53 protein-coding genes, 1 tRNA gene and 2 pseudogenes (2 of these 56 only partly in view) are annotated in these 55,074 nt (G+C 71.0%); 21 read left to right on the forward strand and 35 right to left on the reverse strand.

What is annotated here, in order from left to right; genetic code table 11:
* Positions 1-168 carry the start of a PBP1A family penicillin-binding protein gene (locus ACSRUE_RS01360; RefSeq protein WP_441289444.1) on the reverse strand. It extends 2,739 nt beyond the left edge of the window, so 168 of the gene's 2,907 nt are visible here — the first part of the coding sequence; the start codon lies at positions 166-168; its stop codon lies beyond the left edge, outside the window.
* Between the two features lie 120 nt (positions 169-288).
* Complete coding sequence (locus ACSRUE_RS01365) at positions 289-1,494, reverse strand: serine/threonine-protein kinase (RefSeq protein ID WP_437762294.1); 1,206 nt, start codon at positions 1,492-1,494, stop codon at positions 289-291.
* A gap of 86 nt (positions 1,495-1,580) precedes the next feature.
* Between ACSRUE_RS01365 and pgeF the strand changes: the two genes are divergently transcribed.
* Together pgeF and ACSRUE_RS01375 are read left to right on the forward strand one after the other, a co-directional pair.
* On the forward strand, positions 1,581-2,393 hold the full coding sequence (gene pgeF, locus ACSRUE_RS01370; protein WP_441289445.1) for a peptidoglycan editing factor PgeF: 813 nt from the start codon (positions 1,581-1,583) through the stop codon (positions 2,391-2,393).
* 9 nt (positions 2,394-2,402) lie between these two features.
* Positions 2,403-3,665: a bifunctional nucleoside/nucleotide kinase/histidine phosphatase family protein gene (locus ACSRUE_RS01375; RefSeq protein ID WP_437762296.1), complete on the forward strand. Its 1,263-nt coding sequence runs from the start codon at positions 2,403-2,405 to the stop codon at positions 3,663-3,665.
* Between the two features lie 72 nt (positions 3,666-3,737).
* On the opposite strand, the gene ACSRUE_RS01380 is transcribed toward ACSRUE_RS01375, so the two are convergent.
* The 3 genes from ACSRUE_RS01380 to rpoN all read right to left on the reverse strand — a co-directional run bounded on the left by ACSRUE_RS01380 (position 3,738) and on the right by rpoN (position 7,401).
* The gene (locus tag ACSRUE_RS01380) at positions 3,738-4,736 is read right to left on the reverse strand and encodes a hypothetical protein (RefSeq protein WP_441289446.1); all 999 of its coding nucleotides are present in this window, start codon (positions 4,734-4,736) and stop codon (positions 3,738-3,740) included.
* Positions 4,737-4,825: 89 nt separating this feature from the next.
* Positions 4,826-5,818: a hypothetical protein gene (locus ACSRUE_RS01385; RefSeq protein ID WP_437762298.1), complete on the reverse strand. Its 993-nt coding sequence runs from the start codon at positions 5,816-5,818 to the stop codon at positions 4,826-4,828.
* Between the two features lie 62 nt (positions 5,819-5,880).
* A complete protein-coding gene (gene rpoN, locus ACSRUE_RS01390) occupies positions 5,881-7,401 on the reverse strand; it encodes an RNA polymerase factor sigma-54 (protein ID WP_437762299.1) in 1,521 nt (506 codons plus the stop codon).
* Positions 7,402-7,744: 343 nt separating this feature from the next.
* On the opposite strand from rpoN, the gene ACSRUE_RS01395 reads away from it, so the two are divergent.
* Positions 7,745-8,506 (forward strand): Crp/Fnr family transcriptional regulator, encoded by a 762-nt coding sequence (locus ACSRUE_RS01395; RefSeq protein WP_441289447.1) that lies wholly within the window; start codon positions 7,745-7,747, stop codon positions 8,504-8,506.
* Here the strand turns inward: ACSRUE_RS01395 and ACSRUE_RS01400 are convergent.
* On the reverse strand, positions 8,460-9,080 hold the full coding sequence (locus ACSRUE_RS01400; RefSeq protein WP_441289448.1) for a response regulator: 621 nt from the start codon (positions 9,078-9,080) through the stop codon (positions 8,460-8,462). The genes ACSRUE_RS01395 and ACSRUE_RS01400 overlap by 47 nt on opposite strands.
* Positions 9,081-9,623: 543 nt before the next feature.
* On the opposite strand from ACSRUE_RS01400, the gene ACSRUE_RS01405 reads away from it, so the two are divergent.
* Positions 9,624-9,708 (forward strand) — tRNA-Leu (locus ACSRUE_RS01405).
* A 214-nt stretch (positions 9,709-9,922) separates the two neighbouring features.
* On the opposite strand, the pseudogene ACSRUE_RS01410 reads toward ACSRUE_RS01405, so the two are convergent.
* Positions 9,923-10,480 (reverse strand): annotated as a pseudogene (locus tag ACSRUE_RS01410) (tyrosine-type recombinase/integrase); the annotation flags it as partial.
* On the opposite strand from ACSRUE_RS01410, the gene ACSRUE_RS01415 reads away from it, so the two are divergent.
* Positions 10,392-10,610, forward strand: coding sequence for a hypothetical protein (locus tag ACSRUE_RS01415; protein ID WP_441289449.1), 219 nt, complete (start codon positions 10,392-10,394; stop codon positions 10,608-10,610). The pseudogene ACSRUE_RS01410 and the gene ACSRUE_RS01415 overlap by 89 nt on opposite strands.
* 457 nt (positions 10,611-11,067) lie before the next feature.
* Here ACSRUE_RS01415 and ACSRUE_RS01420 read toward each other — a convergent pair whose 3' ends face one another.
* The 3 genes from ACSRUE_RS01420 to ACSRUE_RS01430 form a co-directional block, all read right to left on the reverse strand.
* Positions 11,068-11,487 carry a DUF6166 domain-containing protein gene (locus ACSRUE_RS01420; RefSeq protein WP_441289450.1) on the reverse strand — a complete coding sequence of 140 codons (420 nt, stop codon included), beginning with the start codon at positions 11,485-11,487 and terminating at the stop codon, positions 11,068-11,070.
* Complete coding sequence (locus tag ACSRUE_RS01425) at positions 11,484-12,254, reverse strand: hypothetical protein (RefSeq protein ID WP_441289451.1); 771 nt, start codon at positions 12,252-12,254, stop codon at positions 11,484-11,486. The genes ACSRUE_RS01420 and ACSRUE_RS01425 overlap by 4 nt, the downstream gene beginning before the upstream one ends.
* A gap of 83 nt (positions 12,255-12,337) precedes the next feature.
* Positions 12,338-12,586, reverse strand: coding sequence for a hypothetical protein (locus tag ACSRUE_RS01430; protein WP_441289452.1), 249 nt, complete (start codon positions 12,584-12,586; stop codon positions 12,338-12,340).
* 272 nt (positions 12,587-12,858) lie between these two features.
* Here ACSRUE_RS01430 and ACSRUE_RS01435 point away from each other — a divergent pair, with 272 nt between their 5' ends.
* From ACSRUE_RS01435 to ACSRUE_RS01445, 3 genes are all read left to right on the forward strand, one after another.
* Positions 12,859-13,596 (forward strand): hypothetical protein, encoded by a 738-nt coding sequence (locus ACSRUE_RS01435; protein WP_441289453.1) that lies wholly within the window; start codon positions 12,859-12,861, stop codon positions 13,594-13,596.
* Between the two features lie 222 nt (positions 13,597-13,818).
* Positions 13,819-14,409 (forward strand): Uma2 family endonuclease, encoded by a 591-nt coding sequence (locus tag ACSRUE_RS01440; RefSeq protein ID WP_441289454.1) that lies wholly within the window; start codon positions 13,819-13,821, stop codon positions 14,407-14,409.
* A gap of 168 nt (positions 14,410-14,577) precedes the next feature.
* The gene (locus ACSRUE_RS01445; protein ID WP_441289455.1) at positions 14,578-14,700 is read left to right on the forward strand and encodes a hypothetical protein; all 123 of its coding nucleotides are present in this window, start codon (positions 14,578-14,580) and stop codon (positions 14,698-14,700) included.
* A gap of 34 nt (positions 14,701-14,734) precedes the next feature.
* Here ACSRUE_RS01445 and ACSRUE_RS01450 read toward each other — a convergent pair whose 3' ends face one another.
* From ACSRUE_RS01450 to ACSRUE_RS01475, 6 genes are all read right to left on the reverse strand, one after another.
* The gene (locus tag ACSRUE_RS01450; protein WP_441289456.1) at positions 14,735-15,283 is read right to left on the reverse strand and encodes a hypothetical protein; all 549 of its coding nucleotides are present in this window, start codon (positions 15,281-15,283) and stop codon (positions 14,735-14,737) included.
* A gap of 6 nt (positions 15,284-15,289) precedes the next feature.
* Positions 15,290-15,598 carry a hypothetical protein gene (locus tag ACSRUE_RS01455; RefSeq protein ID WP_441289457.1) on the reverse strand — a complete coding sequence of 103 codons (309 nt, stop codon included), beginning with the start codon at positions 15,596-15,598 and terminating at the stop codon, positions 15,290-15,292.
* Positions 15,598-16,911, reverse strand: coding sequence for a hypothetical protein (locus ACSRUE_RS01460; protein WP_441289458.1), 1,314 nt, complete (start codon positions 16,909-16,911; stop codon positions 15,598-15,600). The genes ACSRUE_RS01455 and ACSRUE_RS01460 overlap by 1 nt, the downstream gene beginning before the upstream one ends.
* Before the next feature lie 14 nt (positions 16,912-16,925).
* Positions 16,926-17,756 (reverse strand): hypothetical protein, encoded by an 831-nt coding sequence (locus ACSRUE_RS01465; protein WP_441289459.1) that lies wholly within the window; start codon positions 17,754-17,756, stop codon positions 16,926-16,928.
* Positions 17,747-18,151, reverse strand: a complete 405-nt coding sequence (locus ACSRUE_RS01470) for a hypothetical protein (protein ID WP_441289460.1) — start codon at positions 18,149-18,151, stop codon at positions 17,747-17,749. The genes ACSRUE_RS01465 and ACSRUE_RS01470 overlap by 10 nt, the downstream gene beginning before the upstream one ends.
* Before the next feature lie 211 nt (positions 18,152-18,362).
* A complete protein-coding gene (locus tag ACSRUE_RS01475) occupies positions 18,363-18,575 on the reverse strand; it encodes a hypothetical protein (protein WP_441289461.1) in 213 nt (70 codons plus the stop codon).
* A gap of 142 nt (positions 18,576-18,717) precedes the next feature.
* Between ACSRUE_RS01475 and ACSRUE_RS01480 the strand changes: the two genes are divergently transcribed.
* Positions 18,718-18,966, forward strand: a complete 249-nt coding sequence (locus ACSRUE_RS01480) for a helix-turn-helix domain-containing protein (RefSeq protein WP_441289462.1) — start codon at positions 18,718-18,720, stop codon at positions 18,964-18,966.
* A gap of 91 nt (positions 18,967-19,057) precedes the next feature.
* On the opposite strand, the gene ACSRUE_RS01485 is transcribed toward ACSRUE_RS01480, so the two are convergent.
* The 9 genes from ACSRUE_RS01485 to ACSRUE_RS01525 form a co-directional block, all read right to left on the reverse strand.
* Entirely contained in the window at positions 19,058-19,255 is a 198-nt protein-coding gene (locus ACSRUE_RS01485; protein ID WP_441289463.1) for a hypothetical protein, read from the reverse strand.
* A 62-nt stretch (positions 19,256-19,317) separates the two neighbouring features.
* Positions 19,318-19,578, reverse strand: a complete 261-nt coding sequence (locus ACSRUE_RS01490; RefSeq protein WP_441289464.1) for a hypothetical protein — start codon at positions 19,576-19,578, stop codon at positions 19,318-19,320.
* Complete coding sequence (locus ACSRUE_RS01495) at positions 19,575-20,297, reverse strand: hypothetical protein (protein WP_441289465.1); 723 nt, start codon at positions 20,295-20,297, stop codon at positions 19,575-19,577. Before ACSRUE_RS01495 ends, ACSRUE_RS01490 begins: the two co-directional genes overlap by 4 nt.
* 1,796 nt (positions 20,298-22,093) lie before the next feature.
* Entirely contained in the window at positions 22,094-23,791 is a 1,698-nt protein-coding gene (locus tag ACSRUE_RS01500; RefSeq protein WP_441289466.1) for an AAA family ATPase, read from the reverse strand.
* Complete coding sequence (locus ACSRUE_RS01505) at positions 23,788-24,240, reverse strand: hypothetical protein (protein WP_441289467.1); 453 nt, start codon at positions 24,238-24,240, stop codon at positions 23,788-23,790. Before ACSRUE_RS01505 ends, ACSRUE_RS01500 begins: the two co-directional genes overlap by 4 nt.
* Positions 24,240-24,605 carry a hypothetical protein gene (locus ACSRUE_RS01510; protein WP_441289468.1) on the reverse strand — a complete coding sequence of 122 codons (366 nt, stop codon included), beginning with the start codon at positions 24,603-24,605 and terminating at the stop codon, positions 24,240-24,242. The genes ACSRUE_RS01505 and ACSRUE_RS01510 overlap by 1 nt, the downstream gene beginning before the upstream one ends.
* Positions 24,602-24,988: a helix-turn-helix domain-containing protein gene (locus ACSRUE_RS01515; RefSeq protein ID WP_441289469.1), complete on the reverse strand. Its 387-nt coding sequence runs from the start codon at positions 24,986-24,988 to the stop codon at positions 24,602-24,604. The genes ACSRUE_RS01510 and ACSRUE_RS01515 overlap by 4 nt, the downstream gene beginning before the upstream one ends.
* Positions 24,989-25,537: 549 nt before the next feature.
* A complete protein-coding gene (locus ACSRUE_RS01520; RefSeq protein WP_441289470.1) occupies positions 25,538-26,431 on the reverse strand; it encodes a hypothetical protein in 894 nt (297 codons plus the stop codon).
* Between the two features lie 7 nt (positions 26,432-26,438).
* Positions 26,439-26,786, reverse strand: coding sequence for a hypothetical protein (locus ACSRUE_RS01525; RefSeq protein ID WP_441289471.1), 348 nt, complete (start codon positions 26,784-26,786; stop codon positions 26,439-26,441).
* Between the two features lie 513 nt (positions 26,787-27,299).
* Here ACSRUE_RS01525 and secA point away from each other — a divergent pair.
* The 4 genes from secA (at position 27,300) to ACSRUE_RS01545 (ending at position 32,124) form a co-directional block, all read left to right on the forward strand.
* Positions 27,300-30,335 carry a preprotein translocase subunit SecA gene (gene secA, locus ACSRUE_RS01530; RefSeq protein WP_441289472.1) on the forward strand — a complete coding sequence of 1,012 codons (3,036 nt, stop codon included), beginning with the start codon at positions 27,300-27,302 and terminating at the stop codon, positions 30,333-30,335.
* Between the two features lie 137 nt (positions 30,336-30,472).
* Entirely contained in the window at positions 30,473-31,123 is a 651-nt protein-coding gene (gene fsa / locus ACSRUE_RS01535; protein WP_437762303.1) for a fructose-6-phosphate aldolase, read from the forward strand.
* Positions 31,095-31,748, forward strand: coding sequence for an rRNA maturation RNase YbeY (gene ybeY / locus ACSRUE_RS01540; protein ID WP_441289473.1), 654 nt, complete (start codon positions 31,095-31,097; stop codon positions 31,746-31,748). Before fsa ends, ybeY begins: the two co-directional genes overlap by 29 nt.
* Positions 31,749-31,815: 67 nt before the next feature.
* On the forward strand, positions 31,816-32,124 hold the full coding sequence (locus tag ACSRUE_RS01545) for an HU family DNA-binding protein (protein ID WP_012232661.1): 309 nt from the start codon (positions 31,816-31,818) through the stop codon (positions 32,122-32,124).
* On the opposite strand, the gene lnt is transcribed toward ACSRUE_RS01545, so the two are convergent.
* Both lnt and ACSRUE_RS01555 read right to left on the reverse strand, forming a co-directional pair.
* Positions 32,111-33,868, reverse strand: coding sequence for an apolipoprotein N-acyltransferase (lnt, locus tag ACSRUE_RS01550; protein ID WP_441289474.1), 1,758 nt, complete (start codon positions 33,866-33,868; stop codon positions 32,111-32,113). The two genes, ACSRUE_RS01545 and lnt, sit on opposite strands and share 14 nt — an antisense overlap.
* 129 nt (positions 33,869-33,997) lie before the next feature.
* The gene (locus ACSRUE_RS01555; protein WP_441289475.1) at positions 33,998-34,861 is read right to left on the reverse strand and encodes an outer membrane beta-barrel protein; all 864 of its coding nucleotides are present in this window, start codon (positions 34,859-34,861) and stop codon (positions 33,998-34,000) included.
* 287 nt (positions 34,862-35,148) lie between these two features.
* Between ACSRUE_RS01555 and ACSRUE_RS01560 the strand changes: the two genes are divergently transcribed.
* The 3 genes from ACSRUE_RS01560 (at position 35,149) to ACSRUE_RS01570 (ending at position 39,286) form a co-directional block, all read left to right on the forward strand.
* On the forward strand, positions 35,149-36,348 hold the full coding sequence (locus tag ACSRUE_RS01560; RefSeq protein ID WP_437762307.1) for a class I SAM-dependent rRNA methyltransferase: 1,200 nt from the start codon (positions 35,149-35,151) through the stop codon (positions 36,346-36,348).
* Positions 36,349-36,358: 10 nt separating this feature from the next.
* Positions 36,359-37,213 carry an HAD family hydrolase gene (locus tag ACSRUE_RS01565; protein WP_441289476.1) on the forward strand — a complete coding sequence of 285 codons (855 nt, stop codon included), beginning with the start codon at positions 36,359-36,361 and terminating at the stop codon, positions 37,211-37,213.
* A gap of 183 nt (positions 37,214-37,396) precedes the next feature.
* Complete coding sequence (locus ACSRUE_RS01570) at positions 37,397-39,286, forward strand: serine/threonine-protein kinase (RefSeq protein WP_441289477.1); 1,890 nt, start codon at positions 37,397-37,399, stop codon at positions 39,284-39,286.
* 219 nt (positions 39,287-39,505) lie between these two features.
* Here the strand turns inward: ACSRUE_RS01570 and ACSRUE_RS01575 are convergent, their stop codons facing one another.
* Positions 39,506-39,829 carry a CxxC-x17-CxxC domain-containing protein gene (locus tag ACSRUE_RS01575; protein WP_437769917.1) on the reverse strand — a complete coding sequence of 108 codons (324 nt, stop codon included), beginning with the start codon at positions 39,827-39,829 and terminating at the stop codon, positions 39,506-39,508.
* Between the two features lie 192 nt (positions 39,830-40,021).
* A pseudogene (locus ACSRUE_RS01580) lies at positions 40,022-40,114 on the reverse strand (zinc-ribbon domain containing protein); the annotation flags it as partial.
* Between the two features lie 359 nt (positions 40,115-40,473).
* Here ACSRUE_RS01580 and nusG point away from each other — a divergent pair.
* From nusG to ACSRUE_RS01595, 3 genes are read left to right on the forward strand one after another with little or no spacing between them, the layout of a single operon-like run.
* Positions 40,474-41,895 (forward strand): transcription termination/antitermination protein NusG, encoded by a 1,422-nt coding sequence (nusG, locus tag ACSRUE_RS01585; RefSeq protein WP_441289478.1) that lies wholly within the window; start codon positions 40,474-40,476, stop codon positions 41,893-41,895.
* Positions 41,896-41,920: 25 nt separating this feature from the next.
* Positions 41,921-43,717 carry an ABC transporter ATP-binding protein gene (locus ACSRUE_RS01590; protein ID WP_441289479.1) on the forward strand — a complete coding sequence of 599 codons (1,797 nt, stop codon included), beginning with the start codon at positions 41,921-41,923 and terminating at the stop codon, positions 43,715-43,717.
* Between the two features lie 29 nt (positions 43,718-43,746).
* Positions 43,747-45,669, forward strand: coding sequence for an ABC transporter ATP-binding protein (locus ACSRUE_RS01595; protein WP_441289480.1), 1,923 nt, complete (start codon positions 43,747-43,749; stop codon positions 45,667-45,669).
* 11 nt (positions 45,670-45,680) lie between these two features.
* Here the strand turns inward: ACSRUE_RS01595 and ACSRUE_RS01600 are convergent, their stop codons facing one another.
* From ACSRUE_RS01600 to ACSRUE_RS01610, 3 genes are all read right to left on the reverse strand, one after another.
* Positions 45,681-46,187: a hypothetical protein gene (locus ACSRUE_RS01600; protein WP_441289481.1), complete on the reverse strand. Its 507-nt coding sequence runs from the start codon at positions 46,185-46,187 to the stop codon at positions 45,681-45,683.
* A 66-nt stretch (positions 46,188-46,253) separates the two neighbouring features.
* Positions 46,254-47,255, reverse strand: a complete 1,002-nt coding sequence (gene hemB, locus ACSRUE_RS01605; protein WP_012232650.1) for a porphobilinogen synthase — start codon at positions 47,253-47,255, stop codon at positions 46,254-46,256.
* Positions 47,256-47,474: 219 nt separating this feature from the next.
* Positions 47,475-47,852, reverse strand: coding sequence for a DUF4339 domain-containing protein (locus tag ACSRUE_RS01610; protein WP_437762314.1), 378 nt, complete (start codon positions 47,850-47,852; stop codon positions 47,475-47,477).
* 203 nt (positions 47,853-48,055) lie between these two features.
* On the opposite strand from ACSRUE_RS01610, the gene cobA reads away from it, so the two are divergent.
* Complete coding sequence (gene cobA / locus ACSRUE_RS01615) at positions 48,056-49,660, forward strand: uroporphyrinogen-III C-methyltransferase (RefSeq protein ID WP_437762315.1); 1,605 nt, start codon at positions 48,056-48,058, stop codon at positions 49,658-49,660.
* 330 nt (positions 49,661-49,990) lie between these two features.
* Here the strand turns inward: cobA and ACSRUE_RS01620 are convergent, their stop codons facing one another.
* Both ACSRUE_RS01620 and ACSRUE_RS01625 read right to left on the reverse strand, forming a co-directional pair.
* Positions 49,991-52,813, reverse strand: coding sequence for an ArnT family glycosyltransferase (locus ACSRUE_RS01620; protein WP_441289482.1), 2,823 nt, complete (start codon positions 52,811-52,813; stop codon positions 49,991-49,993).
* Positions 52,814-52,909: 96 nt separating this feature from the next.
* Complete coding sequence (locus tag ACSRUE_RS01625) at positions 52,910-53,755, reverse strand: response regulator transcription factor (RefSeq protein ID WP_437762317.1); 846 nt, start codon at positions 53,753-53,755, stop codon at positions 52,910-52,912.
* Between the two features lie 301 nt (positions 53,756-54,056).
* Here ACSRUE_RS01625 and ACSRUE_RS01630 point away from each other — a divergent pair, with 301 nt between their 5' ends.
* Complete coding sequence (locus tag ACSRUE_RS01630) at positions 54,057-55,016, forward strand: RluA family pseudouridine synthase (protein ID WP_441289483.1); 960 nt, start codon at positions 54,057-54,059, stop codon at positions 55,014-55,016.
* On the opposite strand, the gene hrcA is transcribed toward ACSRUE_RS01630, so the two are convergent.
* Positions 55,009-55,074 carry the final stretch of a heat-inducible transcriptional repressor HrcA gene (gene hrcA, locus ACSRUE_RS01635; RefSeq protein WP_437762319.1) on the reverse strand. The gene runs 978 nt beyond the window's last position, so 66 of the gene's 1,044 nt are visible here — the last part of the coding sequence; its start codon lies off the right edge, out of view — the gene reads right to left on this strand; its stop codon occupies positions 55,009-55,011. The two genes, ACSRUE_RS01630 and hrcA, sit on opposite strands and share 8 nt — an antisense overlap.

A 55,074-nucleotide genomic window follows, 5' to 3' on the forward strand; every position in this document is an offset into this window, starting at 1 on the left:
GTCCGACGCCTGACGCAGCGGATCCGACGCCCGACGTAGCGGATCCGATGCCTGACGCAGCGGATCCGACGCTTGACGCAGCGGATCCGACGCCCGATCCGGCGCATCGGCCTTCCTGACCGGATCGTTCTCGTTTCCCCCTGGGTTCCGTGATTGCTCCGAGGCCATGACGCCGTCCCCGTGAACGCTGGCGCAGGCGATGCGCATCCAGAGCGCCCGGCGCGCCGGCGCGGCGACGCTAGCACGCCCGCGGAGGCTCGCCTCGATCCGGGGCGCGCTCGCGGAGGATCAGCCCTGGAAAAGCCGCATGGCCACGATGGTGATCAGGATGCCCGCGATCAGGCAGCCCGCCGCGATGCCGACGAGGAGCAGCGGCTTCGCCTCCGCCTTGGCCGGCGCCTTGGTGGGCTGCTTGGCGAGGGGCGCCGGCGCGGGCGCTGGCCTCGCGGACGGCGCCGGCGGCTGCTGGACCATCTTCACCGTCTTCGCCGGCGACTTGAACGCGGACGACGCGGGCCCCTTGTTCGCCTGGAGCGCGGCGGCGTGCTGTTTCGACGCTTGCTCGAGCGCCGCGTTCGCCTTCTTCGGCATCATCGCCGTGTAGCCCTTGCCCGCGCCGCCCGCGAACGGCTTGAGCGCGTCCGCGAACTCCGCGGCCGACTCGAACCGATCCTCGGGCCGCTTCTCGAGCGCCTTGCCGAGCACCGCGCCGAGCCCCGGCGGAAACTGCTTCCCGGGGACGCGCTCGTCGAGCGGGATCGGGTTCCTCGTCACGTGGTGCTGGATGTACTCCATGGGCGTGCGCGCCTCGAACGGCAGCTTGCCCGTGAGCACCTCGTACAGGATCGTCGCGAGCGAGTAGATGTCGCTCCGCGCGTCGAGCACCTTGCCCTGCGCTTGCTCGGGCGACATGAACTCCGGCGTCCCGAAGACCATGCCCTCCTGCGTGAGCATCACCGACCCCGGCCTGAGCTCACGCTCCGTCACCTTCGCGAGGCCGAAGTCGAGCACCTTCGGGTAGTCCTTCAGCCCGCCGTTGGTCGACAGGAAGATGTTCTCGGGCTTGAGATCGCGGTGCACGATCCCCTGGATGTGCGCCTCCTGCAGCGCGCCGCAGACCTGGATGAGGACCGGGATCGCGCGCTCGACGGGCAGCGGCCCTTCCTTGCGGACCACCTGGTTCAGGTTCTTGCCCTCCAGGTACTCCATCACGATGTACAGCGAGCCGTCCTCGAGCTCGCCGTAGAGCAGCACCTTGACCGTGTTCGGGTGCGTGAGGTGGCTCATCGCCCGCGCCTCGCGGCGGAAGCGCGAGACGAGATCCTTCCGGTTCGCGAGCTTGGGGTGGAGGATCTTCACCGCCACCATCCGGTTCATCGCCGGCTGTGCGGCCTTGTAGACCGACCCCATGCCGCCGGAGCCGATCTTCTGAAGGATCTGGAACTGCCCTCCGAGCAGATCTCGACCGATGTTCGGGTCCGGACCGGCAGCCATGCGTGGAGCCGGAAAATACCACGCAACCCACCCGTATCGTCTATGACCGAAGCAGCCGACGCATCGGATCCCGCCGTGGAGCCAAAATGACCGTAAAAATTGACGCCCCCGGGGCGGCCGAGGCGCTCCAGAGCCCGCTCCTCGCCGCCGCCGGCGTCTCGCACGCCTTCTTCACGCGGCGCGGCGGCGTCAGCGCCCCCCCGTGGGACACCCTGAGCTTCGCCATCGCCCTCGGCGACGACCCCGCCGCCGTCCGGGAGAACCTGGAGCGCGCCGCGCGGCGCCTCGGCATCCCGGCCGCGCGGCTCTATTTCCTCAGCCAGGTCCACGGCGTCGAGGCGCGGGTCCTCACCGGTGAGGAGGATCGCGACGACGTCGTCCGCGAGATCGGGGACGTGACCCTCTCGCGCGTACCCGGCGTCGGCTGCGGTGTCCGCAGCGCCGACTGCGCCCCGATCCTCCTCGCCGATCGCCGGACCGGCGCCGTCGCCGCGGTCCACAGCGGCTGGCGTGGGACCGTCCGCCGGGTCGTGGTCGAGGCGGCCCGCGCGCTCCGCTCGCTCGCCGGCCCCGGCGCGGATCTCGTCGCGGCGATCGGCCCGCACATCGAGGCCTGCTGCTTCGAGGTCGGCGACGACGTCGCCGCCGATCTCGCCGCGTGCTCCAGCGCGGGCGCCGCCGCCGTCGTCCGCGGGGCGCCCGGCGCGCGCCCGCACGTCGACGTCCGCCGCATCCTCAAGGCCCAGCTCGCCGAGGTCGGCCTGGACGCAGCTTCGGTCGAGGACGTCCCTGGCTGCACCGCGTGTGACCCCGCCCGCTTCTTCTCGTACCGGCGCGACGGACAGCGCAGCGGCCGCCTGCTCTCCGTCGTCGTCGCCGGCCGTACCGTCATCGGCTAGAACGCTCCCATGGTCTCGCTCGCGCGTGACTCCTCGCCGATCGTGCTCGCCATGGTGGGCCTGCCCGCCCGCGGGAAGACGTCCATCGCCCGCAAGATCGCGCGGTACCTGTCGTGGCTAGGCCACCCCACGCGGCTCTTCAACGTGGGCAACTACCGCCGCGCGCACCTCGGCACCGCGCAGCCGCACCAGTTCTTCGACCCCAACAACACCGAGGGACGCCAGGCGCTCCTCGGCATGGCGATGACCGCCCTCGACGATCTCATCGGCTGGCTCAGCTCCGGCGGCGAGGTGGCGATCTACGACGCCACGAACAGCACGCGCGCTCGCCGGAACCTCGTCATCGAGCGCTGCCAGGCGCACGGCTTCCCGGTCGTCTTCATCGAGTCGATCTGCAACGACGAGTCGATCATCGAGACCAACGTCCGCGAGACGAAGCTCCGCTCGCCGGACTACCAGGGCGTCGACCCGGAGGCGGCGCTGCGCGACTTCCGCGCGCGCATCGCGCACTACGCCCGCGCGTACGAGCCGCTCGGCGAGCCCGAGCGGAGCTACATCAAGATCATCGACGTCGGCCGCCAGGTCGTGCTGAACCGCATCCACGGCTACCTGCCGGCGCGCCTCGTCCCGCTCTTGATGAACATGCACCTCACGCCGCACCCGATCTGGCTGACCCGCCACGGGGAGAGCGTGTTCAACGAGAAGGGGCTGCTCGGCGGCGACTCGGATCTCAGCGCGCGCGGCGACGAGTACGCGAAGAACCTCTCCGCGTTCATCCACGAGCGCGCCGGCGACGAGCACGTCAACGTCTGGACGAGCACGCTGCGCCGCACCATCCAGACCGCGCGCCCGATGACGCAGAACCACGTCGCCTGGCGCGCCCTCGACGAGATCGACGCGGGCGTCTGCGAGGGCATGACGTACGAGGAGATCCGCCAGCAGATGCCCGAGGTCTTCAACGCGCGCGCGGCGGACAAGTTCCGCTACCGCTACCCGCGCGGCGAGTCGTACGAGGACGTCATCCAGCGCCTCGACCCGCTGATCATCCAGCTCGAGCGCCAGCGCTCGCCCGTGCTCGTGATCGGCCACCAGGCGGTGCTGCGCGCGCTCTACGCCTACCTCGTGGATCGCCCCGCGCCCTCGTGTCCGACGCTGCCGATCCCGCTGCACACCGTCATCGAGCTGACCCCGACGGCGTATGCCTGCGAGGAGCGCCGCTTCCAGCTCGCGCCCGCCGTCCAGGGCGGCGACTCGAGCACCGCGCACCCCTGAGGCAGCGCGGCCGCGCTGGAGGTGCGGGCCGCGCTGGAGGCGCCGGCCGCGCTGCGGCGGGGCCGCGCCGGCTCAGCGATCCCGGCTGATCAGCTTGCGGAGGAGCTCCAGCGGGTGGAACGGCAGCATCGCGGCCATGTCGCTGTCGGTGCCGGCCCGCTCGAGCACCGCCCGCACCGCCGGCGCCACGATCCCCATCGGGTCGATCCGCTCGACGAGCGCGCGGAGCGCGCTGAGCGCCGCGCGCCCCGCGTCGATCCCGAGCGGGATGGCGAGGGCCGCCGGCACCGGCGCGAGGATCACGTCGCGCACCGCGACCGCCCTGGCCCAGGCGCCCGGGCTCGGGTCGACCTCGAGCTGCCGGATCGTCTCCGCCTCCGCGAAGCAACCGAGCGACAGCTCCCCTGCCCGCTCCTCGATGGCGCGCGAGAGGTGCCGGTAGTCGCGGCGCCAGTCGCCCGCGAGCAGCCCCATGTCCTCCCGCACCTCGTCCGGCCCGAGGATCAGGTTGATCCCGCGGGCGTCGCGGCGGAGCGCGACGCTCGTCCAGAGCTCCCCGCCTTCGAACAGGCCGATCACCACCGTCTTGCCGACCCCGGCGAGCGACTCCAGCGTGCCGCGCACGACGCCCGCCGAGGGCATCGGCACGCCGCGCAGCCTCGCCGGCCAGAGATCGATCCTCCCGGCGAGGAGCTCCTCGCGGGCGAGCTGCAACAGCAGGAGCGACTGGCCGATGAGGTCGTCGCCGCGCCGCACCCGCGCCCCGAACCGCTCCACGACGGCCTCGAGGACGCCCGCCTCGATGACGGCGGCCCAGCTCGCGTGGTGGCTCGCGGCGAGCTCCTCCGCGGAGAGCGGGAGGGCGCGCTGCGCGTCGTCGATCCGGAGCCGGCCCGCGTCCGTGTGCACGAGCTTCCTGAGCTTGCCGCCCGCGTGGACCGCGACGACGCCTCCGCGCGGACGGCCGACCTCGCGCTCCTCGATGACCGTGCGCCTGGGCCGGAACAACGACAGCACGCGGACCCAGTCGGTCGCGGTGAACCCCTCGAAGCGGACGTCGGGCGAGAGCACGGGGCGAGCCTACCGCCGGCGCGCTCGCTGCGCGAGCGTCACCCCGGAGCGCGTCGCCAGCCCGGCGCGCGCCGCCTGCCGGCGCACGGCTACGCCCCCCACCAGAGCATCTCGTGCACCTGGCTCTCGCCGCGGACGGGCACGATCACCCGGATCTTCTGGCCCTCGATCTGGAGCACGTGGGCGGGGAAGCTGTCCGCCGGGTAGTAAAGCGACTTCACGAAGCCGTTCGCGTCGAGCCAGAGCAGGTGCACCCCGTCCGCGGTCGCCCCGTGCATGAGGAGCATCCGCCCGCCGCCGAGCAGCGCGAACTCCATGCTCTTGAAGCCCAGCTCCTCGAAGCGCTCCGGGGACGGGAAATCGTCGCCCACGGACCTGAGCTCCGGCAGGTGCGCGCGGAGGTGCTTGTAGAGCGTGTCGTAACGGACCTTCGCGAGCTTCGGGATCCGCCGGTCGCCCGCGGCGAGGATCGGCAGCCGCTCCGCGTCGAACGTCGGCACCTCCACGTGGGTGCGGTAGCGATCCACGAGCCTGCCGCGGCCGATCTCCTCGTCGCTGAGCGCCTTGAGCCACCACTGGAAGATCGCGAGATCGCCCGTCCCTGCGCTCGACTCGAGCCGGACCAGCGACTCCCACAGGGGCCTCCGGACCTGCCATGTTCCGCCGTGATTCTTGACGACGCACGCCCCGACGTAGAGCGCCCCGTGCGTCACGAGGGTGACGAGCATGGGAGGCTCTCCGCCCGCGCTCGCCGCCGGCGCGCCGCTCGATCCGCGCGCGCCGGAAGGACCGCCTGCCGGCGCGAGCCAGGCGTCGCGTCGCTCGCGCGTCAGCGCCGCGCCCAGCCGGTGGACCGACGCATCGGAGAAGTCGAGCCCGAGATCGGGCGCGCCGAACGCCGCGGGCGCGAGGCGGGCGAACACCTCCGCCGCGTGGTCGATCTGGGCCAGGATCGACGGGTTTCCAGCCGGGTTCGCGTCCGTGGAGCGCACGCCTGCCAGGTCGGCGAGCGCGCCGGGCGGGTAGTGCGGCGCGAAGAAGCGCTCGAAGATCTGGGCGGCCGTGATCGGTTCGGCGGGCATGGCTCGGGGCCGTGAGGATCGGCGTGGCAGAGGGGCGGGCGACCGCGGCCGGCCGCCGCGGCTCAGAACATCTTCTTGCGCTTCGACGAGCTCAGGATGCCGAGCATCTCGCGGTACTTGGCCACGGTGCGGCGGGCGATCTTGATGCCGTCCGTCTCCTCGAGGATCTTGACGATCGCCTGGTCGCTGTAGGGATTCGACTTGTCCTCGGCCACGATGATCTTCTTGATCGCCTGCTTGACGCTCTCCGAGGCGATGTCTTCGTCGGCGACCCTGTGGATGGATGAGTTGAAGAAGTACTTCAGCTCGAAGAGCCCCTGGGGCGTGTGCACGTACTTGTTCGACGTCACGCGGGAGATGGTGGACTCGTGCATGCCCACCGACTCGGCGACGTCCCTGAGGATCATGGGCTTCAGGTAGCCCACGCCGCGCTCCAGGAACTCGCGCTGCTTCTCGACGATGCACTCGGTCACCTTGATGATCGTGCGCCGCCGCTGCTCGATGGCCCGGATCAGCCACTGCGCGCTCCGGAGCTTCTCGCTGATGAACTCCTTCGCCTTCGGGTCCCTGAGCATCCGCTGGGCGAGGTTCTCGTTGATGTAGAGCCGCTGGAGCCCCTTGTCGTTGTCGGTGACGACGAACTGGGTGCCGTCCTTGATGACGTAAACGTCCGGGGTGATGGCGATGGTCTTCTCGTCGACCTCGGCGAAGTTGCGCGCCGGCACGCTCTCCAGCTTCTGGATCTCCTGGACCGCGTCGTAGACGTCCTCCAGCGGGATCTTCAGCGCCTTCGCGATCGCAGGGAAGTTGCGCCGCTCCACGTTGTGGAGGTGGTCCCTGATGATGGCCATCTCGATGTCGTCGAAGCCGAGCACCTCCGCCTGCACCCGCAGGCACTCCGACAGGTCGCGGGCCGCGACCCCGACCGGATCGAAGCGCTGGATCATCGACAGCACCTCCTCGGCGTCCTCGGGGTGGAGCTCCGCCTCCCGCGCCAGATCCACGAGGCTGAGGTCGGGCCCCTTCGTGCCGTCCGGACGTTCGCCCCCCTTGAGGTCGAGGTACCCCTTCTCGTCGAGGTTGCCGATGACGAGCAGCGCGAACTGCCGCTCGTTCTCGACGAAATCGCTCATCTGGAGCTGCCAGAGCAGGTGGTCGCGCAGGTTCGACGGCTTGGTCAGGTTCTGGTCGATCGGCGGCAGCTCTTCGAAGCCGCCCCGGTGCGCGGGCATGGCCTGCTGGAGCTGCCTGTTCTCCAGGAACTGCTCCCAGTCCACTTCCTTGACCCGCTTCTCCGTCTCGCGCGCCGCGATGTCGGTGTCTCGGTCGAACCGCTCGCCGTTCTCGAGCCGCTGCTCCGTCGGCAGGTCAGCGTTCCTCCCCCGCTGATCCCCCTTGTCGCCGTCCCGCGCCTTCGGGTCGGTCATGTCGTCCGCGAGGACAGGGTTGCCGTCCAGCTCCTTCCTGATCTCGTCGACCAGCTCGAGCCGCGAGAGCTGCAGCAGCCGGATGGCCTGCACCAGCTGCGGGGTCATCACAAGCTGCTGCGACAGCTTGAACTGGAGCTTCATCTCCATGCCCATGAGGAGCTCCTTCTCTCAGTTCGCCGCCAGCGCCACCCGCCGAACGGGGGCCGGGGCATTGCGCGAGGTTCGTGCCATCGAGTGTCTCATTGGTGGCCTCACCCCCAACGTAGCATCGAACGGGGCAGCGGCCCGGGTCTTGCTTTCACGTCTGCACCAAAAAATAGCGCAAGGCTTGCATCGTATGCCGCTGAACATGGTTTCAGCCTTCGCCGCGGTAGATTTTTCGCCCCGCGCGGAGCTCTGCCCCCAGCCAGTTCGGATTGGCCCCCATCTGCCGATCGTTGCACTATCGGCCGACGATCGGGAGGCTTGAAATCCCGAAAGGTTGGGCGAAGGCGCGATGGGAAAGCCGAAGGTGCGCGGACCTACGCACGGGCGCGGGATGGAGGTGGAGGGCGTGCGCGGCGGGGCTTCGCAGGATCTCGAGAAGGAGCGGATCCTGTCTCGCTCTCCCCTCGCCTCGCTGGCCTCACCGAGCCGGCGGGTGCTGTTCGAGCTCGGCCGGGTCGAGCGGCTCGCGCGCAGGCAGTGCGTTTGCCAGCAGGGCGCGCCGCCGAGGCACCTGTTCCTGATCGGTGCGGGTCGCGTGAAGGTCGAGCGCGTCGCCGACGGTCGGGTGGTCCCGCTCGGGCACCGCGGGCCTGGCGATCTCGTCGGCGAGGGCGCGCTCGCGGGCGCGACGGTCTCCTCCGAGGGCGCGACGGTGCTCGACGAGGGGAACGCGCTCGTGGTGCCGCTCGCCGGCCTCGAGCGGCAGCTCGCCTCCGACGCAGCGCTCCGCGGCGCGCTCGCGGCGGCGCTCGTGGCGCGCAAGCTCGAGACCGAGGCGCGCCTCGGCTCCCTGCTCCTCTGCACGGTCGAAGCGCGCCTGATCGAGTTCCTCCGCGCCGCCGCGCGGCGATGGGGGCAGCCCCACGCCGCCGGCCAGCTCGTGTCGGCCCCGTTCACGCACGCGGACATCGCGCTGCTGATCGGGTCCACCCGCGAGACGGTCACCCTGCTGCTGGGCAAGCTGAAGCGCGCCGGCCTGATCGCGTTCGAGCGGCGGCGGATCGTCATCCGGGATGGCGAGCACCTCGAGGTGCTCGCCGCGACGGCCTGAGCGTCCGCCCGGCGGGGCCGCTGCGCGACCTGCGCTGGAGCCGGTACACCGCGGCGCCGTTCGGCTCGATGAAGGTGCGCCGCTCGGCGGGGTGGCCCTCCACGCCTTCTACACCCGCCGCAGCGCCAGGCGCGCTCGGGCGGCTCCCCTCCAGGTCGGCGCGTTCACCCTGGACCAGACGGAGGCGAGGAAAGATCCCGGACTGCGTGGATGGCCGGGGGCTGAGGTCGACGAAGATCGTGCTGAGCAGCCGGCCGAAGGCGTACGGCTTGAGCAGGACCTCGCTGACGTCGTCCGTGCCGTCGCACGAGACCGGCTCGTCGGCGCAGAAGATGACCCGCCGGGGCATCGTGCCCTCGCGCCGCAGGCGGCCCAGGATCTCCCGGGCGCCTTTCGTTCCGTGGGCGAGATCGATCAGCGCGACGTCGTAGACGCGCTCGCGGGAGAGGGAGATCGCTTCCTCCAGGGTCGCGGCCGGGCTGACGAGCGCGCCGCGGTTGCAGAGGAGGAGCGCCGTGGCCCTCCGGAGGACATGGTCCTGATCGAGGAGGAGAACGTTCGGTTGGTACGTCATCGGGTATCCCTGCGGCTTGCAGTCGAATTGCGCCGCATCGACGAGGACGGCGACGAGCGCGCCCCTCCGTCGTTCAGCGGCGGCATCCGCGTCCGCGGACGGTCCCCCCTTCGCAACGCACGTGCCGAAGGCGAGGCGCCGCCGCCGCCTGGGCCTCGTTTCCCCTGTTCTCGGCGGCAACGCGCTCGTTCGAGCGTCGCTGCCGGTGAGGCTGCCCCGCCGACCCCGGGGCCGGCGCTGTGCCCATTTCGCGCTCCCTCCGCGGCGCTTCTCCGCCCCGACGAAGAGCGCCCCCCCACCCTGTCGGCTTGCCCACCGCGTCGCTGGCCGTCGGTGGGCGGTTCGTGCGCACGGGCCAGCCCAGGTTTGCGACCCCTCCAAGCCGGCGCGGTGCGCCGATCCGCCGGTTGCTCCATGCTCGACGTACCGCGGGCCACATGTCCAGGCCGCTCGCGCTGCCCCGTCCTGACGCGTTCGGCGCAACGCAGCAAACTGATTTTCCCGCTTGATGAGGCTGGCGTAGGGTGCCACAAGCGTCCGCGCGCACGAGTGGCGGAATTGGTATACGCACCGGTTTTAGGTTCCGGCGCCGGGAGGCTTGGGGGTTCGAGTCCCCCCTCGTGCACCACGCGGTGATTGCCGCTGTTTCGCGCTGGACCGCTCGAGGCGCTCTCCCCCTCTCCGCCCTTTCCCGCGCCCTTTCCGCCGCCGCTGGGTGAGAGCTCCGGGATAGCCGTGTCGAGGGGCGCGAGCTGCCCCAAGCCGAGCTCCGAGAAGGTGCGCGCCGCCCTCCGGTAGCGGTTGATCATGATCGAGCTGCGGTGTCCGGTCCGGTCTGCGATCCACGTCTCGGAGCGTCCGTTGGCCAGGTTCACGGTGACAAAGCAGGATCTCGCGTCGTGGATCCTGATGGGCTGGCGCGTGTCGCTCCGCTCGAACAGCTCCACGCGGTCGACGCCCGCGGTGCGCAGGTGACCACGGAAGCGCTCCGCACCGCGGTCCACGTTGATGGCCCTGCCCACCGTGTCGATGAACACGAGCGCGTCGGCCGGCGGGTTGCCCCGGAGCGCGCGCCACGCGCGGAGGGCGCGCACGACGTCAGGCCCGAGACCCCACGCGCGGGCCTCATCCGTCTTTGTGTGGTCCAGCCGGATCGCGCCGCGATCGAGGTCGAGATCGCCGAACGTCAACCCGGCGGCCTCGCTCGCCCGGAGGCCTTCGCGGTTCAGGAACCCGTACAGCACGCGGAAGCACAGCGGGACCGCCCGGCAGGCCAGTAGGCGCCCGTCCTCGTCGGGGTACAGGTAGGTCATGGCCTTCGCCGCGCCGAGCTTCGGGAGGAAACCGCGTGGAATCGGGCTCGCGGTGATGAGCCGCGCCGGGAAGACGGCGAGCGACATCACGCGCCCGATCAGCTGCGCGACGTGCCGCCGCGTGTTCGCGGCCCTGGCGCTCGGGAGCGAGCGCATCACCCGTTCCGCGTCGTCCAGCTGGAACGACCCGACCGGGACAGCGCCAGCGATCGGGTAGACGTGCGCCTCGAGGCGGTAGACGTCGTCCGAGACGCTGCGCTTGCGCCGGACGTGGTCGGGATAGCGCTTCGCCAGCTCCCCCGAGGTCCAGCACGTGGCGAAGGCCTGAAACGACATCGAGGGCGACAGGGAGAGCCCTGCCGGGCCCACCGCGGGGAGATCCCCCGGGTGAGCTCGGCAGACCATCTCGACCGCCTCCACGACCGCGGTGAGGGCCTTTCCTTCGCGCTGCGCGGCGCGCTCGAGAAGCCCCCGCGCGACGTCCTGGGCAACGTGCGGCGCGGCCCGCAGCTTCGCCGCGAGAGCGGCGAGGACGTCCTTGCGGGCGATCGCCTGCTGCTCCGTGGTGCAGGTCGGGAGGGCGATGTTCGGGCGGAGCTTCTCCCCGAGCTTCACCCGCGCGTACCAGCGCCCCGCGCTGAAGTAGACGTTCCCCGTCGCCTTCCTCGGCATGGTCAGCTCCTCCACCCCGCGGCGCGCGCGTGCGCCCGCACCTCGCTCCTCGTCAGGGACCACCCGCCGTTGGCCGGCAGCAGCGCCGTCACGAGCACGCAGAAGCCCCACCCGAACCGCCGAGCTGCCTCCGGTCCGATCGCGTCGACCAGGAGCGCGCTCGCCAGCTCGAGCGGGCCCGTCCCGAAGTAACCCCAACCGAGCGCCACAGGGGCCCCGTCCACGTCACGAGCGGGCAGGAGCTCGGCACGCTCCCCGCTGCGCTTGATGACCAGCAGCCCGTGTTCACCGCTCCGCACCCCGTAGTATGCGACGGGCGCGGGGCTCGGCTGCCCGATCGGACGGGGCAGCGACGGCGGTTTGCTCGAGGTGAGCCTCGACGTCGTGCGCTGGCGCAGCGGGGCGGCACACGCGCGGCTCACGAGCGGCCTCCCTTGCGAGCCGCGAGGATGCGCCCGTACAGGGTCCGGACGACCCGCGCGCGCTGGCTCAACACGTACAGCCCCATGTCGATCTCGGGGGTCATGTCGCCTTCCGGATCTCGCAAGGCCGACACGAGGAGCATCGCGTCCCGCTCGATGCTCTGGAGGATGCCGTGCACGGGGTCAGCTTCGCCCGCGAAGAGGCATGGGATCAGGTCAACGAGCTCCGCGTCCCATACGTCCTTGGTCGGCTCGCACTTGAAGCCGATCGCGCGCAGGTGCTCCGCCGCAGGTTCGCACGGGCGCCGAGCAGGCCCGCGGTCGTCGTGCCCACCGGGAGGTGAGGGCGGCGAAGGGGGCGCGCTGCCATCGCCACGGGCGGCGCCATCCACCTGCCCCGATGCCGCGCTGCTCGCCGCGCGCACGGCATCCGAGAACGCCAGCGCCGCGCGCTGGTAGGCCAGCTGGAAGCGCTCCTCGTCGCGCTCGAGCATGAACACCAGCGTCCCGAGGACGAGCCGCGCCAGCGCTGCCGGCCCGCTCCCGCCCTCGCGAGCGCCGAACCGCTCCGCGAGCTCCAGGGCGCCGCGCAGCACCTTGTTGATCGTGCTCCGCACGCTCGGCCGATCGGCGGAGGTGGCGCGCGTCGCCTTGCCGGGCGAGGCCGGGCGCGGCTTGCCGGCGGGGCGCTTCGAGGCCTGCCGGCGGGTCGGGGTGATCTTCGTCGTCTTCTTGGCGCCGCGCGCGGCGCGATGTACGGAAGCCATGGGTCGCTCCTGGTCATGCAGGGGTCGATCAAGGGCCGTTCGGGAGGGTCCAATCTCCCGGGCGGCCCGCTCTACTTCGCGGGCTACTTCTTCGGCTTGCGGGCCGCTGCGGGCTTCTCCTTCGACGGCGAGAGCTTCGAGGCCTCGGGTGCGTCGGGTTGGCCGTCGGGGTCGGGGTGCTCCTCGGAGCCGCGGACCGCGATCCCGTGCTCGCGGGCGAGCTTCGCCACGGCGACCCGCACAGCGGCGGCATCGGTGCGCGCGCCGAGCTTCGGGCGCAGCTTGCGCACCACCTCTCTGAGCTCGTCGCTCATGGGGACGGTCATGTTCACGACAGTAGCGTTACGCAGTGCTACGCAGTCGTCAACGCCCGGTGCGTCTCGGGCGTGTCGATTCTGGAGCCGACGGACTACGCTGTGTGCGCCGCTGTGCGTCTTCCGCGGCGCGTCCGGAGCGACGTGTCATTGAATGCCGCTCAGGGGGCGCGTGGGGCGGCGAGGGCGGTTCATCGGGACCTTGACGGCGGACACGGGGGCTTGCTCTCCTGCTCTTCCTGAAAGGGGGCGCAGTGAGTTACGCGTTCTGGTCTCTCGTGAATCAAGGCGTGCAGATCGGCCTGGCGAGTCAGCAGCTCAACGTTGCGCGTGCGCAGGCTTCACAGCTACTCGCCATCAACAACCAATTAGCCTACCAGCAAGCCGTTCAGCAGCAGCAGGCGATACTCAATCAGGTTATCTTCGAGACGGAGCAGGCTGCCGCGTACCTCTCGGATATGACCTCAAGAGACCCGTTTGCAGCTGGCATCCTGAGCTGCATCCGACTCCGCAACGTGCAGGGCATCGACGCGAGTTTCTTTCACGCTCTCGACGCCAAACGCTCCTGGACCCACGCGACCGGACGCCTCGCGTCAAATTGGCAATGGGTGGACGGACATCCCCAGCTCGGCGATCCGGCGCGCCGGTTCGTTCAGTCGTTCGGAGATCTCATGCGCTGGAGAGAGGTCCTCGGACCGGACCCGCAGGGTGAAATGAGCCGGCGCGAAGCGCAGGCGAAGAAAGACGACACGTCGTTCAAGGTGACGCTCTGGATAACCGGAGCCGGACCAGTGGCATTTATAGGTGGCGCGCTCGCCCATGTGTCGTTGATAAGTATCGCCGGAGTGTTGCTCTTGTTAGGCGGCGCAATAAAGATGCTTAGTGACTATGGCGCTAAGCTCAAGTCGGGCAAGGCGGCGGCGGAGTACAGACAGCAGCTCGATCAGTTCAACGCGTTCATGTCGAACCCGGACGGTGGCGGCTTCCTTGGCAGTGTGGCCAGCAAGCATCCGCAACTTGCGGCCTGATGGCTCCACCGGGCAGCGTGCTTGCACCCTGCCGGTGCGCGGCGGCTACTCCTACGGGCGCGGCCACGGCCGCGGCGAGCTCGTGGTGGGGCGAGCTCCCCGCCGGGCTCGGGGTGGAGCCCAGGGCGGCGACGTCGCGGGGGGGGGGCGCTCGCTACGCGACGCCCTGGCGAAGTTCCTCGCCACCTTGCCCCGGCGCCCGCCCCCGTGCAGGCTTCGCCCATGGGCCAGCCCGCCGAGAAGCAGCGCCGCGCCAACTACGCCGACCTCGAAGCCGTCCCGCCGAACAAGGTGGCGGAGCTCGTCGGGGGCGTGCTGCACGTGATGCCGCGGCCAGCGCCGCGCCACGCGAACGCCAGTTCCGGCCTGATCGGGGAGGTCCGCGGCCCGTTCCAAGGCGGCCGCGGCGGCCCTGGGGGGTGGTGGATCCTGAACGAGCCCGAGCTGCACTTCCCGGACCCAGCGGCGCCCGGCGAGGTCGACGTGCTCGTTCCGGACGTCGCCGGCTGGCGCCGCGAACGCATGCCGGAGCTCCCTGAGACGGCCTACTTCTCCCTCTCGCCCGACTGGGTCTGCGAGGTGCTGAGCCCGTCCACGGAGAAGGTCGATCGGAACGACAAGATGCCGATCTACGCGCGAGAGGGCGTGCAGACGGCGTGGCTCGTCGACCCCATCGAGAGGACGCTCGAGGTCTACTCGCTCGTCCCGCATCGGGGCTGGGCCGCTGTTGGGACGCACCGCGGGGCGGCGCGGGTTCGTGTCGCTCCATTTCAGGCCATTGAGCTCGATCTCTCGGTGCTCTGGGCGACGTGACCTGCAGCCGCGCTGACCCGGGCGCTCCGCCCGCGGCGAGGGTGAGGAGTGGCGCTGCGTCGTGGTAGCTTCGCTGCATGATCCTCCCGCCCAAGGACGCAGAGATCCTTGATCCGCCCTACCCCGGCGTGACAGACGAGCCCCGTCTCTCCGCGTCACGGCGTCGAGATGACCGTCTCCGACCCGCGCCCTGACGTCGCGAGCATCGAGCCGCCGGACCCGCTCGTGCACGCGCTCGTGCACGCGCTCGGGCTCGCCCTGGCGGTCGCAGTCGTGGCTCTGCGTCGCTGAGCACTTCGGCCGGCGAGCCGGTGAAAGTCGGCGCTCAGCTGTACTGGGCGACGGCGATCCAGTCGTTCGCGGCGGAGATCTGAACCATCATCTCGAGCTCCAGCGCGCGCACCGAAAGGCTGTAGCTTCGACTATACGGGTGAGCTTCCGTGCCGAGAAAGCTCATGTACCATGAGGTCCCCCCGTTCGGGTTGCCGCTTAAGTACACGACGACGACATTAGCCCTGTTGGCACTCAACGTGCGCTTCAGGATATTGTCGGCCGCCGTCCGGAGCGCGCTGTCACAGCGTGCCAGGATCGCGGCGTTCGAGTAGAGGTCGACCGGCAGCGCTGGCCCAGCCGTGCCCACAAGGCTCTCCGCGTACCGGCATGTTCTGTCAGCCTCCTCGTGCGCGGCCGTGACGAGCGCCGCGAACGCGTCTTTGGCCGCGCTGACCTGGACCGAGAAGCGCGCGTCGTACTCCTGGCCCAGGCGATACAGGGTGCCGCGGATCCCCTTCCCGATCTCCTTCGTCGGCCCGGTGGCGGTGGTGATCTCCGCGTCGAGGGCGGCGATGGTCGGGGCCCAGTCGATGGCTGCCATGTGCTTTCAGTTCGGGCGAGAGCCCGTCTCCTCGAGTCGCGTGAGCTCAGCGCGGGCCTCATCGAGGCTCGCCGTCGTCTCGCGGTGGCGTCGTCTGGCGACGTGGAGCTGATTGCGGCCGTCGATCACGGCACAAGCAACCCTCTCTGCGGTTATGTCGCCTGATCGCTTCGCCGGGTCGCTGTGCGCCTCCTCAGCCCACCCAAGCCGGACTTCGCGATCCTTCACCTCAGCAGCGGATTCGCGCTCGTCCTGCTCGGCCTTCGCTACAGCCGCGCGCGCGGCGGCGAGCTGCGCCGTGTAATCCGTTCCCATCACGCGGCCGGCGGGTCCGTATCGTTCGACGAGAAGAGCGAGCGGAAGGCGCTCGAGGCGCTCTCGATCAGGGAGGGTTGCGGCTCCGTCGCTTCCATCCTGCGCGTGAAGAACGGATGCCTGGCGTCCTCCGCGTAACGCGGCTTGACCACCTGCTTGCCCCCTTCGTAGCTCACGACGAAACCGCCGGGCGGCGGCGGGATGTAGGTTTCCTCAAAGCGCCTTTGGCGTTCTGCCTCCTGGCGCTCGTAACGGGCCTTCTCCGCCGCGCGCACTTCATCTGTCGTGTGGCTGTTCAGGATCTCGGAGATCCGACTCATCGCGTCCGACACATCGCCATCTCGCCGAGTCTCTTTTGGCTGTTCCATCTGGAAGCGATACGCGCGCTCTACGCGACCGAAAGGCGTGCTGATGCCGGCCAGATGTCCGACGTCCTGATAGTGACCGTTCCAGTCCCTTACCGCCTCGGGCAGCGCGAGGAACTGCGCGTGCCGTACGTGGCAGACCTTGTGGAAGTCATCGATCGGCTTGATGTCGGCCCCGAGCTCCTGCGCGTGCTTCGCGGCGGCGCGGGCGTCCTCCACCGCGGCCTCGACGTCGGCGAGGCTCTTCCGGATGAGCTGCTCCCCGGCGATGACGAGCTCGACGCTCGGCATGAACCGCAACTTGGCGGCGGCGAGGGATGCCCGTTCGGCCAGGGCGTCTCGCTGCTCGCAGGCGCGCCGCTCGGCACGGGCGCGGAGCTCCTCGGCGCGGTCTGGCGCGATGGCCATCACCTTGGCCTCGAGCTCGGCCAGCTCCGCCGCGCTGGCGTCGAGGGCGGCGCACGCGGCCTCGTGCTCGGCCTGGGCCTGGTGCTGGCGCTCCTCGGCTCGACGGATGGCCTCGCGGAGCTCCCGCGCGGGATGTGCGGCGATGCGCTCGGCGCTGGCGCTCCGCTCGGCCTCGAGGGCGGCGTGGTGGCGCTGCTCCAGCTCCGCGAGCTGTGCCTCGAGCCGGGCGCGCTCCGCCGCGTGCTCGGCCTGGGCGAGGGCTTCGCGGGCCTGCTGCTCGCGGCGCACCGCCCGGTCCGCCTGGAGCTTCGCCAGGTCGCGGGAGTTCCGTGCGTCGATCACGGCGGCGCCGTTCGCGTCGATCGGGTCCTCGTCGAAGGCGCCTTCGACCTTCGAAAGCTGCGCCTCGCGCTCGGCCAGGCGCGCGCTCGTCTCCGCGGTGTCGCGCTCCGCAGCGGCCAGCACCGCGCGGGCGCGGTCGACCTCAGCGTCCGCCTCGCTCGGCCGCGCCTCTCCGAAGTTCAGAATCGCCCCCAACATCGATCGAATGCTCATCATGACCTCCCGCCCGCGCTGCGGAGCTCGCCCGGGGTGGGCGCGTGGAAGACCCGCACGCCGCGGATCGGGTCGACGTCGTCGTAACCGACCTTGCCGTCCGATGCGGGACGGATGCCGAGGAGGCGGTCGATCTTCTCCGCGTCCTCCTGCGGGATGCTCCCGCTCTGGTGCCCTCCGGCGTTGATGAAGCTCTGCACCACGCTGAGCGACTCTTTGAGAGCCCACGAACGGAGCTCGCCAGGGAACATCTGCGGATAGGCGTCCACGAGCAGGTGCACGGCTGACCGCCCGGCGCCGCTGGTAGTCTTGTTCTTCATCGTGTCTCCAGGGTGCTTCTGCACATCGCCCGCCGACCTCCGGAGGGCTTGAGGGTTGAAAGGGACCGGCGTGCAGCTGATCGCCATGAGCTCGCTGCGCGTGTACTCGATGACCTGCCGGCCATCGTGCTCGACGGTCCTGCGCTCGATCGGATTGAAGCGCACCGAGAACCCGCGGAGCACGCCGCGGCGGTACTTCTCCCAGACCTGCTGATCGAACTCGGTCGCGTCGTCGAATGCGGCGACGAAGAGAAGCGCCTTCCCCTCGACGCGCACGTTCTCGCAGAGGCCGATCGGAAGCGCCCCGTCGTCGTTCCCCCAGAGCAGCACCGGGTTGGCGATGAAGCGGGTCAAGTCCCAGTTGGCGCGCAGGATCGTGCCGTGGGCGTCGAGCGACTCAGTCGAGGCGACCGCCGAGATCCGCCGCTCCGCTTCGTTGACCGAGCGAACCTGAGCCGCCCGGAACAGCGGACCTTCCCCGCTGCGGGGCCTCCCTGCCGTCATCGGCATGGCGTCGAGGCCTCCCGCCTCAGCGCGCGAGCGCGCGCCTGCGTCGGCGTCATGCTCGGCATCTTCCTGGCGCCGCGCTCGGGGGGACCGAATCCAGCTCGCGCCAGCGCCGGCGGCTCCACGCCGAGCACGCCGCAGCCGAGGGCGCGGTCGACCTCCACGTCCGCTGCGCTCGCGCGCACGTCGGACGAGCGGGGCGACGCGAGGGCCCGCGCCGCAGCACGGGCGCGCGCCTGCGTCGGCGTCATCGCGCGGAGCTGCCGCATGCCTCGCTCCGGCGGGCCGAACCCGGCGAAGGTCGGCGGAGCGGACGCCAAGCCGAGGGCGCGGTCGACCTCAGCGTCTGCCTCGAGCTGCGTCGACGTGCCCCCGCTCGAGGGCTTCCAGAGCCTCATTGACCTCATCGGGCGCCCCGTGCGGCCCGCTTGGCGGGCGCGCGCTTCGCGACGGCGCCGGAGCTCGGAGGCTTCCGCGGGGCGGTCGGCCGTTCGGTCTTCTGGCGCGTGGTGGTCCGCGCCGCGGCGCGATCGGTATCTCGCTTGCCCTTCTGCTGCGTGGCCACGCTGACCGCTTTGGCTCTCTTCGTCGACATGATGTGTTCTCCCTTCATGGCGCCGCGGCGCGCGCCTCGCTCGGATTCGAGCGCTGCACAACCGGCTCGCTCCGCTGCTCTTGCTCCATGACATCGAGCCACCTGGAGAGCGCTTCGCGGGTTACCGCGCTGAACGAGCGCATCCTATTCCCCGCAGCTCGGCGCTGGTTGACGCGCTTCTCGAGCTCCTCGTCGAGGTACACCGTGATGCCGCGCCTGTTGTTCATAGGTGCCGAATCTATGAGATGCGCAAAGGGCGCTTTCAAGCGATGTGCCTGATATGATGTGAAAAGATGCCATCGCGACACCGCATGACGTCTCATGAGTGCACATGGCGACTCGTGCGCGCGGGACACCGCTCCACGTGGCATGCTCGCCTCACCGGTGAACTTCCAGCGGACGCGCGGCGCGGTGCTCTTGTCTCAGCTCGGCCTGGACCAGGCGGAGATCGCCCGCCGGTGCGGCGTGTCTCAGTCCGCGGTGTCGCACTGGACGACAGGGCGCGCCATCCCTCGGGACGGCCAGAAGATGAGGCTTCGGGACGCCTACCGGATTCCGATCGCGGCGTGGTTCGAGCCGGCCACAGGCGACCCGTCGAGGCCTTCACGGGCGGCGTAGCGGGGCTCCCCGCGAGCACGAGGCGCGGCGCGACGGCGGCCCCTTCCCGGCCCGGGACGGCGGCGAGGGAGGCGGGGCGCCGGCGTGGCGTTCACCGCGGCGGCGGGCGGTCCTGGGAGCTGCGCGGGGCGGACTCCGCCGCGATGCTCTCGTCGGCGGCGCGCACACCGTCGACGAAGAACCTCGCCTGCGCGGGGTCGTCCAGGTCCAGGCCGAACCGGCGCAGCGTCGCGCGGTCGCGGGGCGGCACGGCGCGGAGGATCTCAGCGGCAGAGCGGCGACGGTGCACGGCGCGAGCGTACCCCATCCACCGGGCGCGGTGCCGTGGCACGCGGCGTGGGTCGGGTCGAGCTACGGCTCGAGCGCGCGCAGCAGCTCATCGGCCAGCCGCGGCGGCGAGGGGAAGGTGGCGAGGGCGAGCGCGATCGTGCGCCCCTCAACAGCAAGCAGCCGCTGGTGCGCGGCAGCCACGGCGACGGTCATCGTGCCGGCGAGCACGGCGCCCTGGAGCGCGCGGAGCTCCCCCGCGACGGCGCCGAGCCGGGCACGGAGCTCGGCCGGGGTCGCGACGGGCGGCCCCTCCACGGGCGTGGCGCCGAGCACGGGCGTCACGCTGCGCTCCCGCGGAGCGCCTCTGTCACCCTGGCGCGGCAGCCCTCACAGCCGCGCGTCACAGAGAGCACGAGCGCGTGCAGGGCCTCGACTTCCTCGACTGTGGCCGTGCCCGCCGCCGTGATCGCACCGGTCACAGCGCGCTGCTCGCGCTCGAGCATCCGAGCCATCACCTCGCCGGCGGCCACCTTCACGGCCCCGGAGGCGATGCTCCGCCGCAGCTGCTGGAGCTCGCCGGGGATCTGGCGAGCTCGCGCCTGGAGCTCCGGCAGCGTCGCCGGGGGCGGCATGGGCTCGTCCTCGACCTCGACGGCCGGCGCGGCCGGGGGCGACGTCGTCGCGGTCGGGTGCCCGGCCGGTGCTACCGCAGCACGCGCAGGGGCCTGCGGCGGGGCGCGGCGAGGGCGGGGCGTTCGGGAGGGCGGCAGGGCCTCCCCTGGCGGCGCAGCGCCACGGCGGCCCCGTCCTGCCCCGGCAGCGGCCCGCGGCGAGGGAGGGCGGGGCGGCGAGGCAGCCATGGTGTCCCAGGCAGCGGCCTCCACCCCGGTGCGCTCCTCGAGCCAGGCCGGGCCGAGGTCGCCATCACCCCGCGGCGTCTGGGCGCCCCCGATCCAGCGCGACAGGGTCGACGCGGCCACGCCGAGCTCGCGAGCGGCGGCGCGGACACCGCCGCGGGCGGCTGCCCATGCCTCGAGCTGCACCGATCCAGCGGACCGCACGCCTCGAGTCTAGCAGGCGTTCCCGATACTGGTACCTCGCTGGTAGCAGTTACAGCGCGCGGCGAAGGGCGGAGATGGCGCAGCGGTCCATCGGGAACACGTGAGGTGGACCGTTCCCGTTCCCCGGTGGACCACCGCAGGCGTTCCCGGATCCACAGCCCGAAGCGGTCTCGCATGAGGAGCGGGACCCCTGGGCCTCGGACCCCCTGGATACTGTTACAGGGGGGCTGCACAGGCAGGGCACGGCATCAACCGGCCCGGGTTGACCATCAACCAGACCTCGAGCGCTGGTGAAGGCCGCTGGTGAACCTGTGATCCGGCTGTGAACGCCGCGATAACACGCCCATCACAGGCCCATAACAGCGCGCATAACCAGGGCCGCCCGTGAGGCCTGCATTAACCCAGCGCCGGGCGCGGCGGAGGAAAGCAGCCTGCCCTGGGTGCTGGTTGTTCACCCAGATTTTGCTCGCGCAAACCTTGCGCGGAAAAGTCAGGACCCCTGGGCCCGGACGAGCCCTATAACTGTTGTGAGACACCATACAGTCGAGGGGACCTGCCCATGTCACCAGTAGTCACCACGTCACCAGGCGCTTCTCTGCAACCCAACACCTCCTATAAATCACCCAACCCTATAGCCTTATACACACGTACTCGTACTGGTGACACTGGTGACAGGTATAGAAGGATGCGTGATTTCAGCGACTTGCGCGTGTCACCAGTAGTGTCACCAGTAGGCGTCGGTACTGGTGACGCTGGTGACGCACCCACTCGCCGCTCTCTCGACAGAGCTCCGAGAGACGCTTGCAGCTGCGGCGCTCCGCAGGGCAGCGAGGGCGTGCGCTGCCCAGGGCGAGCGCGACCGGCGACGCCGGCAGGGCGCGCACCGGCGACCGGGGGCGAGAGCGAGCTCGTGCTCGACGGCGCCGGCGACGCGACACCGGCACCTCGTGCCCCACCGCGAGCCCAGGCGACCGGCGGCACCGCCATGCCCAGGGCGATCGGCTCGACGGGGGCGGCACCGCCACGCCCCACCGGGGGGCGATCAACGACCCACCGCGCGCTCGTGCCCAGGGCGGCGGCGAGGGCGGCGAGCCCATCTGTGCCACGTTGAGCCATCGCGCACGCCGGGCGCGCTTCGGTCGTAGCACACCTCGCGTGCCATGACGCAAAGCGGCGGCAATAATTCAGCTCAAAGCGAAAATCATTGACATGAATCTTACAGAGACCCGGGTTGAACGCGCTCGCTGAACACTGAAACCTTCAGTTTCCCGCAAAAGAAGGCGCGCCTTTGTCGGTCCCTTCCACCCACAATAAAAAAACGCATCTCGCTGGGCAGGCAACTTTGACAATCGTTGACAACGCGGTCGGCTTTGCGTCGCGTTGCGTCGTTGCTCTGACTCGATGCGTCGCGTTGGCCTGGTGCTGCTTGCTCCGCCGGGGGTCCAGCCTGGCCCCTACGCCGCGATCGCCAGGCGCACCCGTTCGAGCCTGCCTCCCCTCGCTGCCCGCCCGGCTTGGCCCGTCCCGCTCCACGCGACCTGTCCCGCTCCACGTTACCCCGTCCCGCTGCCCGTCCCCCCTTAAGGGGGGGACGGGCGGACGGGGTAACGGTGGCTAGTCCCGGACGGGCCTGGGACGACCTGGGACGACCTGGGACGAGCCATGGTGATGGCCGGTCAGCCATCCCCTGGCGTGGCGTCCTGGCAGCCGTGCCTCCTCCATCGAGACGTCGAGGCGAGCGCAGGGGAGCGGCGAGGAGGCTACCCACCAGGAGGGGCCCTCTGGCTCGAGCTCGATCAGACGTCGGACGGATGGCCGATCGTCGGCGCAGCGGTGGGCGGTTGGCGGCGCTCGCCAGGTTCCGCGCCGTCGCTCCCCGCGTACGCCCACAGGCGCGACTTGCCCCCGCCCCTGCCGGCCCGCTCCGGCCGATCCAGGACCAGGCCTTCCGCGATGAGCTCGTCCACGGCGGCGGACACGTTGGCGCGGCGCGCCCCGAGCTTCTCCGCGAGCACGGCTCTGCCCGCGATCGGGCGGCCCGCACGCGTCTCCTCTAGGATCAGCTTCAACACCTTCGCCTTGATGGCCTCGAGCTTGTCCCCTGGCTGCTCGGGCGGCCCCTTGGCCTGCTCCTCGGTCCGGTACTCGACGCGCACACCGGCGAGCGGGTTCTCTCCCTCCGCGATGTCGACGAAGCGCAGGTAGAACGGCTCGAGGCGCATCCCGTCGCCCTCGGCGCTCGCCTTGCTCATCTCGACGCGGCGGCGAGGGTCCGCGGCCGCAGGAGCGCTCTGCTTGGCCGTCGCCGGCCCGGAGCGCCACACCTTGCCCTGCCCCTTGCACCCGAAGCAGACGCCGCCCTCGACGCTCTCGTACTGCGGGAGTGAGCCGCTCCCGCCGCACTTCGGGCAGTCGATCGCGACCTCCTCTTGCTGCGCGCCCCCGGCGCCCTTCTCGTCGCCGTCGCCGTCGAGGCACAGGTTCAGGACCGACCCGCTCGCGTCGAAGATGGCCGAGCTGCCCCGGCCGAGCTCCCGCGCGTCGCGCTTCTGCCCCGAGGACTTGCCCGCGTGGTGGACCACCAGGAACGCGCAGCCGGTCGCCTGCGAGACGCGCGTCATGATGTCGATCGCATCGCGGATCGCGCTGTCGTTCTCGTCCAGCCCACGGCAGGCCACCCGCAGCGAGTCGATGATGCAGAGGTCCACGCCGTGGACCGCGCGCTTGAACTCGGCCTCTGCGTTCTTCGACGTCAGATAGATCTGCGGAAAGCACAGGAGGCTCAGGTTCCGCTGGACGCGCTCGAGCTCCTCGGCGCCGAGCCCCATCCCTCGCACGATCTTCTGGTAGCGGCGGCGCGTGGCGTAGTCGCCCTGTTCGTAGTCGAGGTGCAGCACGCGCACGTCCCGCGAGCGGGGCGGCCCCCAGAACCACCCGAACAGCGGGCGCCCGGCGGCGAGGGACACGGCCGCGCTCTGGCAGACGATCGTCTTGCCGCTCCCCGCCGCGGCGATGATCATCGCTGGGCGCCCGGCGCACCACTGGAGATCCTTCACGAGCCAGAGCTGCTCGGGCAGCGGCTCGAGGATCGCCGCCCCCGTCTTCGGACGAACGCCCAGCACGAGATCGCGCGCGGCCTCTGCCTTCTCGGCCCGGGCGATGAGCTGCCCGACCTTCGCCAGCACCCGCGCGTCCCTACGCGCGTCGCCGTCGAGCCCGTCGGAGCATCGCTCCAGCAGGAGCCGCTCCGCGTCGTGCAGGTGCGCGGCCGTCTGCTCCTCGGGGCGATCGGCCGCGTTGTCGTTCGCGGGGGCGCGCGGGGCGATAACGCCGCGCTCGATCGCCAGCGCCGTCCAGCGCTCGCGCGTCTCGGTAGCGAGGGCGGCGCGCTCGGCCGGCGCCGCCAGGCGCCAACGCTCCACCGCGCGGACGAGCGACAGCAGCGCTTCGTTCGGCGAGGGCGGGCCCTGGGGTTGGTCTTGCTCCGCGCTCACGCGGCCCCCCTCGCGACGGTGTTGATCGGCCTCTCGGGCCAGAAGATCGCGCCCGTCTGGAAGGTCTCGAGGCGAGACACGGCGAGCGTGCGCACCATCCCCGATGCGACCGGCCTGCGGAGGGCGGCAGCGACGTCCGGGTGTCCCTTCGCCGCGATGGCGGCGGCGAAGCGCTCGATCGCCTCGAACGACACGATGATGCCGGCCCCCGTGTCAGCGCCGACCACGACGAGGGAGCCCCGCTCCGCGGCCGCAGGTTGGTAGCGTGTGAGCGCGTCGTGGATCGCAGCGTGGGCGGCCTCGTGCTCCGGGCCCGCGGGTTCACCGAAGCGAGCCCACGACGGCACGGGCGGCAAGGGCCAGCGCACGAGGTAGGATCGCCCGGCATGGCCTGCGGCCGCCCGCTGCGCCTGCCGGCGCTCGACCCGCGCGCGTGAAGAGCGGGACATCAGGCCATCCCTCCACACGCGTTGACCGGCTGCGACAGCTCCGGCCACCGCGCGACCGCCGTCGAGAAGGTGCCGTCGGGCGCGACCGCGACGACACGAACGCCACCGGCCGGAACCGGCGCGTCGAGGGCCTGCGCGGTCTCCTCCTCGCCCGCGCGCCGCAGGTGCGCCACGAGAGCAGGCCTCGAGGCGAACGTGAACTCAGGTCCCCTCGGGCCGGCGCGCCCGACCACGAGGATCGAGCGCACGTCTTCCGGGGGCGGCCCGAGCTCCGCGAGGAAGGCCCGCAGGCTGGCGAGGATGCGCCCGATCTGGCCCTCGACGCCCTCCACTGCGCCCCGCTCGGCTGCTCGCCCGCGGCTCATCGTCGCCCCCGCAGGGCGGGCAGGTTCATCTCCGCCAAGACGCCCGCGGCGTCCGTCGGCAGGCCTTCCGCGTCGTTCGCGGCGACCGGCGCAGGCCGACGGCGCTTCGCCTCGAGATAGGCGAGGACATCCGAGCGTCGGAAGCGCCAGCCGAGCCGAGGGCCAAGCTTCATCGCCGCGATCTCGCCCTTCCTGGCCAGCCGAATCGCGGTTTCCCGCGACGTACCGAGGAGCGCGGCGGCGCCCTCCGCGTCGAGTACGGGATCGTCCTCGGCTTGCTCGGCCTGCTGCATCTCGCGGAAGGCCACCTGAACGATCTCGACCACGAACGATACGAGCGCCGCGCCAGGCCCTTGGGGGTTGCTTGCGAGCGTGGCCAGCACGCGCGCGCTGATATCCTCGCCGCCCTTGCCCCTGGGCGCCCCCTTCTCCTTGATGCCTCCGCCCCTGCTCGGCGCGGATGCTGCGTCCACCTTCAGCATGCACGTCCCCTTGCGGCGCGGATCCGGCCGCTTCTGAGCCGCGCGCCATGTCCTGCCCGGCGCTCCGCCCGGTTCAACTCTTCCGCCTACGCCGCGCTCGCCGGCGGCCGCTCGGGATCTCCACCCTGCCCCACCGCGGGAGCGGCGAGGCGCGTCGCGACCAGCTCGGCCGTTCCTCGGCGGACCGGCAGGCCTGCGAGAACACGGCCGAGCGACTGACGACTGATGCCCAGGCGATCCAGTACCCTCGGCTCTCCGATCTCTTCGATGAGAGCCATGGTCCGCTGTCTCAGGACCTCGGGCGTTACCACCGTCCCCGTTCGCTTTGCTGCATCACCCATGAGCCAATGGTGTGCCTGCGCGAACGCAGCGTCGACCAACTACCTAACGCGGATGACCGTTAGACGAGCCTCCACGCGCGTCTAACACGCGCCGGTGTTAGACGCGCCCTTATCCTTCGGGCTCTCCCGAGGCGGGCCCCTTGCGTCGCCGTCTGTCTCGAGAAGCCTTCATGCGTTCCGGCGCCTCGAACGTGTTCCAAACCGTCTTTTTCGACACGCCAGCGGCGCGCAGAGCGCGCATCGCGATCTCCTTCGGGTCGCTGAGATCGACGGGGTCCGGACCGAACTCGCGCCCCATCGCCCGCACCACGCCGTCCTCACCTGCCGCACCGATCCCAGGGAAGACGCGAGCGCCACGCAGCACCATCCACCCTATCCTCACATGGGTCTCGACAGGCTCAATCATCGAGTCTGGCTCGCTGTCCCTGGCCCGTTCAATTGCGGCAACGAGCCAGCGCGCAAACTCTCCACGAGTAACGACGTCCGTCGTTGCGTAATCGAAGTTCCATTCGGCGTTAGCTCTCAAGTACTCGACAGCGCGCACGTGCAGGTCCTTGAGTACCTTCTCATCTCCCCTATCGAGCGCCATCTGCATGGCCCACAGTATCTCGTGAACGGTTATCTGTGGTTCGACGGGCAGACGATCCGCGCTCGGAGATCCGGCTGCATGTGCAAGCTCTATGAGCTTAGAAACAAGAGCCTTTACCGACAGCACCTCTGCTACTCTGTCCGCCCTGGGAGAGCGGAGCCTGCGAAAGTCGCGGCAAGGTGCGAGCAGCGCGTCGTCGGGATCTTCGATGTCGCTCCGAACCGTTGCCGGTGCCTCGCGCTCTCTCACGAGCCGGCGCTTGCCGGCCTTGACGTTCGCCCTTATCCTGCTGACCACGTGAACCTCGCTCGTTCGCGTCGCAGGCCGGGAGGGTTGCCGCCCTCGCCGGCCCTTCACTTGCCAGGCTACCGCGGCGGCGAGCGGCAGGGCGACCACGACAATCGCGCTTGACATCGCGCGCTCATTGTGCGCCTCGCTTCCCACGCCCGCGGAGCGGGACGACCCGCGCACCGCTCTCCTCGTCCGCCGGCGGCGCGCCCCCGAGCGCACGGCCGAGCGCCGCGTGGAGGGCGCGGGCGGTGTCAAGGTCTCCGTGCGCGGCCGCCGTCCGGATCGCGCCGGTGATCTGCTCCAGCAGGCTGGCGTGCGACCCGCCCGGGGCGGCTGCCCGCTCGGGTGCGGTCGGCTCGAGCCTGGGCGGCGGGACGACCGCGACGGGCGTCGCCCCGTGCTCGGTCCGGCTGCGCTCGTCCGTCATGCGCGGCGAGGGCCGGGTGGGCGGCGAGGGCGGCGCGGTGACCTCGGCCACCTCTCCGGGTTCTGGCGAAAGGGCGGACGGCGGCCCAGAAGAGGCGGACGGATGCGCCGCGGGGGCTGCTCGGACGGTCAGCCCCGCGAGCTCCACGGCCGAAACCGGGGCATCGGGCCCCTTCGCGTCTGTCCGGTCGGTTTTAGGTTCCGGCGCCGGGAGGCTTGGGGGTTCGAGTCCCCCCTCGTGCACCACGGCTTGACGCCTGGAGGACTCGAGCACCTCGCGGCGTGACGCGCCGCCCCAGAGCGGCTCCCTGGTGGCCCGGGACGGTCATGGTCCGCTGGGCGCGCGGCGCGGGGGCGAGCGTTCGCCCCCGCGGATCCCCCGCGCGGATCCGACGACGAACGGGTGACGGGGGCCCGGGCTGCGGAGCCTCGGGCGGATCGCGTCGGCGGCGTCGCCGACCGCGTGGTCCTGGAATTGCGCGACGCCCGCGGCGCGACTACGTTCGCGTTCCTCGGCCGGACCCTCTCCTCTCACCTCACCGCCGCGGAGCCAAGGCACGTAAAGATGTTCACTTGGGCGATGAAGAAGATTTTCGGCACCTCGCACGAGCGTGCCATCCGCCGCATGAGACCCCGGGTCGAGGCGATCGGCAGGATGGAGCCGGAGCTGCAGAAGCTCTCGGACGCCCAGCTCCGAGCAAAGACGGCGGAGTTCAAGGAGAAGCTCGCCAACGGGGCGACGCTGGACGACATCCTGGTCCCGGCGTTCGCGGTCTGCCGCGAGGCGTCGAAGCGCGCGCTCAAGATGCGCCATTACGACGTGCAGCTCATCGGCGGCATGGTGCTCCACAACGGCTGCATCGCCGAGATGCGCACCGGCGAGGGCAAGACCCTGGTCGCGACGCTCCCCTGCTATCTGAACGCCCTCGAGGGCAAGGGCGTCCACGTCGTCACGGTGAACGATTACCTGGCGCGGCGCGACGCCGAGTGGATGGGCAAGCTGTACGGCTTCCTCGGCCTGTCGACGGGCGTGGTCGTCAACCAGCAGGGCGACGCCGAGAAGCGCGACGCGTACCGCTGCGACATCACGTACGGCCAGAACAACGAGTTCGGCTTCGACTACCTGCGCGACAACATGAAGTTCTCGGCGCTCGAGTACGCGCAGCGCCCGCTGCACTACGCGATCGTCGACGAGGTCGACTCCATCCTCATCGACGAGGCGCGGACTCCGCTCATCATCAGCGGGCAGGGGGAGCGCTCGAGCGACAAGTACCGCACGATCAACGAGGTGATCCCCCAGCTCCGGAACGAGGAGCATTACACCGTCGATGAGAAGGCGCACTCGGTGACGCTGACCGACGAGGGCGTGGAGACGGCAGAGCGGCTGCTCGCCTCGCTCCAGGTGCTCAAGGGCACGAACCTCTATGATCCGGTGAACCTCGAGACGCTGCACATCCTGAACCAGTGCTTGCGCGCGCACACGCTCTACAAGCGCGACGTCAACTACATGGTACGCGACGGCAAGGTGCTCATCATCGATGAGTTCACCGGCCGCGTCCTCGCGGGGCGCCGGTGGTCGGACGGCCTGCATCAGGCCGTCGAGGCGAAGGAGAACGTCCGGATCCAGGAGGAGAGCCGGACGATGGCGACGATCACCTTCCAGAACCTCTTCCGGCTGTACAAGAAGCTCTCCGGGATGACCGGCACCGCGGACACGGAAGCGGCGGAGTTCCACAGCACGTACAAGCTCGACTGCGTCATCATCCCCACGAACAAGCCGGTGGTCCGCGTCGATTACGAGGATCTCGTCTACAAGACCGAGAAGGAGAAGTTCACCGCGGTCATCAACGAGATCCTCGAGAAGCACGAGCTCGGCCAGCCGATCCTGGTGGGCACGACGAGCGTCGAGAAGAGCACCGCGATCAGCCGGATCCTGACGAAGCGGGGCGTGAAGCACAACGTGCTGAACGCGAAGCACCACGAGAACGAGGCCTACGTGGTCGCGCAGGCGGGCCGCAAAGGGGCCATCACGGTCTCGACGAACATGGCGGGTCGCGGGACGGACATCATCCTGGGCGGCAACGCGGAGATGCTCGCCAAGCTCAAGTTCAAGGAGCAGAACCGCCAGCCCGAGGCGGAGCCCGATGCGTTCGAGGCTCTGGTCGAGGAGCTCAAGAAGGAGTGCACCGCGGAGGGCGACGAGATCCGCGAGATCGGCGGGCTGTACATCCTGGGCACCGAGCGGCACGAGTCGCGCCGCATCGACAACCAGCTGCGCGGCCGCGCCGGCCGCCAGGGCGACCCCGGGACGTCGAAGTTCTACCTGTCCCTCGAGGACGACCTCATGCGCATCTTCGCCGGAGATCGGGTGAAGAACCTGATGGAGCGGATGGGCATGCCCGACGACGAGCCCATCGAGCACCCGTGGGTGACGAAGAGCGTCGAGAACGCCCAGAAGAAGGTCGAGGAGCGCAACTTCGACATCCGCAAGAACCTGCTCGAGTACGACGACGTCATGAGCGCGCAGCGCAAGACGATCTACGACATGCGCCAGTCGCTGCTCGTCGGCCGTTACTCTCCCGAGATCATCGACGAGGAGGGGAAGCCGACGGGCGAGAAGCGGGCGATCAAGCCGCTCGCGTCCATCGTCGAGCTGGTCCGCCCGGACGTCGGCTACCTGCTCGGCATGTTCGCGAACGACCCGGTGATGCCGCTCGACGCGGACGGCAACCGGCGCGAGATCGTGCGAAAGGACTTCGAGAAGACGGAGCGGTTCGTCGAGCTCGAGAACATGCAGCGCGAGATCTACACGCGCTGGGGCGTGAAGATCGAGCTCGAGACGCGCGCCGACAAGGCCCTCGAGATCTACGACGAGTGCTCCGAGCTCATGCCCCTGGCGCTCACGGAGCAGCGCGAGCGGCTGCTCGATCTGATGGACCGGATCATCGGCGCGATGGTCGAGGAGTCTTGCCCGGCCCGCAAGCCGCCGGAGGACTGGGACTGGGGCGGCATCTTCCAGGGCTTCCGCGAGCACTTCGGCGTCGAGCTGCCGGACGACGTCGCGCACATCGGCGACCAGGAGACGCTGGCGCGGGAGCTCTACGAGCGCGCCGAGAAGGCGTACGAGAAGCGCGAGGAGGAGATCGGCGTCGAGCTGTCGCTGCGCATCTTCCGCCACCTCTACCTGGAGGAGCTCGACAAGGCCTGGGTCGACCACCTGACCGACATGGACCACCTCCGCGACGGCATCGGTCTGCGCGGCTACGGGCAGAAGGACCCGAAGCAGGAGTACAAGAAGGAGGGCTACAACATGTTCGTCAACATGGTGGCCCGCGTCTCCTCGAACGTGGTCACGAAGCTCTTCAGCGTGAACGTCAGGCGCGCCGAGCAGGAAGAAGCGCAGATCGAGGCTGCGGATCGCGAGCGGCACGCCGCGGCGCTGCTCGACGCGGTCGCGCAGCACGACGAGTCCCTCCCGATCGGCGCGAACCCCGCCCCGGCGCTCCCGCAGCCTGCGGTCATGCAGGAGCAGGAGTGCCCCTGCGGCAGCGGCAAGCCGTTCAACAAGTGCCATGGCGGTGAGGACGAGGCGACGGCCTGAGCCGGCGTCCCCTGCCCGCTCCGCCTGGCAGCCAAAACGAGGCAGCGAGGGCCCCTGTCAGGCCCTTGCTCCTCCGCATCTGACCCCCGCATGAACACCGCCTGAGGGCCGATCCATCGGTTCCGGGAGGCAGCATCATGAAGGTGTTCATCGATTCAGGGGATATCGCGGAGATCAGGGAAGCGCAGTCGATGGGGGCCATCGACGGCGTCACGACCAACCCGTCGCTCCTCGCCAAGGCCGGCAAGCCGACGAAGCGGGCGATCGCCGAGATCTGCGAGGTGGTCGACGGCCCCATCTCGGCCGAGGTGGTGGCGGTGGAGAAGGACGCGATCCTCCGCGAGGGTCGCGAGCTCGCGAAGATCCACCGGAACGTGGTGGTCAAGGTGCCGCTCATCGACGAGGGGCTCAAGGCCGCCCGGATCTTCGCTTCCGAGGGCATCAAGACGAACGTGACCCTCTGCTTCTCGGCCGCCCAGGCGCTGCTCGCGGCCAAGGCGGGGGCCACGTACGTGTCGCCGTTCGTCGGGCGCGTCGACGACGCCGCGGGGGACGGGATGGATCTCGTCCTGCAGGTCGTGACCATCTTCAGGAACTACGGGTTCTCGACGCAGGTGCTCACCGCGAGCGTACGGCACCCCGTCCACTTCGTGCAGGCCGCCATGATCGGCTCGCACGCCGTGACGATGCCGCTCAAGGTCATCAAGCAGCTGATCAGGCACCCGCTCACCGACGTCGGGCTCGCGCAGTTCTTGGCAGATGCGAAGAAGATCCCCGAGCTGGTATAGCGATCCCGTGGCCGAGAAGCGCAAGGAGAGCACGGGGACGAAGCGCCGCGGGAGCCGCCCGGCGGCCCCCGCGGTCGTGTCCGTCACGACGCAGGGAGGGCCCTTCAAGGGGGTGTCGACGGCGGTCGTGCGCCGGCGGGCGAGCAAGATGCTCTCCCACCTCGCGTTGCAGGGCGTGGAGCTCTCCGTCGCCCTGGTGAACGATGGAGCCATCCACGAGCTCAACCGCAGCTACCGGCGCAAGGACAAGCCGACCGACGTGCTCGCCTTCCCGATGCTCGACCAGAACGGGGCCAACTCGCGCAGGCGCGGCCGGCGAGGTCCCGTGGATCCGTCGGCATGGCGCGGTCTCCTCGGCGACGTGATCGTCTCGATCGACACGGCCGCGCGGCAGGCCGCCGAGCGCGATCGCCCGCTGCTCGACGAGATCACGATGCTGCTCGGGCACGGCCTGCTCCACCTGCTCGGCTACGACCACAAGACCGACGCAGAAGAACGAGAAATGACGGATTTGACCCGGGAGCTCGAGGTCGCGGCGGCGTCGCGAAACAACAGTATTACTGGAATTGGACCGCATCGCGGCACCGCGAGGCCAAACGCGAGGCCAAAGAAGACGGGGGGGTGATGACTTATCGCTTGCGAGGCGAAACCTCGCTTGTTAAACGGACGCCCCCTTTCGACTTGGAGGAAACATGCCCGGTTCGAACAAGCTGACCAAGGCCCAGATGATCGTCGGTCTTGCTGAGGCCACCCACCTCGACAAGAAGTCCGTGGCCAGCGTGCTCGATGCGCTCGGCGAGCTGGTGAAGAAGGAGCTCGGTCCGGAGGGGCCGGGCGAGGTTACGGTTCCGGGCCTCGTGAAGATCAAGGCGAAGGAGATCCCGGCCACGCAGGACCGGGAAGGCATCAATCCGTTCACGAAGCAGCCGATGACCATCAAGGGCAAGCCGGCGAGCCGCAAGCTCCGCGCGGCGCCCGTTAAGGCGCTCAAGGACGGCTGAGCGGCGCCTCCGTGGCCGCAGCTTGCGTCGCCGCATCGGGCGGCGCGAGCTCCGGGGGCCCCGCAGGCGCTCGCGCCCCCGAGCTGACGCCCGGGGCTTGTCGCGGGGCCTTCGCTGTGGAGCGTCGCGCCCGGAGCGCGCAAGCGACGCTCGCGAAGGCGAGCAGCAACGCCATCGGGACGTCGCCCAGGCGGGTGTAGAGCGTCAGCGGCGTGTCCCTGACCGAGGGGGTCGCGAAGGTCACCCCCGGCGCAGCGCTCTCATCGCGGCTGCGCACCACGCCTCGGGCGTCGATCCATGACACGACGCCGAGGTTCACCGCCCGCACGAGATCGCGACGCAGCTCGATGGCGCGCATGACCGCGAGCCTCGCGTGCAGCTCGGGCTCGGCGCTCCCGGTGAACCAGGCGTCGTTCGTGATGTTGACGAGGAGGTTCGGGGCGAGCGCCCCGGTGATCCGCCGCCCCACCCCGGTGAGCGTGTCCTCGTAACAGTTGAGCACCCCGATCCGGAGCGCGGGCCCGTGCTCCCGGGGCAACGTGAGGGCGCGCGGCTCCGCGCCCGGGACGAGCCCGCCGCTCTTCTGGAAGATGCGCCGCAGCCAGGGCAGGTAAGCGCCGCCCGGGACCGTCTCGCCGAACCAGAGCAGCTGCAGCTTGTCCTGCGTCGGCTGCATGCTCCCATCGGGGAGCACGAGGGTCGCGGAGTTGTAGCTGTTCCGTTCCTCGACGCCGTCGGCGGCCTTCACGGGCGGCGCCTGCGTGATGAGCCCCGCGAGGATCGGGCCACGGATGCCGGGCCCCAGGATCGCTCGACCGCCGCGCGGCGCCTGCCGGGCGCTGTGCGAGAGGGGGTACGGGTACGCCGCCTCGGGCCAGAGGGTGAGCTCTGCGCCGCCGGCCTCGGCCTCCCGGGTGAGCTCGTGCAGGGTTCGCAGGATCCGCGGGTGGTTCTTCGTCTGCCAGCGCTCGTGAGGCCCGATCGCCTGGTTGACGAGCGCGACGCGCGCGGCTGGCAGGCCGGCGCTGGCGCGCTCCACCGCGGCCATCCGCACCGCGCCGTGAGCCGCGAGCAGCCCGAACAGCGCGGCGCTCGAGAGCGCCGGGTAGAGGATCGCGCGGAGCAACCGACGGCGGGTGGGCCGCGGTTCCTGGGCGGGCGCGCGCTCGAGCGGCCGCCCGCCCGGCGCCCTCCCCGAGGCGGCCAGGCCAGCGCGGGCGAGCAAGGCCGCCCCGACGGCGAACAGCACGGAGACGCCCCGCTCGCCGATGAGGTCGGCGAGCTGCACGAGCGCCGGCCAGGGGCTCATGAGACCCGCAGGAGTCCAGCCGAAGACGGTCGGGATGGCCACGGCGGCGAAGACGCCGGTCGCAAAGGCGAGCTCGAGGGGAACTCGCAGCCGCCGGATGAGCGCGCTCGTGATGCCGCCGCAGATCGCCCAGACCAGCGATTGGGCGGCCGCGAGCAGCACCAGCGCGAGGTACGAGGCAGCCGAGCCGAGGGGCGTGAACCGCTGGATGACCTCCGGCACGAAGCGCAGGCCCACGACGCCCGCCGCCGTTCCCCAGAGCGCGCCGCGCCCGAAGGCGCGCCAGCTCGTCGGGGCGTCGTGGACGGCGGCCGCCAGCAGAGCGAGGCCAGCGATGACGGCGGGGACCAGATCCGTCGGCGGCGCCGTGAGGGCGAACGTCGCGCCGCCAGCGAGGGAGAGCAACAGCGGGGCGCGGCCACGGAGCGCGCGCATGATCGAGGCCTGGGGCACGATGCGGCGTTATACCGCGTGGAGACGGTCCGGACCGCGACCGGCTGGTCGAGAGCAGAACGGACGCGACCCCCGCGCGGTCAGGGTGGACGGGAGGCTATGACGAGCCGCTCACCAGTAAATACTGAGCCCGCCGCGGAAGAGCCCCCCGCCCGACGTGTTGGTCGTCCGGCCGGAGTCGGGATCCGTGAACTCGGGAACGAGCCCGTCGTCCGTACGGCTGCGCACGAAGCCGAGCGCATCGACGTTCAGGGCGATGCGGGGGGAGAGCCGGAACTCGAGGCCGATGCCGCCGTGCGCGCCGAAATAGTCGTACTCCGTGTCCGGAGCGAACTCGGTGCCGCCGGCCGCGACCTCGCTCGAGGCGCGATCGACCTCGGCGTGCGCGATGTTCAGGCCGCCCATGAAGTAGAACTGGGTGCGGCTGCGCGGGTTGACGAACAGCATCCCGGTCAGCGAGAGCGGCACCTCGGTCCGCTGGTCGCCGTTGTAGTCCGTGCCCGCGAGGAAGTCGGCGCCTGCATCGAGCGCGAACGCCGGGACGGGCCGGTAGCGCAGGCTGATCCCGACGCCGCCCATGCCGGCGTCCTCCGCTCCGCCGTGCTCGCGCCCCAACATGACGCCCTCCATGCGGAGGTTGATCCCCCAGTGGCGCCGCCAGCGCCGCTTCACCGGCGGAGGCGGCGCGGGGGGCGCCACGCGGCGCACGATCACGCGCGGCGGAGGGGCCGCCCCAGGCGTCACGACGATCACCTGAGGAGGCGGGCCCGACGGCGAGGTCTCGTAGACGACGACCGGCGGGGCCCGGCGGGCGGCCCCCCTGGCCGGGGGCGGGGGCGGCGGCGCCTCGGCAGGCGCGGCCTCGGCAGGAGCGGCGGGCGGCGGTTCTGCGGCGGGATCGCGAGGCGGCTCCACTTCCTCGCAGAACCACGCGCCGGGAGGACAGTTGCTGTCCTCCTGCGCGAACGCGCTCATCGGCGCGGTCATCGCCACAGCAACAAGGGCATGGGTCAAGCAACGGCGCATCGGGCGACTCCTCTTCGGTGCAGGGAGGTTAGCAACCGGGATGCCATCGACCATCTTGCGGGATCGTCGTCACCATGGCCACGCAGCACGCCGGCGTGCATCGGCCGCCACGGCACGCTGTGGCGGAAGGTTCACACGCGCGCCGTTCCGCAGGGTACTAGCTCCCACGGCAAAGGTCACGGCGCGGTCGCCCGTGTCGGGAGCCCTGCCAACATCGAGACCAATCGGGTTCCATCATGCCTACGGTTACGTTGAAGCAGGGTCATGTCCGGCCGGTGTGGTCGGGGCATCCCTGGGTGTTCGCTCAGGCGATCGCGCGCATCGAGGGCGGCGCGGTGGCCGGGGACGAGGTCGTCGTCACCGACCCCTACGGCAGCGTGCTCGGGCGCGGGCTCTACACCCCGCGCTCGGCCATCCCGGTGCGCATGTACACGCGCGAGGACAGGCCGATCGACGCGGCCCTGTTCCGGCACCGGATCGAGCGCGCCATCGCGCACCGCCGCGAGCTCGGTCTGCCCGCGCGGGCGCCTGGCCACGAGACCGACGCCTTCCGGCTGATCCACGCGGAGGGGGACGGCCTGCCGGGGCTCATCGTCGATCTGTTCGGCGACGTGGTGGTCGTGCAGCTCGGGACGATCGGGATCAAGCGCCGCGAAGGGGTGATCTTCGACGCCCTCCAGGCGGCGCTCTCGCCCCGCGCGATCGTGGACAGGACCCCGGAATCCCTCGCGAAGCTCGAGGGGTTCACCGCCGACGCGGGCGTGGTGCGCGGCGACCCCGCGCTCGATCAGCTCCGGTTCGTCGAGCGGGGGCTGCGGTACGCGATCCCGCTCGCGCTCGGCCACAAGACCGGGTTCTACCTGGACCAGCGGACGCTGCGGACCCGCGTCGAGCAGCTCGCCCACAACCGGCGCGTGCTCGATGCCTTCTGCTTCGTCGGCACGTTCGCCATGGCGGCGGCCCGCGGCGGGGCGAGCGAGGTCCTCGCGATCGACGAGAGCGCGACGGCGATCGAGGTCGGGGCGGAGTGCGCGCGGGAGAACGGGCTGCTCGACCGGATCAAGTTCACGCGCGACGACGCCCGCAAGGCGCTGCAGAACGCGTCGAGGCAGGCGGGCTACGATCTCGTCATCTGCGACCCTCCGAAGCTCGCAGGCACGCGCGCCTCCAAGGACGCCGCGCTCATGGCGTACCGGCGCCTCGCGGCCGGGGCGTGCCGGGCCACGCGCCCGGGCGGCGTCCTCGTGCTCTGCTCCTGCTCCAGCGCCGTGAGCCTCGACGATCTGACCCGGGTGCTCGCGCTCGGCGCGCGCGACGCGCGCATGCAGGCCGCGGTGTTCGACCGGCACTTCCAGGGAGGGGATCACCCCGTCCCCGCCGCCTTCCCCGAGGGGCTCTACCTGAAGAGCCTCATCGCGCGCATCGACGCGCTCTGACGATCGCCCGATGAAGCCGCTCTCCCTCCTGCCTCCCGACGCCGCGCGCGCCCTCGCCGGGGTGATCTTCGATCTCGACGACACCGTGCTGGATCACGGCGCCCTCACCGAGGCGGCGTACGCAGCGCTCTTCCGTCTACGCGAGACGGGGCTCGCGCTCATCGCCTGCACCGGCAGGCCCGCCGGCTGGGGCGAGGTGCTCCAGCGGCAGTGGCCGATCGACGCGACGATCGTCGAAAACGGAGCCGTCGCGCTGGTCCGTGAGGAGGAAAGCGACGTCGCCGGCCATCGAGGAGGGCACGCCCCGCGCGCCGGCGCGCGCCGCGTCGTCACGCTCGACGACCTGGACCGCGAGGCGCGGCGAGCCCGTCGAGCCGAGCTCATCGGGCTCGCCAATGACATGGTGCGTCGTTTTCCGGCGGCGGCGCTCGCGGACGACAACGACCAGAGGGTGACCGACGTTACCATCGACATCGGGGAGCACCGGCATGTCCCGCCGGAGGACGTGCAGAAGATGCGCGCCGAGCTGCGCGAGCGGGGGGTGAGGACGCTGCTGTCGAGCGTCCACCTCCACCTCACGCGCGAGCCGTCCGACAAGGCCACGGGGATTATGCGCCTGCTCTCCGCTCGGTTCGGCGAGGATCCCACCCGGGCGCGGCACCGCTACGCGTTCGTCGGCGACAGCGGCAACGACGGCGTCGCCTTCGCCGCATTTGTGCTGACCTTCGGGGTGGCCAACGTTCGCGCCCACCTCGGCAAGCTGTCCGTGCCGCCGCAGTTCGTGGCGTCCCTCCCCATGGGCCGCGGGTTCGCCGAGATCGCCCAGCAGATCGCCGAACTGCGGAAGAATGCACCCGAGCCGTGATCTTGCCGCGCGCAAGTCACTTCGCGCTGCGATCCGCCCCACACCTGACGCAGGTAAGCTAGCCGCGGCGTGCACTGAAGGAATAGGATCGGTCTTTCGGGAGGGCCGTGCCTCCCAACCCTTTACAGGGGCGCGTGTTCTCGGGGACCATGACGTTGGTCCCTCGCCCGCCAGCGGCAGCAGATGGCGTTTCGACCCCCGACCCCCGGCCTCCTCGTCGACAACAAGTACCGCCTCGCGGAGCGCATCGGCGGGGGCGGCATGGGCGACGTGTTCCGGGCGGAGCACGTGCTCGCAGGTCGCGCCGTTGCGATCAAATTCCTCCACCCAGAGCTGGCGGACAACTCGGAGCTCTCCCACCGCTTCTTCCAGGAAGCGCAGGCGGTCAACCGGATCCGCCACCCGAACATCGTCGACGTGATCGACGCCGGCGTCGGCGAGCTCGGTCCGTACATCGTGATGGAGCACCTCGACGGCGAGTCGCTCGGCATGGCGCTCGCGCGCTTCGGTCGCCTCGACATGGAGGCCGCCGTCGGCGTCGCGATCCCGGTGCTCGAGGCGCTCGACGCCGCGCACCGCGCGGGGATCATCCACCGCGATCTCAAGCCCGAGAACATCTTCATCGCCTTCGATCCGAGCCGCGGCTCGGCCGTCGTCCGCCTGCTCGACTTCGGCATCGCCAAGGTGCTCGACTCCGATGGCCCGTCGCCGCGGACGCGCACGGGCGTCGTGTTCGGGACGCCTGACTATCTGTCGCCCGAGCAGGCCACGGGGGAGTCGCCGCTCGACGGCCGGAGCGATCTCTTCTCGGTGGGCGTGCTGCTCTACGAGGTCCTCACCGGCACGCGGCCGTTCCGCGCGCCGACCGCCGTGGCGACCGCGTTCCGCGTCGTGCACGCCGAGGTGCCCACGCTCGCCTCGGCGGGCGTGACGGTCGACCCGCGGCTCGAGGCGATCGTGCAGCGGCTCTTGCAAAAGGATCCCGCGAAGCGGTTCCAGACGGCCGGCGACGTCGTCCGCGAGCTCGAGCGCGTCGCGCCTGAGCCGCCCCGGCGGACGACGGCGCTCGGCAGGCTGATCAACGTGCAGCGGCGGATGGCCCTGAGCCTGGGGAACGCCCCGGAGAACGAGCGCGATCGCCACTCGTCCTCGCGCGATCGATCGCGCCCGGGGTTCGACGTGAACCCCCCGCCGCCGATGCGCATCTCGCCGTCGATCGTGCCGGGGGGGCGCGTCACCGAGGCGCCGCCCGGGATGCGGCCGTCGTCCTCGGAGCCAGCGAAGCCCGCGCCCGGCATGACGCTCTCGAACGCGCTGCGAAGCCGCGGCTCGGAGCCCACGATGCTCTCGCAGCGCGGCGAGTCGCTGCCCACGGTGCGCAGCGCCGACCTCGGGCACCGGGCCGAGCCGACCGTCCGCAGCGCGGACTTCGGCGCCCTGATGAACCGGACACGCGACACGCGGCGGCCCAACGTCACCCCGGTCCGGCCGCTGCCGGCGCGCTTCGCCGGGCAGTACCAGGTGCGCGGCCCCGTCCTGCGGAGCGTCGATCGCACCATCGTGGACGAGTACGGGAGGAGCGCGCGCGACGAGGTCGTCTCGCAGATGCCGCTCCGCTACGCCGACGACTTCAAGCACGACTCGATCAACGCGCTCGTCGGGTACGATCTCGAGGCGCTCGACGCCTACATGGAGCTCGCGACATCGCTGGTCCTGCGCGATCTCGAGCGCTGGCGCGACATCGGCAGGCTCGGCGTGGGCGGCGAGCTGCACAGCCTCGTGCGCACGCTGTTCGCCCGCCCGCTGACCGACATCGCGTCGCTCATGCGCCGCGGGACCTCCATCTGGTCGCGGCTCTTCACGTTCGGCTCGTGGCGCGTGGCGACGGGCCCGACCGGGCGGGTCACGCTCCACATCGGCGACTTCGACCCTGCTTCACTGCCGCTCCGGCTGTGGGTCGTGGGGATGGTCGAGGAGACAGCGCGCCGCGCGTCCGGCGGCGGCGTGAAGGTCACGATCACGCTCGGCGAGCTCGGCTTCACCTCCGAGCTCGCCTGCGAGATCAGCCTCTAGCTCCAACCGCCCGAAGCCCGGCCAGAGATCGCCGGGCTTCGGCGCCGCCTCGCGGCGGCTTCGCGCGGGCGGTCTTGGCTTTGTTTCCTCGGGGCTCCGCCCCGCTCCGCACCCCGGCGTCCGCTTCGCGGCCGCGCCGGCCGCGCCGGTCGCACGAGCAGCGACCGGCGCTCGGGGGTGCGCCGCAGCGCGATGGCTGCGCGCCGCTGGAGGCGTCTCTCAGGAAGGCTTGCGCGCGCGGTAGCACGCCTGACAGAACACGTCGCGGCCCTCGACCGGCTTGAACGGAACCTCGCCCTCGGAGCCGCACGACTTGCAGGTGATCGAGAACGTCGGACGAGTGCGCGGCGCGCGAGGCTGCTGCGCCGGACCGCGGCTCGGCGCGGCAGCGCGGCGCTCACCGGTGAACGAGGGGGCGCGGTAGTTGCCGTCATCTCGGAAGGGCGCGCCGCCGCGCAGGCGGTTCGGGTAGTGGCTCTGCACCGCCCATGCGGGGGCCAGCCCCGAGTACGCGTCCTGCATCGGGCTGCGGTACTCGTTCACGTCACCCGTGTAGCGAGGCTTCCGAGGCTGGCCGTCGCCGCGCGCCAGGCCGCGATGACCCCCGGCGCCCCGAGGCGGGCCAGGCCGCTGGCGCTCCGCAACGCGAGCCGGCGATCCGCTCTCGCTCTCCCCTCGATTGTCCTTGCGCGCACGGCGGCAAGTCCGGCACCGCTTGGGCGGAGCAGCGAGCTTCCGTTCGGCGTAGACGGCAGCTTCCGCAGCCGAGAATAGGAACGACGTGCCGCAGCTCGCGCAGACAATGTGCTCGTCTCGATGCTGTTCCATGATTCCTCTTTCGTCAGGCCGACGGGCCTCGCAGGCTCACGGGCTCGGATGACTCGGGTGACTGGAGCGCCCGGGAGCTGCCCCGCTGCGCTGGAGAAGCGCGATTTACGCGGGGTTCTACGTGATATCGGTGGGATCGCCCTCTTGATGGGGCACGGGAGTGCCTACGGTGACATGCTTGTCAGGGCGGTCAAGCGTGCCGCCTCCACGCAACGCCAGGATCGATCGCGCGGCGCGGAGCTTTGATTTCGAAGCTCCTCAAGATACCATCCGCGCGACTTTCACGAGGAGCACAGCTCCTCCCGTGACGGCCCACGAGCCGCATCCGCCCACGCCGCGCATCGCAACCAGTCGAAGCAATGAGCCATCCCTCCCTGCACCTCACCGCTCGTGACTTCGACGCGTACGCCGCCGAAAAAGCGACCTCGAAGGCCTACTCGCGCCCCCGCCTCGAGGTGAAGCAGCGCGCGCTCGCCTGGGCGCGCGGCGTCGTCGCCCGGCTGGCCGAGCTCGGCATCTCGGTCGATGTCCATGGCTCGGACGAGCACCCCTCGATCCGCAACAAGCACCGGGCCGACTGCCAGTGGGTCTTCTTCTGGCGCGACCAGGCTGCGCGCGACGAGCTCGATCGCCTCCTCGACCGAGGCCGCTCGATCTCCGACGCGATCGACGATCCGAGCCCCTTCACGCGGCACGCCTTCCTCGCGCTTCGCATCTCGGAGAGCGAGGTGCAGGTGTGCTTCGCGGTCCACCCGGACGCGAAGGTGGACGTCGACAACCTCCGGGCTCGCCTCTCGGCGACGGAGGAGGCGACGGGCGCGCCGGCCTCGCCGATCTCCGCCGAGCTCACGAGCGCGCTCCACGCGCTCCCGGAGCAGTTCTCGTTCGGCGCCGCCGGCGGCGATCGCGTGGCCTGCAGCGCGGCCACCTCGGACGCGATCGCCGAGATGCTCCGCCGCGCCGCCGACGGCCAGGTGCCGCTCTGGATCGGCTGGGCGGTCCCGCGCGAGACGGCGGTCGAGCACGCCGACATCCTGGATGAGCAGCTCGAGGACGCGCTCGTCGCGCTCGCGCCGATCTACCGGCTCGTCGCGTGGTCACGCGAGAACGACCGCATCGCGCTCGACCACAAGCTCGAGGGCATCGAGCAGGAGCGGGCGCGCGCCCACGCCGAGATCGAGGCCGAGAACGAGCGATGGCGCTCCGAGCAGGCCCGAGCGCGAGAGCGCTCGATGGAGCAGGCGCGAGCGCGCGGCGATGAGCGCGTCGAGGCCGCCCTGCCCGCCCGCCGACCGACCCTGGCGACGCTGTTCAAGTCGCCGAGCAACGCCGGCGCCGGCGCTGGCCGCGGCGGAGAGCCGCGGCCCTCGCTGAAGCGGGTCGGAGAGGGCAGCGCCCCGGCCCGGCGAGCGCCGCACGGCGAAGCGGAGCAGCAAGCGAAGGCCGAGGCTCCGCAGAAGTCCTCGGCCGATCACGCGCCGCGAGCGCAGCGTGGTCCGTCCGGCGAGCCCGAAGCTGCCCCGAAGGTCGCGCCGGATCCCGCGAAGGGCGGCGTGCTGGAGAAGGGCAGCCGCGTCCGCGTGCGACGAGGCCCCTTCGGCGACAAGATCGGCGTGGTGAGCGAGCTCGATGGGCGCGGAGGCGCGCGCGTCCTGCTCGGCCTGCTCTCGACGAGGCTCGAGCTCGACGATCTCGAGCTCGTGGTCGATGGAAGAGATCGGCCCGCGCTCTCGACGTCGCACCGCAAGCCGCTCGCGCCGACGCCGCGCAAGGCGCGCTGAGCGTCGCCGCGCGGCCCCCCACGCAATGGTCAAGCGCGATCCCTCTACCTACCCCGTCGGCCTCGGCGCGCAGTTCCGCCACAAGCTTCCGCTCTACCTGACGGGCGCGGCGCTGCTCGCTGCGCAGCAGTTCCTCATGGCCAGGCGAGATTTCCTGGTCAAGGACGCCGTCGACGCCGCCGTGAAGGCGCAGTCGAGCGAGGCCGCGCATGCGGCGCTCCTCATGCTCGCGGTCAGCGTGGGCGCCGCGATCATGCGCGTGTTCTCGCGGGTCACCATCTTCACGGCGGGCCGCAACGTCGAGTACGAGCTCCGGGCGATCCTGCTCGCGCGCCTGCACAAGCTCGGGCCGGCGTTCTTCCGCAAGATGCCGACCGGCGACATCATGAGCCGGGCGACGAACGATCTGACGCAGGTCCGCCTCCTCCTCGGCTTCGGCCTGCTGAACGTCGTGGGCTCGATCTTCGCGTTCACGAGCGCCCTGTACGTGATGCTCCACATCTCGAAGCGGCTCACGCTCGCGGCGCTCGTGACGATGCCCGCGCTGATGCTCGTCACCCGGTCGTTCTCGACGAAGCTCTTCGTCCGCACGCGCGACAACCAGGAGGCGATCGGCGCCATGAGCGACCGCGTCCTCGCGAGCCTCGCCGGGGTCAGGGTCGTCCGCTCGTTCGCGCTCGAGGCGTCCGAGATGGCCGCGTTCACGAGCACGAACCAGGGCTACCTCGAGAAGAGCCTCGCGCTCGCCAAGCTGCGCGGCTCCATGGCGCCGCTCATGGGGGCCATCAGCTCGGTCGGCGTGCTCATCGTCTTCTGGTACGGCGGGCGGCTCGTGCTGGAGCAGCAGATGACCCGGGGAGACTTCGTCTCGTTCTGGCTGGCGCTCTTGCGGCTCACCTGGCCGATGCTCGCCCTCGGCTTCGTCGCCGCCATCGTCCAGCGCGGTCGCGCCGGCTACGCCCGACTCAAGGCGATCTTCGAGGCCATCCCCGAGGTCGTGAGCGGCCCGATGCCCTCCCCCGAGGTCGTCCGCGGCGCCATCTCCGTCAAGGAGCTGACGTTCTCCCACGGCGCGAGGAGGGTGGTCGACGGCGTGAGCTTCGAGGTCGAAGCGGGCAGCTCGCTCGCCATCGTCGGGCGCACCGGCTCGGGCAAGAGCACCATCGCCACGCTGCTCGCCAGGCTCATGCCCACGCCCCGCGGCGCCGTGCTCCTGGACGGCGTCGACATCTGCGACCTGCCGCTCGACACCGTGCGCGCGAGCATCGGCTACGCGCAGCAGGACGCGTTCCTCTTCTCGACGACCGTGGCCCGCAACATCGGCTACTCCCTCGACGATCCGGACTCGCCCGCCGCCTTCGAGACGATCCGCGCGGCCGCCGCCGAGGCCGAGGTGCTGAACGAGGTGCTCTCGCTCCCTGACGGCTTCGATACCGTGGTCGGGGAGCGCGGCGTGCAGCTGTCCGGCGGACAGCGCCAGCGCGTCGCGCTCGCGCGCGCGCTCGTGCGCGAGCCGAGCGTCCTCGTCCTCGACGATCCGCTCTCCGCCGTCGACGCGAAGACCGAGCAGGCCATCCTCGCGGCGATCGAGCGGCAGGCCGCGCGAAGGACCGTCATCCTGATCACCCACAGGGTCGCGGCCGCGCGGCGGTGTGACGCGATCGTCGTGCTGGAGCAGGGTCGGGTCGTCGAGCGCGGCACGCACGACGAGCTCGTCCGCGCGGGCGGGATCTACGCGTCGTTCGCCGAGGAGCAGCAGCTCGAAGAGGATCTCGCGACCTTCGATGCGTCGCCGTCCTCGCAACCGGTGGGGCTCTCGTGACACAGCCGGCGCACGGAGACAGCGCGACGATGCGGTCGAAATCGGGCGGCGCCTCGGCCTCAGGCGACGCGGGCGCGGGCCCGCGGCGGCCGGCGCAGGCGGCGACGGCCAACGGCCGCAGGGCGACGAAGGCGAGCCGCACGGAGGACGTGCTGAGCCGGTTCCACGAGGAGTCACAGCTCGGCGAGGCGTACGACGCGCGCATGCTGCTGAGGCTGTGGCCGTTCGTGCGCCCGCAGGGCACGCACCTCGCGCTGTCGCTGGCGCTGCTCGTCGTCACGGCGCTGCTGGCGCTGCTGCGCCCGCTCATCATGCGCGACGCGCTCGACGCCTTCGACACGCCCGGCGGGCTCGATCACCTCACGCGCAGCGGCCTGTTGCTCACGGGCGTCATGCTCCTGGAGCAGTCGCTCGCCTTCCCGCAGCTCTACCTGATGCAGCTCGCCGGCGCGCGCGCGATGGCCGACCTGCGCGTGCGCGTCTTCGGCTTCCTGCACACCCGCCGCCTCGGGTTCTTCGATCGCACGCCGGTCGGCCGGCTCGTCACGCGCGTGACGAACGACGTGGACGCGATCGGCGAGATGTTCGCGTCCGGCGCGCTCAACGCGTTCGGCGATCTCCTCCGGCTCGTCGTCATCGTCGCGGTGATGGTGTCGCTCGACTGGCGCATGTCGTTGCTCGCCTTCGCGGCGGTCCCCCCTGTCGCCCTCGGCGTCAACTGGACGCGGCGGCGGATGCGCGACGCGTTCCGGGAGGTGCGGGCGAAGACGGCCAGGATGAACGCGTACCTCAACGAGCAGGTGTCCGGGATGGCCGTCGTGCAGGCCTACGCCAGGGAGGAGCGCTCGGCCGAGGAGTTCGACGAGATCAACGCGGCGTACCGCAACGCGAACAACCGCTCGATCGTGCTCGACGCGACGCTCGACGCCGCCATCGAGATGGTCTCGAGCGTCTGCATCGCCGCGGTGCTCTGGTACGCCGGCGTGAACAGCCTGAAGGACCAGATCTCGTTCGGGACCTTGTTCGCCTTCGTCGCTTACATCGACATGTTCTTCGTCCCGATCCGCGATCTCTCGGCTCGGTACACGCTGCTGCAGTCCGCGATGGCCGGCGCGGAGCGCGTCTTCGAGCTGCTCGACAACAAGGACGAGGACGCGACGGCGGCGGCGACGAGCGGCGGCGACGCGGCGAGGGCAGCGGACGAGGGCGTCGCGTTCGAGCTCGACAACGTCGGCTTCGGCTACAAGCCCGGCACGCCCGTGCTGCGGCACGTGTCGATCGCGGCGAGGCGCGGCGAGAAGGTCGCGCTGGTCGGCGCGACCGGCGCCGGCAAGAGCACCGTGGCGTCGCTGCTGCTCCGCCTCTACGACGTCGATGAGGGCGTCGTGCGGGTCTTCGGCCGCGACGTCAGCGCGTACCCTCGCGACGAGCTGCGCCGCCAGTTCGCCGTCGTCCCTCAGGACGTGTTCCTGTTCCCGGGCACGGTGCTCACCAACATCGCGGCCGGCGACGCGATCCCCGATCGGGCCAAGGTGGTGAACGCGCTGAACCGCATCGATGCCCTCGACCTATTCGAGCGGCGCGAGGGCGGGCTCGACGCCCCCGTGCTCGAGCGCGGCAGCAATTTCAGCGCTGGCGAGCGCCAGCTGATCGCGTTCGCCCGGGCCCTCTACCGCGACCCGCCGCTCCTCATCCTGGACGAGGCCACGGCCAACGTCGACAGCGACACCGAGGCGCGCCTCCAGCGCGCCCTCGAGGGAGCCATGGAGGGGCGCACCGCGTTGATCATCGCGCACCGCCTCTCGACGATCCGCGCCGTCGATCGCGTCGTCGTCTTCCACAAGGGCTGCGTCGTCGAGCAGGGCACGCACGAGGACCTGCTCGCCGCGGGCGGCGTCTACAGCAAGCTGTACCGGCTGCAGTTCGCCCGGCAGGCAGCGGCGCACGCCTAGGAGCGCGGGCCCTAGGGCGCCGCGCTCCCGCCGCCGGGATCGGCGTCGGCGCCGTAGCACCTGCCGACGACGGTGCCCCCGGCGGTTCCCATCCCATCACCGTCGGCCCCGCCTCCTGCGGCTCCGGTCGCGCCGTCATCGCCGCCGATCGCGCCCCCGGCGACCACCCGCAGCCAGTACTCGGAGCAGCTGCCGTTGACGACGATCAGGTGCTGGTCGTCCACGCAGGGCACCTCGGCCTGGTTGCCAGCCGCCTGCGCCAGCGTCCCGCCGCTCTTCGTGCCGTCGCGCTCGAACGACAGGTACACCTGCCACCATCGAGGGCGCGCGCCGAGGTGATGCTTGAGCGCGTACCGCATGCCGCCCGGGAAGTAGAGGAGCCCGCCGTCCGGCGCCGAGGTCTCGTAGATGCCCCCCTCCGGTGTGGCCTCGACGAACTCGATCGGCGGGTTCGCTTCCTCGGACCGGTCGCACCTGTTCGGCGAGCACCCCGCCGCGCACACCGCCGACGCGCACACCGCCCAAGCGGCGGCCCACCTCAAGCGCTGCGCGGCGCTCCCGCCTGCGCCCTGGCTCCGCATCGCTCAGCCGAGCCAGCGCGCGGCGTCGAGCGCGTGGTAGGTGAGGATGAAGTCCGCCCCGGCGCGCCGGATCGACGTCAGCAGCTCGAGCACGGCGCGCTTCTCGTCGATCATTCCGCGCTCCGCGGCCGCCTTGATCATCGCGTACTCGCCGCTGACGTTGTATGCGCCGAGCGGCAGCGTCGTCACCTCGCGCACGCGCGCGATGACGTCGAGGTACGCGAGCGCGGGCTTGACCATGAGCATGTCGGCCCCCTCTTCCTCGTCGAGCGCCGCCTCGCGCAGGCCTTCGCGGGCGTTCCCGGGGTCCATCTGGTAACCCGCCCGGTCGCCGAACTTGGGCGCGCAGTCGGCCGCCTCGCGGAACGGCCCGTAAAAGCCGGACGCATACTTCACGGCGTAGGAGAGGATCGCCGTCCCCGTCAGCGACTCGGCGTCGAGGGCGCGCCGGATCGCGGCGACCCGGCCGTCCATCATGTCGCTCGGCGCGACCACGTCGGCCCCCGCCCTGGCGTGGACCACGGCCGCCCGCGCGAGCACCTCCAGCGTCGCGTCGTTGTCGACGTCCACCGCCCCGGACGCGTCCTGCCGCAGCAGGCCGCAGTGGCCGTGATCGGTGTACTCGTCCACGCACACGTCGGTGATCACGAGCAGCTCCGGCACGGCCTCCTTCATCGCCTTCACGGCGCGCGGCACAGGCCCGTCCGGGTCGTAAGCGCTCGTGCCCGACGCATCCTTGGTGCGCGGGAGCCCGAACAGGATCGTCCCGCCGATGCCGAGCTCCTTGCAGAGCCGCGCCTGCGCTGCCGCGGCGCTCACGGGCAGCTGCGAGACCCCCGGCATCGTCCCGACCGGCCGAGGCGCGTCGAGCGCCTCGTTGAAGAAGAGGGGGAGGATGAAATCTCCCGGATGGAGGGTTGTCTCGCGCACCAGGGCGCGGAGGGCGGGCGAGCGACGGAGCCGACGCGGTCTCTTCGTGGGGAACACGGCGGCGGAGCATAGCAGCCCTGCGCCCGCGTGAGCCGCTCCGGTCCAGAGAACCGCGCGATCCGTGGATCGCGTGGGCGCTGCGAATCGGTTAGTGTTCGCAGTGTTCGCAGTGTTCGCAGTGTTCGCCCGAAACCGCCAGCATGAGAACGGCCCTCCACTTCCCGTTTTCCCGCCGCGCTCGCCCACCCGCGCGCGGAGCTCGCGCCGGGCGCGGTCCGCGCGCGCAGCCATCGCTCAGCGGTGGGCCGCTCCAGAGCGCGCGGCCGAGCGCGCCGCCGAGCCGGGGCGCGGCGTCATCGGCTGGGGCGTCTGCTGGGACGACAGCGGGAGCGTGTCGTCGTCGTCATCCGCTGTCGAGCGCGCCGCCGGCTGCTCCGCAGGCGCCGCCGTGGCGGCGACCGTGACCGTTGCAATGTCGGACAGCGGGCACCACACGGTCCATGCCTCATTGCGGACGAAGCTATCGAGGGGGACCACTCCGCTCTCGATGCCGCGCGCGAGCTGGTCGAGCCTGACCGGCCCGACCGAGCGCTCCCCGTTGGTGACGTACCATCGGTCCGGAAAGCCGCGCTCTGAGCTCAGCAGCTCCTCGACCAGTTTCACAGATCTCATCGAATGGACTCCAGAAACCGCCGGACGTTGAATCGACCGGATGCGATTCTAATCCCATAACGCACCGGGTCAACATCACTGCAGAATCGCTATGACAATCAACGTCTGCCATGCATGAACGAGAGAATGACGGGAGTTTGACTGTGTTTCCGAGGCGTAACGATCCTTCCGAGGAGGGCCCCGGCGCGGCGGCTGCGGGGGCAATGAACGACGGAGCGCCGGGCGCGGCCAGGCCAGGCGTCGTGTACCTGGTCGGCGCCGGCCCTGGGGATCCGGGGCTCCTCACATTGCGCGGCGCAGAGCTCCTCGCCACGGCCGACGTCGTGCTGCACGACGAGCTCGTCCACCCCGCGCTGCTCGACCGCGTGCGGGAGGGCGCCGACGTGCGCTCGGTCGGCAAGCGCGGCGGCGATCGGGTGGTGAAGGACGCGAAGCAGGCGGAGATCGACGCGGAGCTCGTCGCGCTCGGCCTCGCGGGCCGCAGCGTCGTTCGCTTGAAGGGCGGCGATCCGTTCCTCTTCGGGCGCGGCTCGGAGGAGGCGGAGGCGCTGGCGCGGGCCGGGGTGCCGTTCGAGGTGGTGCCGGGCGTCTGCTCTCCGCTCGGCGCGACGGCCTACGCCGGCATCTCGCTGACGCACCGGCACATCGCCTCCAGCGTGATGATCGTCAGCGGCGTCACCCGGGCTGGCAGATCCTTCGACTGGAGCGAGCTCGCCTCCGTCCGCGGCACCATCTGCGTCCTGATGGGCATGCAGGCCCTCGACGCGGTGGTCGCGGGGCTGATGGGGCCCGGGCGCCGCGATCCCGCGACGCCGGCGGCGGCGATCCAGTGGGGCACGCGGGCCGACCAGCGCGTCGTCTCCAGCCGCCTCGACGAGCTGCCTCGCCGCGTGAAGGAGGCAGGGATCGAGAGCCCCGCGGTCATCGTCGTCGGCGCCGTCACCGGCCTGCGCGACACGCTCCGCTGGTTCGATCGGAAGCCGCTCTTCGGCAAGCGCGTGCTCGTGACCCGGCCGCGCCACCAGGCGCGCTCGACGTCGAGGCTGGTGCGCCTGCGCGGCGGCGAGGCGGTGGAGCTCCCGACCATCGAGATCCACCCGCCCCCCGACCCGGCGCGCGTCACCGAGGCCGTCCGCGGCCTCGCCGGTTACCACGCCGTCGTCTTCACGAGCGAGAACGGGGTGGCCTGCTTCTTCAAGGAGGTGGAGCGGCTCGGCCTGGACGCGCGCGCCTTCGGCCCTGCGCGCCTCGCCGCGATCGGCGTCGGGACGGCCGCCGCGCTCGCCGCGCGCGGCGTCCGCGCCGACATCGTCCCGCGGGAATTCCGCGGCGAGGAGCTCGCGGAGGCCATCCTCGCCGACCCCGCGCTCGCCGGACGCCGGGCGGCGTCCCCTCGAGTCCGCGTGCTCCTCGCGCGCGCGCTGGTCGCCCGCGAGGTGCTCCCCGAGCGCCTCCGCGCCGCCGGTTGCGAGGTCGATGTCGTGCCTGTCTACGAGACCCGCCCTGCGTCGGCCGGTCGCCGCGAAGAGCTGCTCCGGGCGCTCTCGGCAGGCGCGATCGACGTCGTGCTGCTCACCTCGAGCAGCACCGTCGACAGCCTCTGCGATCTCCTCGGCGAGGGCGCCGCAGCGCGCCTCGAGCGCGTGCTCCTCGCGAGCATCGGGCCGATCACGACCGCGACCGCCGAGAAGCGGGGGCTCCGGGTCGGCGTGACCGCCGAGGTGAGCACCACAGCAGGTCTCCTGGACGCGCTGGATCGACATTTCACTGCATTGCAAGCGACCCCTGGCGGCGCCAGGAGCGAATGAGCTGGTCGCACGCTGTGCGGCCGGCGCAGCTGCGGAAATAAAGAGAGCGTCGCAGCGGACCTGGGGGGGAAAGGTCTCCGCCGCGACGCTCGAACCCAGGGGAGAGCAGGGCGCGTGCCTGCGACTTCTTCAAGTCAATTCAGGTACTTAGCACGCCCCAACAGGAGTCCCCTTGCGCTGCTGCGCCGCCACGGCGACAGAGATGCAAGAACGCTCCTGATTCAGCATGACGGTCGAACACCGACAGCGGCACTCCCCGGGCCGGAGCAGGCGTACAGCGTCACAGCCGGACAGCGCTGGTGAGATGAGCGCCCTCCGGCGCCGTTCGGCTCACTCGAACGTCGCTCGCACCACGAGGAACTTGTTGTTGAGCTCGATGGACGTGAGCTTCTCGAAGATGCGAGGGCTGCCGAGCTCGTTCGACAAGGAGCCGGTGCGTCCGTGCTCGGTGACGAAGTAGAAGGTCTTCACGCCCTTCTTCTTTTGCTCGTTGATGTAATCCTGGAACTTCTTTCCGCTCGACACGAAGGCCGCCAGCCGGTTGCCGGCATAGAAGTTCTCGCCCTTCCAGTTCAGCTGGTAGGCGACGAGCGGCCCTGGGATCTGCTGATTCGCGCGCACGTAGGCGAGCAACGTCTCGCGTTGCCCCCAGTGAGGCGACGTCCGCACGAAGTACACGTCGATGCCCCACGCCGTGAACACGACGGCGAGCGAGAGGAGCGCGTAGACGACATGGCGGCGCCAGCGCGCGACCATCAGCAGCAAGCACAGGGCAGCCGCGGCGGCGGTGAAGGCCCACAGGGCCGCGGAGAAGTCGAGCGACTGCGGCCAGGGGCGCTTGTAATTGTACGTGAACAGGTGCAGCAACCTGGCCTGGCTCGGCTGTCCCTCGCGCACCATCGCGAGATCGCGCCCGACGAGGAACACGAGGAGCGCAGCGCCGAGCGCGACGGCGCCGAGCATCGCGCGCTCGTAGCTGACCACCGCGGCGGAGCGCGCCGACTGCACCGGCGAGGAGGCGCCGTTCGAGCGGCGCGCGAGCCCTCCCGCGCGGCCATCGAGGCGCAGCATGTCGTCGAGCAGGATCCCCGTGAGCATCGCCGCCGGCGGCACGGCCGGCAGGATGTAGTGATGGAACTTCGTCAGCATCAGCGAGAACAGCGCGAAGCCGAAGAGGAACCACATCGCCAGGAACACCGAGGCGTCGCCCTGGCGGACGTCGGCCGAGCCGCGCTCCCCCGGCGCCGCCCCCTCGCGCCGCCTGAGCCACCACACGAGCGACGCGGGCACGAGCCCGGTCCACGGGAACATCGCGTAGCCGAGCTGCCACACGTAATAGCGGAAGCTCACGTCGTCGCCCTCGTTCGTGTCGTGGACGTGGGTGAAGGCGCGCTTGAACATGTCGTGGAACAGGAGCCTGTCGGTGAACGGCTGGCCGTGCCGCGCGTACATCGCGACGAACCAGGGCAGCGCGATGCACGCGAGCACGAGCAGCCCGACGGGGATCTCCATCTTGAGCACGTCGCGGTACCGGCGGGAGACGACGACGTAGCCGAGCGCGCAGAGCACCGGGAGCCCGAAGCCGGCCGGCCCCTTGGCCATCGTGGACAGGGCAGCGAAGAACCACGCCGAGAGGAAGAGGAGCCGCTGGACGCGCCGCTCGCCCCAGCTGGCGTACAGGACGATCGCGAGCGTCTGCGCCCAGACGAGCGCCTGGAGCGCAGGCTGAAGGCCGGGGAGCACGGGCAGCACCGACCGGCAGGCCTCGTTCCCGGGCAGACCGCAGTTGCCCGGTGAGCCCGAGCTGAAGACGTCGCCGCGGAAGTGGAGGCCGAAGGGCGAAAGGCCGATCTCGACGTGACGCGAGAGCAGGTAGAGGATCTGCGGCAGCGCGCAGGCGAGGATCGCCCCCAGCACGAGGTGATAGGCCGAGAGGCCCACCTTGAGCGGGCCGAGATCCACCTCGTAGACGCGCGCCTCCTCCGCGTCGTCGGTGTGGATGCCGAGCAGGAGGAGCGCCATCGCCGCGGCCATCGTCGCGACGAAGGGCATGTCGGTCATGGTCTGGTGGGAGACCAGGAACCACTGCGGCATCGTGGCGAGGACGAGCCCCGCGAGCAGCCCCGCGCGGCGGCTGAAGATGCGCGAGACGGCCTTGTAGAGGAGATAAACGGCGATGAGCGTCAGCGCGAAGACGGGGAGCCTGACGGCCCACTCGGGCCACGGGGTGCGCCCCTCGGCGGCCGCCGAGAGCATCTCGCCCGAGCGGTAGCGGACGCCGAACGCGGCCATCGCGAGCGCCTGCATCCAGAAGTCGAGCACCGGCTTCGACCAGAACCAGCCGTCCTGCGCCCACCAGAGGGAGATCCAGTCGTTCCTGGCCAGGATCTCGCGCGCGACCTCGCCGTAGTGCGTCTCCCACGGATCGGTGAGCGAGTGGCTCCCGAGCATGGGCAGGTAGAGCAGCGTGACGACGGCGACGAGCCAGAAGCCGTGCCGCCGGCCGAGGGGGCGCGGAGTTCCCGCCTCGTCGACGCGGCAGGGGCCGAGGCGCTCGCCGAACCGGAACGCGCCGATGACCGCCGTGAGAAACGCGGCAGGTACGGCGATGGCGGGCACCGCCAGCGAGAGCAGCGTCGGCGCGCCGTCCGACGAGAGGGGGCTCGGCGAGAAGAAGCCCGCGACGCTCAGCGTGATCAGGACGAAGAGCGCGACGAGCCCACCCCCGAGCAGCGCGAGCGGGCCGAGGAGGTCGTGGATCCCGACGCGCGTGGCGACGCGCTCGGGGGGATCGTCGAACGAGCCGAGCAGGTCGAGCAGACCGATCGCCGCGATGGCGACGCCGAGCGCGCCGATCGGGACACCCCAGCGCAGCTGAGGCGCGAGCGCCATCACGACGAACGTGAGGAGGGCGCCCGCGGCGGACACGGCGGCGCCACGCCAGCGGAGCGGGTTGCCCTGCGGCACGAGGCGAGCCTCCTCGGCGTCGGCCGCGGCCCCGGCCATCCCGACCATGCCGTCGCTCCCCGCTGCCCCGTCGCCGGCGGAAGGCGCGCGTGGCGGAGGAGCGCTCGGGCTCTCCAGATCGCCAGCGGCCGTCCCGTCGCGGGCGTCCGCGGGCGCACCGCTGCGTTTGTCGTGTGTGTCGTTCATGGCTGCGCCGACCGCGGAACGAGGCGCGGCCCTGGCGTAGCAACTCCAGGACGCCGGACAAAGCAGCCACGGCCAGGCAGAGGCCGCGGTGCGCGCCTACTTCGTCAGGCGCGCGATCTCTTCCTTGATGATCGTCTCGGCGAGCACCGGCACGACCTCCCACACGACGCGCTCCACGATGTCGCGGGACAGCGCCATCACGGCCTCCACCTGATCGGAGGTGAGGCCGAGGCCCTCGAGCTTGCTCGCCATCTGGCCGTTGACCTGCGCGGAGGCGGTCGCGGCGACGGCGGCAGGCCCCGTCGCGGTCTTCGGCACGCCGGACACCGGCGTCGGCGAGAAGGCCATCGTCGTCGTGACCGGCACGTTCGCCGGGCCGCCCGGCGCCGTCTTGACCGAGGCCTGGGCCGGCGCAGCGCTCGTGGCCGGCGCGTTGGGCGTGTAGATGAGGGTCTTCGCGCGCTGGAGCGGGCTCGTTGCCGCCTGCTGCGCGGCGGCGGCGGGCTGCGCCGCAGGAGAGCGCGCGGGCGCAGGCGCCGCGGCAGCAGGGGCCGCTGCGGCGGCGGGCTTCGCTTCGCCGCGCGACGCCAGCAGCTTCTTGACCTTGTCGATCATCTGCTGGGTGTCGAACGGCTTGTCCATGTGATCGTCCGCCTGCGCGCCCGATCCCTTGGCGGGGTCGAACGGGTTCTGCTTGGACGAGAGGATCAGGACGGGCGTCGCCGGTGAGGCCTGCTTGATCGCCTTGCACAGCTCGTAGCCGTTCTTCGGCTCGAGCGTGACGTCGGCGATCACCAGGTCGGGTTTATCGCTCTTGAGCTTCTGCAGCGCAGCGTCGGCGCTGCTCGCCGTCACGACGCGGAAATCCTGACCCGCAAAGGTGATTTCGAGCACTTTGCGCATGGTCACGCTGTCGTCTACGGCGAGAAGGGTGCTGGCCACGAACGGGTCTCCTCTCAGATGGCGAGAAAGCGATGACGGCTCTGGATATCTTCGGCTCCGGTCGCGCGATGTGTCAACATTCGCGGTGTATTTCGCCCCCGCGGGCCCCGCGGATGTGCGTTTTCCGCGCCGGTAGAGCCCGGTCCCACGCTGGTGGGCGGAGCCGAGGCGCCCCCCTGTGAGCTTCTACATGCGTTCGCTCCGACCCGCCACTCCGCCGAGCCAGGAAGACAAAGCCGCCGAAACGACCGGCGTCCACCCGGCCGCCCAGGTACGACCTCCGCAGGATGGCCGCTGGACGGTGCCCGCCGAGCTGGATCGGCGCCCGCTGGACGGGGCCGTCCGTGCGCTGGCCGCGGTCTCGTGGTCCGACGCGCGCCGGTTGATCGAGACCGGCAAGGTGCTGGTCGGGAGCGCGGTGGCGACGAGCGCCCGCCGGCGGGTGCTCGGCGGGGAGCTGCTCGAGATCCGCCTGCACGCGCCGAGGCCCGAGACCGTGCGGCGGCGCAAGCTCGAGGGCGAGCTCGTGGTCTACGCGGACGCGAGCGTCATCGTGGTGAACAAGCCCGCCGGGGTGAGCACCATCCCGTACGGCGACGAGGATCCCGCGGAGCAGGCCGCGACCCTCGACGCGCTGGTGCGCGAGGTGCTGGCCAGGCGCGACCGCCTGCGCGGGCGCGCGCCGCTCGGCGTGGTGCAGCGCCTCGACAAGGGGACGAGCGGGCTGCTTGTCTTCGCGCGGACGCTCGCCGCGAAGAAGCACCTCGCGCAGCAGCTCCGCGTCCGCGCGATGCACCGGCAGTACCTGGCGCTGGCGCACGGCGCCGTCCCGCGCGGCACCTACCGCAGCTACCTCGTCGAGGATCGGGGCGACGGGCTGCGCGGCTCGGCGCGAGAGGGGCGGCGCGAGGGGCAGCTCGCGGTGACGCACGTGGAGCCGATCGAGGTGCTCCGAGGGCCGCAGGAGGGGGCCGGCGCCGGGGGCATGACGCTCGTCGCGTGCCGGCTCGAGACGGGACGCACGCACCAGATCCGCATCCACCTCGCGGAGGCCGGGCACCCGCTCGTCGGCGAGACCGTCTACGTGCGGGGCTACCGCGGGGCGAGGGTCCCGGCCGCGCGGCTGATGCTCCACGCGGCCGAGCTCGGCTTCGACCACCCGGCCGACGACCGGCCGATGCGCTTCCAGGCGCCGCCGCCCCCGGACTTCGACGACGTGCTCGAGCGGCTCCGCGAGCCGCAGCGGAAGGGCGCTACTTGACCTTGCCGCGGACCTCGGTCATTGCCGCGGCCGTGGCGTCGACCAGCGGCATGACCTT

This window comes from Sorangium sp. KYC3313 (assembly GCF_052075895.1).
In the GTDB taxonomy this organism is placed as follows: Bacteria; Myxococcota_A; Polyangia; order Polyangiales; family Polyangiaceae; genus Sorangium; species Sorangium cellulosum_B.

Excerpts from the sequence above, each read along its gene's own strand:
- ACSRUE_RS01365 (WP_437762294.1), bottom strand. The coding sequence starts at position 1,494 with ATGGCTGCCGGTCCGGACCCGAACATCGGTCGAGATCTGCTCGGAGGG.
- pgeF (WP_441289445.1), top strand. The coding sequence starts at position 1,581 with ATGACCGTAAAAATTGACGCCCCCGGGGCGGCCGAGGCGCTCCAGAGC.
- ACSRUE_RS01375 (WP_437762296.1), top strand. The coding sequence starts at position 2,403 with ATGGTCTCGCTCGCGCGTGACTCCTCGCCGATCGTGCTCGCCATGGTG.
- ACSRUE_RS01385 (WP_437762298.1), bottom strand. The coding sequence starts at position 5,818 with ATGCCCGCCGAACCGATCACGGCCGCCCAGATCTTCGAGCGCTTCTTC.
- rpoN (WP_437762299.1), bottom strand. The coding sequence starts at position 7,401 with ATGGGCATGGAGATGAAGCTCCAGTTCAAGCTGTCGCAGCAGCTTGTG.
- ACSRUE_RS01395 (WP_441289447.1), top strand. The coding sequence starts at position 7,745 with ATGGGAAAGCCGAAGGTGCGCGGACCTACGCACGGGCGCGGGATGGAG.
- ACSRUE_RS01400 (WP_441289448.1), bottom strand. The coding sequence starts at position 9,080 with ATGACGTACCAACCGAACGTTCTCCTCCTCGATCAGGACCATGTCCTC.
- ACSRUE_RS01415 (WP_441289449.1), top strand. The coding sequence starts at position 10,392 with ATGGCCTTCGCCGCGCCGAGCTTCGGGAGGAAACCGCGTGGAATCGGG.
- ACSRUE_RS01425 (WP_441289451.1), bottom strand. The coding sequence starts at position 12,254 with ATGGCTTCCGTACATCGCGCCGCGCGCGGCGCCAAGAAGACGACGAAG.
- ACSRUE_RS01440 (WP_441289454.1), top strand. The coding sequence starts at position 13,819 with ATGGGCCAGCCCGCCGAGAAGCAGCGCCGCGCCAACTACGCCGACCTC.
- ACSRUE_RS01445 (WP_441289455.1), top strand. The coding sequence starts at position 14,578 with ATGACCGTCTCCGACCCGCGCCCTGACGTCGCGAGCATCGAGCCGCCG.
- ACSRUE_RS01450 (WP_441289456.1), bottom strand. The coding sequence starts at position 15,283 with ATGGCAGCCATCGACTGGGCCCCGACCATCGCCGCCCTCGACGCGGAG.
- ACSRUE_RS01455 (WP_441289457.1), bottom strand. The coding sequence starts at position 15,598 with ATGGGAACGGATTACACGGCGCAGCTCGCCGCCGCGCGCGCGGCTGTA.
- ACSRUE_RS01460 (WP_441289458.1), bottom strand. The coding sequence starts at position 16,911 with ATGTTGGGGGCGATTCTGAACTTCGGAGAGGCGCGGCCGAGCGAGGCG.
- ACSRUE_RS01465 (WP_441289459.1), bottom strand. The coding sequence starts at position 17,756 with ATGCCGATGACGGCAGGGAGGCCCCGCAGCGGGGAAGGTCCGCTGTTC.
- ACSRUE_RS01470 (WP_441289460.1), bottom strand. The coding sequence starts at position 18,151 with ATGAGGCTCTGGAAGCCCTCGAGCGGGGGCACGTCGACGCAGCTCGAG.
- ACSRUE_RS01475 (WP_441289461.1), bottom strand. The coding sequence starts at position 18,575 with ATGAACAACAGGCGCGGCATCACGGTGTACCTCGACGAGGAGCTCGAG.
- ACSRUE_RS01480 (WP_441289462.1), top strand. The coding sequence starts at position 18,718 with ATGCTCGCCTCACCGGTGAACTTCCAGCGGACGCGCGGCGCGGTGCTC.
- ACSRUE_RS01505 (WP_441289467.1), bottom strand. The coding sequence starts at position 24,240 with ATGTCCCGCTCTTCACGCGCGCGGGTCGAGCGCCGGCAGGCGCAGCGG.
- ACSRUE_RS01510 (WP_441289468.1), bottom strand. The coding sequence starts at position 24,605 with ATGAGCCGCGGGCGAGCAGCCGAGCGGGGCGCAGTGGAGGGCGTCGAG.
- ACSRUE_RS01520 (WP_441289470.1), bottom strand. The coding sequence starts at position 26,431 with ATGTCAAGCGCGATTGTCGTGGTCGCCCTGCCGCTCGCCGCCGCGGTA.
- secA (WP_441289472.1), top strand. The coding sequence starts at position 27,300 with ATGTTCACTTGGGCGATGAAGAAGATTTTCGGCACCTCGCACGAGCGT.
- fsa (WP_437762303.1), top strand. The coding sequence starts at position 30,473 with ATGAAGGTGTTCATCGATTCAGGGGATATCGCGGAGATCAGGGAAGCG.
- ybeY (WP_441289473.1), top strand. The coding sequence starts at position 31,095 with ATGCGAAGAAGATCCCCGAGCTGGTATAGCGATCCCGTGGCCGAGAAG.
- ACSRUE_RS01545 (WP_012232661.1), top strand. The coding sequence starts at position 31,816 with ATGCCCGGTTCGAACAAGCTGACCAAGGCCCAGATGATCGTCGGTCTT.
- lnt (WP_441289474.1), bottom strand. The coding sequence starts at position 33,868 with ATGCGCGCGCTCCGTGGCCGCGCCCCGCTGTTGCTCTCCCTCGCTGGC.
- ACSRUE_RS01555 (WP_441289475.1), bottom strand. The coding sequence starts at position 34,861 with ATGAGCGCGTTCGCGCAGGAGGACAGCAACTGTCCTCCCGGCGCGTGG.
- ACSRUE_RS01560 (WP_437762307.1), top strand. The coding sequence starts at position 35,149 with ATGCCTACGGTTACGTTGAAGCAGGGTCATGTCCGGCCGGTGTGGTCG.
- ACSRUE_RS01565 (WP_441289476.1), top strand. The coding sequence starts at position 36,359 with ATGAAGCCGCTCTCCCTCCTGCCTCCCGACGCCGCGCGCGCCCTCGCC.
- ACSRUE_RS01570 (WP_441289477.1), top strand. The coding sequence starts at position 37,397 with ATGGCGTTTCGACCCCCGACCCCCGGCCTCCTCGTCGACAACAAGTAC.
- nusG (WP_441289478.1), top strand. The coding sequence starts at position 40,474 with ATGAGCCATCCCTCCCTGCACCTCACCGCTCGTGACTTCGACGCGTAC.
- ACSRUE_RS01590 (WP_441289479.1), top strand. The coding sequence starts at position 41,921 with ATGGTCAAGCGCGATCCCTCTACCTACCCCGTCGGCCTCGGCGCGCAG.
- ACSRUE_RS01595 (WP_441289480.1), top strand. The coding sequence starts at position 43,747 with ATGCGGTCGAAATCGGGCGGCGCCTCGGCCTCAGGCGACGCGGGCGCG.
- ACSRUE_RS01610 (WP_437762314.1), bottom strand. The coding sequence starts at position 47,852 with ATGAGATCTGTGAAACTGGTCGAGGAGCTGCTGAGCTCAGAGCGCGGC.
- cobA (WP_437762315.1), top strand. The coding sequence starts at position 48,056 with ATGAACGACGGAGCGCCGGGCGCGGCCAGGCCAGGCGTCGTGTACCTG.
- ACSRUE_RS01620 (WP_441289482.1), bottom strand. The coding sequence starts at position 52,813 with ATGAACGACACACACGACAAACGCAGCGGTGCGCCCGCGGACGCCCGC.